The 57,671-nt window shown below is 55.5% G+C and carries 45 protein-coding genes and 1 pseudogene (2 of these 46 running past the window's edge); 21 read left to right on the top strand and 25 right to left on the bottom strand.

Annotated features, from left to right (window positions below):
• From AC2FCQ_RS15855 to AC2FCQ_RS15880, 6 genes are all read left to right on the top strand, one after another.
• Positions 1 to 532: the 3' portion of an autoinducer 2 ABC transporter substrate-binding protein gene (locus tag AC2FCQ_RS15855; protein WP_209639318.1), read on the top strand. It extends 455 nt beyond the left edge of the window; 532 of the gene's 987 nt are visible here — the last part of the coding sequence; its start codon lies off the left edge, out of view; its stop codon occupies positions 530 to 532.
• Positions 533 to 631: 99 nt separating this feature from the next.
• A complete protein-coding gene (locus AC2FCQ_RS15860) occupies positions 632 to 2,131 on the top strand; it encodes a sugar ABC transporter ATP-binding protein (protein WP_404760813.1) in 1,500 nt (499 codons plus the stop codon).
• Positions 2,124 to 3,113, top strand: coding sequence for an ABC transporter permease (locus AC2FCQ_RS15865; protein WP_209639324.1), 990 nt, complete (start codon positions 2,124 to 2,126; stop codon positions 3,111 to 3,113). The genes AC2FCQ_RS15860 and AC2FCQ_RS15865 overlap by 8 nt, the downstream gene beginning before the upstream one ends.
• A 1-nt stretch (position 3,114) precedes the next feature.
• Positions 3,115 to 4,068 carry an ABC transporter permease gene (locus AC2FCQ_RS15870; RefSeq protein WP_209639328.1) on the top strand — a complete coding sequence of 318 codons (954 nt, stop codon included), beginning with the start codon at positions 3,115 to 3,117 and terminating at the stop codon, positions 4,066 to 4,068.
• Between the two features lie 30 nt (positions 4,069 to 4,098).
• The gene (locus AC2FCQ_RS15875; protein ID WP_209639331.1) at positions 4,099 to 5,736 is read left to right on the top strand and encodes an FGGY-family carbohydrate kinase; all 1,638 of its coding nucleotides are present in this window, start codon (positions 4,099 to 4,101) and stop codon (positions 5,734 to 5,736) included.
• Positions 5,736 to 6,335, top strand: a complete 600-nt coding sequence (locus AC2FCQ_RS15880) for a KpsF/GutQ family sugar-phosphate isomerase (protein WP_265556072.1) — start codon at positions 5,736 to 5,738, stop codon at positions 6,333 to 6,335. Before AC2FCQ_RS15875 ends, AC2FCQ_RS15880 begins: the two co-directional genes overlap by 1 nt.
• A gap of 63 nt (positions 6,336 to 6,398) precedes the next feature.
• Here AC2FCQ_RS15880 and AC2FCQ_RS15885 read toward each other — a convergent pair whose 3' ends face one another.
• From AC2FCQ_RS15885 to AC2FCQ_RS15905, 5 genes are all read right to left on the bottom strand, one after another.
• Positions 6,399 to 8,297, bottom strand: coding sequence for a bifunctional metallophosphatase/5'-nucleotidase (locus AC2FCQ_RS15885; RefSeq protein WP_490308692.1), 1,899 nt, complete (start codon positions 8,295 to 8,297; stop codon positions 6,399 to 6,401).
• 193 nt (positions 8,298 to 8,490) lie between these two features.
• Positions 8,491 to 9,243, bottom strand: a complete 753-nt coding sequence (rsmJ, locus tag AC2FCQ_RS15890) for a 16S rRNA (guanine(1516)-N(2))-methyltransferase RsmJ (protein ID WP_490308693.1) — start codon at positions 9,241 to 9,243, stop codon at positions 8,491 to 8,493.
• 8 nt (positions 9,244 to 9,251) lie between these two features.
• Positions 9,252 to 11,294, bottom strand: a complete 2,043-nt coding sequence (gene prlC / locus AC2FCQ_RS15895; RefSeq protein ID WP_265556074.1) for an oligopeptidase A — start codon at positions 11,292 to 11,294, stop codon at positions 9,252 to 9,254.
• A 298-nt stretch (positions 11,295 to 11,592) separates the two neighbouring features.
• The gene (locus tag AC2FCQ_RS15900; protein WP_404760809.1) at positions 11,593 to 12,054 is read right to left on the bottom strand and encodes an HIT family protein; all 462 of its coding nucleotides are present in this window, start codon (positions 12,052 to 12,054) and stop codon (positions 11,593 to 11,595) included.
• Positions 12,055 to 12,139: 85 nt separating this feature from the next.
• A complete protein-coding gene (locus tag AC2FCQ_RS15905) occupies positions 12,140 to 13,585 on the bottom strand; it encodes an amidase (RefSeq protein ID WP_490308694.1) in 1,446 nt (481 codons plus the stop codon).
• A 105-nt stretch (positions 13,586 to 13,690) separates the two neighbouring features.
• On the opposite strand from AC2FCQ_RS15905, the gene AC2FCQ_RS15910 reads away from it, so the two are divergent.
• A complete protein-coding gene (locus AC2FCQ_RS15910; RefSeq protein ID WP_490308709.1) occupies positions 13,691 to 14,608 on the top strand; it encodes a LysR family transcriptional regulator in 918 nt (305 codons plus the stop codon).
• On the opposite strand, the gene AC2FCQ_RS15915 is transcribed toward AC2FCQ_RS15910, so the two are convergent.
• The gene (locus AC2FCQ_RS15915; RefSeq protein WP_490308695.1) at positions 14,600 to 15,007 is read right to left on the bottom strand and encodes an ASCH domain-containing protein; all 408 of its coding nucleotides are present in this window, start codon (positions 15,005 to 15,007) and stop codon (positions 14,600 to 14,602) included. The two genes, AC2FCQ_RS15910 and AC2FCQ_RS15915, sit on opposite strands and share 9 nt — an antisense overlap.
• Before the next feature lie 134 nt (positions 15,008 to 15,141).
• On the opposite strand from AC2FCQ_RS15915, the gene AC2FCQ_RS15920 reads away from it, so the two are divergent.
• The 4 genes from AC2FCQ_RS15920 (at position 15,142) to AC2FCQ_RS15935 (ending at position 19,898) form a co-directional block, all read left to right on the top strand.
• Positions 15,142 to 15,984: a 23S rRNA (adenine(2030)-N(6))-methyltransferase RlmJ gene (locus tag AC2FCQ_RS15920; protein WP_265556078.1), complete on the top strand. Its 843-nt coding sequence runs from the start codon at positions 15,142 to 15,144 to the stop codon at positions 15,982 to 15,984.
• 129 nt (positions 15,985 to 16,113) lie between these two features.
• On the top strand, positions 16,114 to 17,466 hold the full coding sequence (gorA, locus tag AC2FCQ_RS15925; protein ID WP_404760806.1) for a glutathione-disulfide reductase: 1,353 nt from the start codon (positions 16,114 to 16,116) through the stop codon (positions 17,464 to 17,466).
• A gap of 159 nt (positions 17,467 to 17,625) precedes the next feature.
• Positions 17,626 to 18,120 (top strand): putative pterin-binding protein, encoded by a 495-nt coding sequence (locus tag AC2FCQ_RS15930; protein ID WP_209639361.1) that lies wholly within the window; start codon positions 17,626 to 17,628, stop codon positions 18,118 to 18,120.
• Complete coding sequence (locus AC2FCQ_RS15935) at positions 18,117 to 19,898, top strand: ATP-binding response regulator (protein WP_265556079.1); 1,782 nt, start codon at positions 18,117 to 18,119, stop codon at positions 19,896 to 19,898. Before AC2FCQ_RS15930 ends, AC2FCQ_RS15935 begins: the two co-directional genes overlap by 4 nt.
• On the opposite strand, the gene AC2FCQ_RS15940 is transcribed toward AC2FCQ_RS15935, so the two are convergent.
• From AC2FCQ_RS15940 to AC2FCQ_RS15955, 4 genes are all read right to left on the bottom strand, one after another.
• The gene (locus tag AC2FCQ_RS15940) at positions 19,888 to 20,739 is read right to left on the bottom strand and encodes a helix-turn-helix domain-containing protein (RefSeq protein ID WP_209639367.1); all 852 of its coding nucleotides are present in this window, start codon (positions 20,737 to 20,739) and stop codon (positions 19,888 to 19,890) included. The genes AC2FCQ_RS15935 and AC2FCQ_RS15940 overlap by 11 nt on opposite strands.
• A 470-nt stretch (positions 20,740 to 21,209) precedes the next feature.
• Positions 21,210 to 24,311, bottom strand: coding sequence for an autotransporter outer membrane beta-barrel domain-containing protein (locus AC2FCQ_RS15945; protein WP_490308696.1), 3,102 nt, complete (start codon positions 24,309 to 24,311; stop codon positions 21,210 to 21,212).
• A gap of 68 nt (positions 24,312 to 24,379) precedes the next feature.
• On the bottom strand, positions 24,380 to 27,394 hold the full coding sequence (locus tag AC2FCQ_RS15950) for an autotransporter outer membrane beta-barrel domain-containing protein (RefSeq protein WP_490308710.1): 3,015 nt from the start codon (positions 27,392 to 27,394) through the stop codon (positions 24,380 to 24,382).
• A 495-nt stretch (positions 27,395 to 27,889) separates the two neighbouring features.
• A complete protein-coding gene (locus AC2FCQ_RS15955) occupies positions 27,890 to 28,504 on the bottom strand; it encodes a TetR/AcrR family transcriptional regulator (RefSeq protein WP_209639373.1) in 615 nt (204 codons plus the stop codon).
• Positions 28,505 to 28,798: 294 nt separating this feature from the next.
• Between AC2FCQ_RS15955 and AC2FCQ_RS15960 the strand changes: the two genes are divergently transcribed.
• Complete coding sequence (locus AC2FCQ_RS15960; RefSeq protein ID WP_490308697.1) at positions 28,799 to 30,046, top strand: Tm-1-like ATP-binding domain-containing protein; 1,248 nt, start codon at positions 28,799 to 28,801, stop codon at positions 30,044 to 30,046.
• Positions 30,047 to 30,116: 70 nt separating this feature from the next.
• On the opposite strand, the gene spy is transcribed toward AC2FCQ_RS15960, so the two are convergent.
• A complete protein-coding gene (gene spy / locus AC2FCQ_RS15965) occupies positions 30,117 to 30,617 on the bottom strand; it encodes an ATP-independent periplasmic protein-refolding chaperone Spy (RefSeq protein WP_265556084.1) in 501 nt (166 codons plus the stop codon).
• 564 nt (positions 30,618 to 31,181) lie between these two features.
• On the opposite strand from spy, the gene pdeR reads away from it, so the two are divergent.
• Positions 31,182 to 33,176: a cyclic di-GMP phosphodiesterase gene (gene pdeR, locus AC2FCQ_RS15970; protein ID WP_490308698.1), complete on the top strand. Its 1,995-nt coding sequence runs from the start codon at positions 31,182 to 31,184 to the stop codon at positions 33,174 to 33,176.
• A 16-nt stretch (positions 33,177 to 33,192) separates the two neighbouring features.
• Here the strand turns inward: pdeR and AC2FCQ_RS15975 are convergent, their stop codons facing one another.
• A complete protein-coding gene (locus AC2FCQ_RS15975; RefSeq protein WP_209639384.1) occupies positions 33,193 to 34,059 on the bottom strand; it encodes a crotonase/enoyl-CoA hydratase family protein in 867 nt (288 codons plus the stop codon).
• A 464-nt stretch (positions 34,060 to 34,523) separates the two neighbouring features.
• Here AC2FCQ_RS15975 and yhjD point away from each other — a divergent pair, with 464 nt between their 5' ends.
• The 3 genes and pseudogenes from yhjD to AC2FCQ_RS15990 all read left to right on the top strand — a co-directional run.
• Positions 34,524 to 35,543 carry an inner membrane protein YhjD gene (yhjD, locus tag AC2FCQ_RS15980; protein ID WP_265556086.1) on the top strand — a complete coding sequence of 340 codons (1,020 nt, stop codon included), beginning with the start codon at positions 34,524 to 34,526 and terminating at the stop codon, positions 35,541 to 35,543.
• Between the two features lie 328 nt (positions 35,544 to 35,871).
• On the top strand, positions 35,872 to 37,194 hold the full coding sequence (locus AC2FCQ_RS15985) for an MFS transporter (protein ID WP_209639390.1): 1,323 nt from the start codon (positions 35,872 to 35,874) through the stop codon (positions 37,192 to 37,194).
• A gap of 92 nt (positions 37,195 to 37,286) precedes the next feature.
• A pseudogene (locus tag AC2FCQ_RS15990) lies at positions 37,287 to 38,066 on the top strand (CDP-diacylglycerol diphosphatase); the annotation flags it as partial.
• A 33-nt stretch (positions 38,067 to 38,099) separates the two neighbouring features.
• Here AC2FCQ_RS15990 and AC2FCQ_RS15995 read toward each other — a convergent pair.
• Both AC2FCQ_RS15995 and pdeH read right to left on the bottom strand, forming a co-directional pair.
• A complete protein-coding gene (locus tag AC2FCQ_RS15995; protein WP_490308699.1) occupies positions 38,100 to 40,133 on the bottom strand; it encodes an AsmA family protein in 2,034 nt (677 codons plus the stop codon).
• Between the two features lie 102 nt (positions 40,134 to 40,235).
• The gene (gene pdeH / locus AC2FCQ_RS16000; protein ID WP_490308700.1) at positions 40,236 to 41,021 is read right to left on the bottom strand and encodes a cyclic-guanylate-specific phosphodiesterase; all 786 of its coding nucleotides are present in this window, start codon (positions 41,019 to 41,021) and stop codon (positions 40,236 to 40,238) included.
• Between the two features lie 144 nt (positions 41,022 to 41,165).
• Between pdeH and AC2FCQ_RS16005 the strand changes: the two genes are divergently transcribed.
• Positions 41,166 to 41,369: a 2-hydroxymuconate tautomerase family protein gene (locus tag AC2FCQ_RS16005; RefSeq protein WP_209639399.1), complete on the top strand. Its 204-nt coding sequence runs from the start codon at positions 41,166 to 41,168 to the stop codon at positions 41,367 to 41,369.
• A 165-nt stretch (positions 41,370 to 41,534) separates the two neighbouring features.
• Positions 41,535 to 42,467 carry a 2-dehydro-3-deoxygluconokinase gene (gene kdgK / locus AC2FCQ_RS16010; protein WP_209639402.1) on the top strand — a complete coding sequence of 311 codons (933 nt, stop codon included), beginning with the start codon at positions 41,535 to 41,537 and terminating at the stop codon, positions 42,465 to 42,467.
• A gap of 197 nt (positions 42,468 to 42,664) precedes the next feature.
• Here the strand turns inward: kdgK and ilvC are convergent, their stop codons facing one another.
• Complete coding sequence (gene ilvC / locus AC2FCQ_RS16015) at positions 42,665 to 44,140, bottom strand: ketol-acid reductoisomerase (protein ID WP_209639405.1); 1,476 nt, start codon at positions 44,138 to 44,140, stop codon at positions 42,665 to 42,667.
• A gap of 169 nt (positions 44,141 to 44,309) precedes the next feature.
• Here ilvC and ilvY point away from each other — a divergent pair, with 169 nt between their 5' ends.
• Entirely contained in the window at positions 44,310 to 45,191 is an 882-nt protein-coding gene (gene ilvY / locus AC2FCQ_RS16020; RefSeq protein ID WP_209639408.1) for an HTH-type transcriptional activator IlvY, read from the top strand.
• 26 nt (positions 45,192 to 45,217) lie between these two features.
• On the opposite strand, the gene AC2FCQ_RS16025 is transcribed toward ilvY, so the two are convergent.
• From AC2FCQ_RS16025 to AC2FCQ_RS16060, 8 genes are all read right to left on the bottom strand, one after another.
• Positions 45,218 to 45,919 carry a DUF2461 domain-containing protein gene (locus AC2FCQ_RS16025; RefSeq protein WP_209639410.1) on the bottom strand — a complete coding sequence of 234 codons (702 nt, stop codon included), beginning with the start codon at positions 45,917 to 45,919 and terminating at the stop codon, positions 45,218 to 45,220.
• A 21-nt stretch (positions 45,920 to 45,940) separates the two neighbouring features.
• The gene (gene ilvA, locus AC2FCQ_RS16030) at positions 45,941 to 47,485 is read right to left on the bottom strand and encodes a threonine ammonia-lyase, biosynthetic (protein WP_490308702.1); all 1,545 of its coding nucleotides are present in this window, start codon (positions 47,483 to 47,485) and stop codon (positions 45,941 to 45,943) included.
• Between the two features lie 5 nt (positions 47,486 to 47,490).
• Positions 47,491 to 49,341: a dihydroxy-acid dehydratase gene (gene ilvD / locus AC2FCQ_RS16035; protein WP_490308703.1), complete on the bottom strand. Its 1,851-nt coding sequence runs from the start codon at positions 49,339 to 49,341 to the stop codon at positions 47,491 to 47,493.
• Between the two features lie 134 nt (positions 49,342 to 49,475).
• Positions 49,476 to 50,402, bottom strand: coding sequence for a branched-chain-amino-acid transaminase (ilvE, locus tag AC2FCQ_RS16040; protein WP_209639420.1), 927 nt, complete (start codon positions 50,400 to 50,402; stop codon positions 49,476 to 49,478).
• 22 nt (positions 50,403 to 50,424) lie between these two features.
• Positions 50,425 to 50,682, bottom strand: coding sequence for an acetolactate synthase 2 small subunit (gene ilvM, locus AC2FCQ_RS16045; RefSeq protein WP_061808667.1), 258 nt, complete (start codon positions 50,680 to 50,682; stop codon positions 50,425 to 50,427).
• The gene (gene ilvG / locus AC2FCQ_RS16050; protein ID WP_490308704.1) at positions 50,679 to 52,325 is read right to left on the bottom strand and encodes an acetolactate synthase 2 catalytic subunit; all 1,647 of its coding nucleotides are present in this window, start codon (positions 52,323 to 52,325) and stop codon (positions 50,679 to 50,681) included. Before ilvG ends, ilvM begins: the two co-directional genes overlap by 4 nt.
• A 142-nt stretch (positions 52,326 to 52,467) precedes the next feature.
• Positions 52,468 to 52,566: an ilv operon leader peptide gene (gene ilvL, locus AC2FCQ_RS16055; RefSeq protein ID WP_015962288.1), complete on the bottom strand. Its 99-nt coding sequence runs from the start codon at positions 52,564 to 52,566 to the stop codon at positions 52,468 to 52,470.
• Positions 52,567 to 52,699: 133 nt separating this feature from the next.
• On the bottom strand, positions 52,700 to 53,932 hold the full coding sequence (locus AC2FCQ_RS16060) for an MFS transporter (RefSeq protein WP_209639425.1): 1,233 nt from the start codon (positions 53,930 to 53,932) through the stop codon (positions 52,700 to 52,702).
• Between the two features lie 340 nt (positions 53,933 to 54,272).
• Between AC2FCQ_RS16060 and AC2FCQ_RS16065 the strand changes: the two genes are divergently transcribed.
• The gene (locus AC2FCQ_RS16065; RefSeq protein WP_265556092.1) at positions 54,273 to 55,796 is read left to right on the top strand and encodes a YifB family Mg chelatase-like AAA ATPase; all 1,524 of its coding nucleotides are present in this window, start codon (positions 54,273 to 54,275) and stop codon (positions 55,794 to 55,796) included.
• Positions 55,797 to 55,823: 27 nt separating this feature from the next.
• Here AC2FCQ_RS16065 and AC2FCQ_RS16070 read toward each other — a convergent pair whose 3' ends face one another.
• Entirely contained in the window at positions 55,824 to 56,162 is a 339-nt protein-coding gene (locus AC2FCQ_RS16070; protein ID WP_209639431.1) for a MaoP family protein, read from the bottom strand.
• Between the two features lie 119 nt (positions 56,163 to 56,281).
• Between AC2FCQ_RS16070 and hdfR the strand changes: the two genes are divergently transcribed.
• Positions 56,282 to 57,109: an HTH-type transcriptional regulator HdfR gene (hdfR, locus tag AC2FCQ_RS16075; protein WP_209639434.1), complete on the top strand. Its 828-nt coding sequence runs from the start codon at positions 56,282 to 56,284 to the stop codon at positions 57,107 to 57,109.
• A gap of 4 nt (positions 57,110 to 57,113) precedes the next feature.
• Here hdfR and yjfF read toward each other — a convergent pair whose 3' ends face one another.
• On the bottom strand, positions 57,114 to 57,671 hold the 3' portion of the coding sequence (gene yjfF, locus AC2FCQ_RS16080) for a galactofuranose ABC transporter, permease protein YjfF (RefSeq protein ID WP_490308705.1). It continues 435 nt past the right edge of the window; 558 of the gene's 993 nt are visible here — the last part of the coding sequence; its start codon lies off the right edge, out of view — the gene reads right to left on this strand; the stop codon is at positions 57,114 to 57,116.

Raw genomic sequence — 57,671 nt, forward strand, 5'->3', positions numbered from 1 at the left:
CGGTTATGCCATTTACGTCGGGTCACTGACCGTGCCGTTGCACAACGCGTGGGCGGATTCCGCCATCAAGTACCAGAAAGCCAAATACCCGGACATGTTCGAGGTCACTTCGCGCCTGCCGGTGGCGGAAAGCATCGATAAATCCTACGCCACCACGCTGGATTTGATGAAAACCTACCCGCAGATGAAAGGCATTATCGGTTTCGGCTCTCTCGGCCCGATCGGTGCCGGCCAGGCAGTCGCCAAGAAGCGCGCCAAGGACAAGATTGCCGTAGTCGGTATTGCCATGCCGGCACAGGCTGCACCTTACCTGGTACGCGGTGACATCAAGAAAGCGCTGCTGTGGGACCCGAAAGACGCGGGTTATGCGCTGGTGACGGTCGCCGATCAGTTGTTACAGGGCAAAGAAGTGACGAAAGACTTGTCGATCGAAGGGTTGGGTAAAGCCGACGTCGATATGGATAAGAAAGTGATTCGGTTTAATAAAATTCTTGAAGTCACCAAAGATAATGCCAAATCGCTAGGATTTTAATTTTCAGTAATATTACGCCACACCGGGAAAGTTATTAAATAACGTCGGTGCGCAGCCTACCGCGCCCGACAATAATAAAAACCTGCACAGGTTAACGCTATGGCTACATCCTCCGCATTTATTACCCTGGAGAATATCAGTAAAAAATTCCCAGGGGTGCTGGCATTGGACCAGATCAACCTGACGCTAAATATTGGCGAAGTGCACTGCCTGGCCGGACAAAATGGCTGTGGCAAAAGCACCATAATTAAAATTATTTCCGGCGTTTATCAGCCGGAAAAAGGCGCCAATATTTCGTTGGAAGGAAAACTCTTTCATTCCCTGACACCGCAGCTGTCTGGCTATTACGGTATTCAGGTGATTTATCAAGATCTGTCTTTATTCCCCAACCTGACCGTGGCGGAAAATATCGCCATTCACCGTTATCTGCCGGGCGGCCATTTCTGGGTGCGAAAACGGGTTATGCGCCAGACGGCACTGGACGCCATGGCACGCGTCGGCGTGCATATCGATCCCGACGCGAAAGTCGAAAAACTGTCGATTGCCGACCGCCAACTGGTGGCGATTTGCCGCGCCATTGCCGCCGAAGCACGGCTGGTGATCATGGATGAACCCACTGCCTCACTCACACGCCAAGAGGTCGACGGCCTGCTGCGGGTCGTTAACGAGCTGAAAGCAGCAGGCATCTGCGTGGTGTTTGTCAGCCACCGACTGGACGAAGTGATGGAAGTCGCCGACCGTATCAGCGTAATGCGCGACGGTAAGCTGGTCGGCACTTACCCGGCAAGCCAGCTGGACAGCCATGAGCTGGCGTTCCTGATGACCGGCCAACGCTTCCACTACAGCCAACTGCCCGCGCTGCCACCGACCGACGGCGCCCCCTTGCTTGAGGTTCGCAACCTGAGCCGGCAAGGAAAATATCAGGCGATTAATCTGTCACTCCACGGCGGCGAGATCGTCTCGATCGTCGGGTTACTTGGCGCGGGCCGTACCGAGCTGTGCCTTAGCCTCTTCGGCATGACGCGTCCCGACAGCGGTGAAATCAGGATAGGCGGCCAGCCGGTGCAACTGCATAACAACCGCGAAGCTGTACGTCATGGGATCGGCTATGTGTCTGAGGATCGCCTGACGCAAGGGCTGATCATGGATCAGTCGATCTACGACAACACCATCGTCACGGTGTTTGATCAATTGCACACCTCACTCGGGCTGCTGGATCACGCCAAAGCCACCGAGTTGGTCAATCGGCTGATCCGCGATCTGAACATTAAAGTTTCCGACAGCGCGTTGCCGGTCAAAACCCTGTCAGGCGGCAATGCCCAACGCATCGCTATCGCCAAGTGGGTCGCGACCAAACCGAAGATTTTGATCCTCGATTCCCCCACCGTGGGGGTCGATATCGCTAACAAAGAGGGGATCTACCAGATCGCCAAAGATCTGGCCGCACTCGGCATGGCCGTATTGATGATTTGCGATGAGATCCCAGAAGCCTACTACAACAGCCATCGGGTGATGGTGATGCGTAAAGGCGAGCTGATCGCCGAGTTTTCGCCGCACCAGAGTACCGAACAACAGATCGCCGAGGTGGTGAATGGATAAGTCATTACTGGCCCGCCTGGCCGGCCGGCACGAGTTTTACCTTGGCTTGTTGGTGTTACTGCTGGCCATTGGCCTGAGCGTCAGCACCAGCGAATTTCTGACGCTGGGCAACCTGACCGATGTTGCCACCAGCTATGCCATTCTCGGCATCCTCGCCTGCGGCCTTTTCGTGGTGTTGATTGCCGGGGGTATCGATATTTCGTTCCCGGCCATCACCGCCATCGCCCAGTATGTGATGGCCAGTTGGGTGATTCAGCACGGCGGCGGCTTCCCATTGGCCTTTGGCCTGGCGATCGGCGTCGGCTTGCTGCTGGGCCTGGTGAACGGTTTTCTGGTTTACTGGCTGAAGGTGCCGGCGATCATCATCACCATTGCCACACTGAACCTGTTCTACGGCCTGTTGGTGTATGCCACCAAGGGTACCTGGTTATACGGTTTCCCCGACTGGTTTATGGATGGCATCAGCTGGTTTTCGTTCCAGGGGAGTGACGGTTATGACTATGGCCTGACGCTGCCGCTACTGTGCCTGCTGGCGGTGATTATCGTCACTGGCGTGCTGATGAACTTTACCCGCCTTGGTCGCCAGATCTTCGCCATGGGCGGCAACCGCGATGCCGCGTCGCGCCTGGGGCTAAACCTGCTGCGGTTGCATTTCTACGTTTACGGCTACATGGGCATTCTGGCGGGCATCGCCGCCGTGGTGCAGGCACAGATCACCCAGTCGGTGGCGCCCAACTCCCTGCTCGGCTTTGAGTTGACGGTGCTGGCGGCGGTGGTGCTGGGCGGTACCAGCATGACGGGCGGTCGCGGTTCACTGACCGGCACGCTGCTCGGTGTGGTACTGCTGGCATTCCTGCAGAACGGTTTGACGCTGCTCAGCGTATCGGCCTATTGGCACCAGGTGTTCAGCGGCGCGATCATTTTGATCAGCATCAGCAGCACCGCCTGGAATGAAAAACGTAAGCTGGCCAAGGAGCTATGACATGACTCAGTTAACCCGCCTGATCCCGAACGATCGGATCATCCGCCTGCAGAGTGCGATCATTGTCGTTGTGGCGCTGCTGTTCGCCGGGCTGCTTGGATCGCGCTTCTTCAGTCTCGGCAATTTCCAGTCGATCGCCTCGCAGTTACCGATCCTCGGCATGCTGGCGCTCGGCATGGGCATTACCATGCTGACCGGCGGCATCAACTTGTCGATTATCGCCGGTGCCAACGCCTGCTCACTGGTGATGGCTGCCATTATCGTCAGCCATCCGGATCACCCCCTGTTCCTGGTGCTAGCCCTGCTGGCCGGGCTGCTGGTTGCCGTCGCCATTGGTGCACTTAACGGTGTGCTGGTGGCCTGGATCGGCGTTTCGCCGATTCTCGCATCGCTCGGCACCATGACGCTGATCACCGGCCTGAATATATTGCTGTCCAACGGGGCGGTGATCTCCGGCTTCCCGGCAGCGATTCAGTATCTGGGTAATGGCAGCCTGCTCGGCATCCCGGTGGCGCTGCTGCTGTTCCTGCTGGTCGCCGTTGGCCTGTGGCTGCTGCTGGAACACACCACGCTGGGGCGAAGCCTGTATTTAATCGGCTCCAACGAGCAAGCCACCCGTTTTAGCGGGGTGAACACGGCCAGAGTGCAAATCGCGGTCTATATCCTGTCCGCCCTGCTCGGTTGGGGCGCGGCGCTGCTGATGATGGCCAAATTCAACTCGGCCAAGGCCGGTTACGGCGAATCCTACCTGTTGGTGACCATTCTGGCCTCGGTGCTGGGCGGCATTAACCCAGACGGCGGGTTTGGTCGGGTTCTCGGCCTGGTGCTGGCGCTGATCGTGCTGCAAATGCTGGAAAGCGGTCTCAACCTGTTGGGCGTCAGCAGCTATCTGACCATGGCCCTGTGGGGTGCGGTGCTGATCTTGTTTATCGCGTTACAGAATCGAAAAGTTTAGGTTGCGGACACAACCTTTAGGAGAAAAATAATGGCGAGCTATTTTATTGGCGTAGACGTAGGCACCGGAAGTGCGCGCGCAGGGGTGTTCGATCTCAATGGCCACATGGTCGGGCAGGCCAGCCGGGCTATCGATTTGTACCGCCCGAAGGCGGACTTTGTTGAGCAGTCATCTGACAATATCTGGCAGGCGGTATGCAACGCAGTGCGTGATGCAGTCAACCAGGCCGACATCAACCCCATTCAGGTCAAAGGGTTGGGCTTTGACGCCACCTGCTCTCTGGTGGTGCTGGACAAAGAAGGCCAACCGCTGACCGTCAGCCCATCCGGCCGTACCGAACAGAATATTATTGTGTGGATGGATCACCGGGCCATCACTCAGGCCGAGCGTATTAACGCCACCAAACACCGGGTGCTGGATTTCGTCGGCGGCATCATTTCGCCGGAGATGCAGACCCCCAAAATGCTGTGGTTGAAGCAGCATATGCCGACCACCTGGGCCAATGCGGGTTACCTGTTCGACCTGCCGGACTTCCTCACCTGGCGAGCCACCCAGGACGCCACCCGTTCGCTGTGTTCGACGGTATGTAAATGGACTTATCTTGGTCATGAACAGCGCTGGGACAAAAGCTATTTCAAACAAATTGGGTTGGAGGACGTGCTAGAGCACGATGCGGCCAAAATCGGCAGCGACGTCAAAATGATGGGCGAACCGCTCGGCCACGGCCTGACTCAGCGTGCCGCCAGTGAAATGGGGCTGATCGCCGGCACGGCGGTCAGCGTGTCGATTATCGATGCCCATGCCGGCACGCTCGGCACGCTGGGCGCCACCGGGGCCTCCGGTGAAGTGGCTGATTTTAATCGCCGCGTCGCACTGATCGGCGGCACCTCCACCGGCCATATGGCCATGTCACGCACCGCCCGGTTTATTCCCGGCGTGTGGGGGCCCTATTACTCGGCCATTCTGCCGGAATACTGGTTGAATGAAGGTGGCCAGTCCGCCACCGGTGCACTGATTGACCACGTCATCCAGTCGCACCCGTGTTATCAGGAACTGCTGGCGCAGGCAAAAACGCAGGGTCAGACCATCTATGAAGTGCTGAACGCCCTGCTGCGCCGTATGGCTGGCGAGCCGGAGGATATTGCCTACCTGACCAAAGACATTCATATGCTGCCGTATTTCCACGGCAACCGCTCGCCGCGCGCCAATCCGACGCTGACCGGCACCCTGACCGGGCTAAAACTGTCCCGCACGCCGGAAGACATGGCGCTGCATTATCTGGCAACGATCCAGGCCATTGCGCTCGGCACTCGCCATATTATTGAAACCATGAATCAAAGCGGTTACAGCATCGATACCATCATGGCCAGCGGTGGCGGCACCAAGAACCCAATCTTCGTGCAGGAACATGCCAATGCCACCGGCTGCGCCATGCTGTTGCCGGAAGAGAGCGAGGCGATGCTGTTGGGCGGCGCGATGATGGGAACCGTGGCCGCCGGGGTATTCGATACCCTGCCGGAAGCGATGAGCGCCATGAGCCGTATCGGTAAAACCGTCACGCCGCAAACCAACAAAATCAAACAATACTATGACCGTAAATACCGCGTGTTCCATGAGTTGTATAACGACCATATGAAATACCGCCAACTGATGCAGGAGGATGCCTGATGCAACAGGAATGGCAGCGGGCAACTGAGGCCTGGGCAATCTACAGCCAGGAGCTGGCCCAGTTGGGACAACGCATCGACGCGCAGACCTGGCAAAAGTTGCTGACGTTGTTAGCGGAGTGTCAGGGCAAAATTGTGGTCACTGGCGTCGGCACTTCCGGCATTGCGGCGCGCAAGATTGCCCATATGCTGGCCTGCGTGGAACGACCGGCCATTTATCTCAATCCCACCGACGCGGCACACGGCGATCTGGGTTTTCTGCGCAGTGATGATCTGATGATTTTGATTTCACGCGGGGGCAATTCCGACGAACTGACCCGCCTGTTACCCACGTTGCAAGCCAAGGGCGTACCGCTGATTGGCGTGACGGAAAACCCGGATTCGGCGATCGCCAAAGCCTCGCCATTGGTGATAAGCACAGGCGTGGAAAATGAAATAGATCCGCTGAATATGCTGGCAACGACCTCTATCGTGCTGGTATTGGCAATTTTCGATGCTGCCTGCGCCTGCCTGATGGAACGCAGTGGCTACGACAAAGAAACGCTGCTGGCGGTACACCCTGGAGGGGACGTCGGCAAACGCCTGCTGGAGGGGAATTAAGCTTTAGCCGGTATGATGTGGGCTCAGCATGCTGAGCCCCTACGCATGCTGAGCCTGCAACTATCAGGCCTTATTAATCGCTTCAATAATCACTAACCGATCGCTCAGACGCTTTTTCTCCACCGGATCGCTGGCGGTGGCTAACTGCGCTTTCAGCGCTGCCTGTTGCTGTTGGCGTGCTTGTGGCTCACCGATCAGGAGCTGTTTCACGTTGAATGACGCGACATTACCGTAACGCCCATCTTCGCTGGTTGGCACGCTGATTTTGCCGTCGTTCAGCAACTTTTCGACGATTTTACGCTCACGGTCATAACCTTCCAGCCCAACCAACTGCCAGCGCTGCACCGCCTGTCCCTGATACTGACCTTTTTTCACCTCGGTCAAATAACGGATAGTCAGATTGCGGATGGTGCCTGCCTCTTCGCCGTATTCCACCTTGCTGTCCGACAGGACCGGGAACTGCATGCCTTCCAACGCACCGCCTTTTTGCGTCAGGTGCCCCATGCGGTAACTGTTCATGCCCAGACGGATCGGCGTGCTGTCGGTCACTGGCGTGCCGTCGGCCATGCGCAGATCGCGGATACGCTGCCCGGCCGGTTGGCGCAGGTCGATTTTGTAGGTCACGCCATCGAAGAAATCATTGGTGGAGTATTTTGACGCACGACGCTGCGGGTTGAAGCTGTAAGTCACATCGCCATCATGCAGTTGGTTAAAGTAACCTGCCGACCATTCCATGTACTTCTTCAATTCTTTACCGCTGAGTTGATAGACGGTGATCTCACCGCCGGCATACTGGTAGTTAAAAGCGATGTCTTTGGCCGTGATCGTACCGACGTTCAATTTTGGTCGGTCGTTATCAATCTGCAACGCAATCACCTGCGCCTTAGGCGCATAGTAACGGCTGGCTTCCTGATACAGTTTGCTGATGCCGGTGTCCTGCACATGAACCTGCGGAATCCCCTTTACCGCATCCGGTGGTACCAGATCCTGGCCGGTCAGTTGAGCAATAGGTCGGTTGGCGTTCGCTCGCAGAATCTTGTGGTACGGCCGGTAAATCTCTTCCAGCTTTTTATCCGACGTGATGCCTTTGATCGGGTAGGTATAACTGTCTTTGTTGATCAGCACGTACTTGCCGTTGTGCTGCTCAAACTGTAAATCGATACGCGACAGTGCGCGGCCATATTTGTCCGGCTCGGTAACGATCACGCCGTTGATCACGTCTTTATCGACTTTCACGTGCATATGCCCGGCAACAATCGCCGCCAGTTCCGGGTTAGCGCGAGCAATGTCGCCCACACCGGTGCCTGGGCGCTGGTTTTCGTTGTCGATCCCCATGTGCGCGACCAGCACAATGGCATCTACTTCACCCTGAATCTGCTGAATCACCTGCTTTACCGCCTGCACTGGGTCGGTAAAGTTGAGCCCTTTCACCCGGTCGGTGCCCTTGGCAAATTCCGCGGTCATCGGCGTATCCATGCCGATAATCCCGATTTTCACGCCTTGGCGTTCAATGATTTTATACGCCGGCAGGTAGGGTTTACCGCTGTCCCACAGAATGTTACCGGCCAATGCCGTGCCCTTGAACTGGTTCAGTGAGGTGGAAAGGGGTTTGAGGCCAAAGTCGAATTCATGGTTACCCATCACCCAAACGTCGTAGTTGAGCGCGTTAAAGCCGAGGATCATCGGGCTGGTTTTATCGTTCTTAAAGGTTTCGACAAAGTTACCCTGAAGGGTATCGCCAGCATCGACCAGGATCACATTCGGCTGCTGAGCGCGCACCTGATGCACCTGAGTCGCAATTTGGCTCAGGCTGCCGGCCAGGTTTTCGGTATCGGTTGAGTAATCCCAGGGCACAAAGGTGCCGTGCAGATCAGACGTGCCAAGAATGGTGATATTGACAGGTTCAGAGGCCATCGCAGAGGTACCCAGGCATAGCAAAGCGGCAAGGAGTGTCTTCTTCATATTTATCTAATTATAGGAAGGGAAATGAAAAGGAATCATGCGATCTGGAACACAAGCTTGCTAGTATCTTTGCAAGGTAAAAAATAAAATTGGGAGGTGGATCAATGAATACCTCCCTATTTCGCCCTCTATGCCCTAAATAATTGGCGTTGTATCAAGGTGGCTTGCAGGGACGCAGCATGCTGCGTCCAAATTACCGTGGATAGGGCATATAAATATCGAAACGGTGACTCTTGGTGGTCGACGCCGCATGCGCCGGCACGTTGGCCAACGGCGGGGCGTAATCCGGGCGCTTTACCACTACGCGCTTGGTCGCCAAACGGCGTGCCGGTTCCAGCAGGCCATCGGCGTCATCGTCGCTGCCCACCAGCGACTGGAATACCCGCATTTCTTTCTTCACCAGCGCACTCTTCTGCTTGTGCGGGTACATCGGGTCCAGATACACGACCTCCGGCCGTGGCTCAATATCACCCAGCGCCGTCAGGCTGGAAGCGTGCAACAACGTCATACGCTCACGCAACCACGGGCCGATTTCCGCATCCTGATAGCCGCGCTGTAGGCCATCGTCCAGCAATGCCGCCACCACAGGGTTACGTTCCAGCATCCGCACCTTGCAGCCCAGCGACGCCAGCACAAAAGCATCGCGCCCCAGACCGGCAGTGGCGTCCACCACGTCCGGCAGATAGCTGCCCTTGATGCCGACGGCCTTCGCCACAGCCTCACCCCGTCCGCCGCCAAATTTGCGCCGATGCGCCATAGCGCCGGAAATGAAATCGACGTAGATCGCCCCGAGTTTGGGTTCGTCACGCTTACGCAGCTCCAACCGTTCAGGCGTCAATACCAGCGCCTTCAGCGCGTCGTCGTCCGAGGTTAACTGCCAGCGTTCCGCCAGAATAGACAAGGCGCCGGGATCGGCGCCTTCTTCACACAATAAACACACGCTCACCGGTGGGGTTATCCTTTAATACCGTAATGGCGCAGCATAGCATCCAGCTGCGGCTCACGGCCACGGAAGCGTTTGAACAGTTCCATCGGTTCTTCAGAACCGCCGCGCGACAGGATGTTGTCGAGGAAGGACTTGCCGGTTTCGGCGTTGAAAATCCCCTCTTCTTCAAAGCGCGAATACGCATCGGCCGACAGCACCTCCGCCCACAGGTAGCTGTAGTAACCCGCTGCGTAACCACCGGCAAAGATATGGCTGAAAGCATGCGGGAAACGGCCCCAGCTTGGTGAAGGCACGACTGCTACCCTTTTTTTCACTTCCGCCAGTGTTGGCAAGATCTGTGCGCCCCGTGAAGGGTTGTATTCGGCGTGCATGCGGAAATCGAACAGACCGAATTCCAACTGACGCAGAATGAACAGCGCCGCCTGGTAGTTTTTGGCGGCCAGCAGCTTGTCGAGCATCTCTTTCGGCAACGGCTCGCCACTCTGGTAATGACCGGAGATAAACGCCAGCGCTTCCGGCTCCCAGCACCAGTTTTCCATAAACTGGCTCGGCAGTTCGACGGCATCCCATGGCACACCGCTGATGCCGGAAACGCCCGCGGTGTCGATCTGAGTCAGCATATGGTGCAGACCGTGACCAAACTCATGGAACAACGTAGTCACTTCGTTATGCGTGAACAGCGCTGGCTTGTCGCCCAGCGGCCGGTTGAAGTTACAGGTCAGGTAAGCAACCGGTTTTTGCAACTCGCCGTTGGCCTTGCGCAGGCTGCCGACACAGTCGTCCATCCATGCCCCACCGCGCTTGTTCTCGCGTGCGTACAGGTCAAGATAGAAGCTACCGCGCAGCTCGCCGCTCGCGTCGAACAGGTCAAAGAAGCGGACCTCTGGATGCCAGGTATCCACATCCTTGCGCTCTTTGGCAGTGATGCCGTAAATACGTTTAACCACTTCGAACAGCCCTTCCACCACGCGCTGTTCCGGGAAGTACGGGCGCAGTTGCTCGTCGCTGATCGAGAACAGATGTTGCTTCTGCTTTTCGCCGTAATAGGTGATGTCCCAGGCTTCCAGCTCATCCACACCGTAATGTTGTTTGGCGAAGGCACGCAGTTGAGCCAGCTCTTGCTCAGCCTGGGGACGGGCACGTTTGGCCAGATCGTTCAGGAAACCGAGCACCTGCTCCGGGTTTTCGGCCATTTTGGTCGCCAACGACTTGTCGGCGTAGCTGTCAAAGCCCAACAACTGGGCCAGTTCGTGGCGCAGCGCCAGCGTTTCCGCCATCACGTCGCTGTTGTCCCACTTGCCGGCATTCGGCCCCTGATCGGAAGCACGGGTAGCAAACGCGCGATACATCTCTTCACGCAGTGCACGGTTGTCGCCGTAGGTGAGCACGGGCAAATAGCTCGGCATATCCAGCGTCAACAACCAGCCGTCCTGCTCTTTGGCCTGCGCCATTGCCTGAGCCTGAGCCAATGCGCTTTCCGGCAGGCCGCTCAGCTCAGCTTTATCAGTGATAAGCTTGCTCCAGCCCATCGTCGCGTCGAGAACATTGTTGCTGTATGTGGAACCCAGTTCGGACAGACGCGCGACGATCTCGCCGTAGCGACGCTGTTTTTCCGGTGACAGGCCGATGCCTGACAATTCAAAATCACGCAGCGCATTTTCTACCGACTTACGCTGTGGCGCACTCAGGTCATTGAATGCCGCCCCTTCTTTCAGGCTGCGATAAGCCTGGTACAAGCCTTCGTGCTGCCCAACCCAGGTGCCGTACTCAGACAGCAACGGCAACGCCTGCTCATAGGCCGCGCGCAGCTCCGGGCTGTTTTTTACCGAATTCAGATGCCCAATCGGCGACCAGATGCGCGACAGGCGATCGTCAGACTCCGCCAGCGGCTGACACAGGTTATCCCAGGTGAATGGCCCCGGCTGCGCGACAACGCGCTCTACCGCAGCGCGGCAATCGGCCAACGCGGATTGCACCGCAGGCACGATATCTTCAGGGCGAATGGCGGAAAACGGCGGCAGGGAAAACGGGGTCAGCAACGGATTTGTCATAGGGCAGTCCTGATTAGCGTTGGGGCCCGCCGCAACGGGCAGGCCTTAAAATGCGTATGAATATCTAACATGGAGCCAAGGAGCAGGAAAATCAATGGCCGGGCGTTGATAGATAGTGCCGTCTAACGGAACGGTACGCCACTTAGCCTCACTTTGGCTTTTTCATCGCGGCTAAAACGAACGGTTATGCGGAGGATTACCCTGCCTATTGGTCGTGCAACTCTCCATTGCCTGAACCTGAAACGCAGCCAGACAAAACAGGGCCGCACACAGCCGCCCTATAAACCTATCCATCGATTCAGTCCTGATAACCACGGATCTGCGCTGCCAACGCGGCCAGATGCTCGTCATCGGCACGCGCTGCGTCGTGGGAAGACAGGTAGCCTTCATAGCGTTCGAAGAACTTCACTGATTTCGATTCAATCGGTTGCCACTCCGCCAGCACAGCGGTACCGTGCATCGGAATCAGCTTGGCATGCACATGGTCGACGCCAAAGCCTTCAAATACCATGCCGCAGCGCCCCACGTCGTCAAACGCCCGGTCGAGCAATTGCGCGACCCGCTTGGTGGCCAGCATCAGTTCGCTGAGCACCTCATCCGGCAGTGCAAAGGCGTAGCTCTCATAATGCGCCTTGGGGATCACCACGCTGAAACCCTCGGTATTCGGGTAGATGGAAAGGAACGCCATATGGTTATCGTCCTCCCAGATTTTATGGCACGGCACCCTGCCCGCCACCATTTCGCAAAATATGCAGTTCATCGTCCCCTCCTGAATGCAGCGGCGAGCCAACGGCCCGCCGTAAAAGGCCCTTCAGCAACATAGCCGATATTTTGCCTTTTGACTGCTATTCCCCTGCATTTCCTGCCCAAATGGCCGGAGACCGATGATGCCAGGGCGCTGCCCGCTCCAGTTGCCCTGCCAGTTGCAAGAGCTGATCCTCACGGCCAAAACCGGCCACAAATTGCATGCCTATCGGCAGGTTATGTTGTTTATCGTGCGCCAGGGGGACTGACATCGCAGGCACGCCAGCCACATTAAATACCGGCGTAAAAGGCGAGTGATCGAATAAGTGCGCCGTCCACTCCAGGCCGCTCATGTCCGCCGTCCCTGTGCCGTAACGGCCGAGCCGCCAAGGCAAGTCAGGCAGGGTCGGCGTCAGCAGCAGGTCGTACTGCTGAAAATACGCCGCGACGGCACGGGTCACCCGGTTACGCACCTCAAGCGCCGCCACCATATCCACCGCCCTGGCGGCCAACCCGTAGCGGTAACAGGCCAGCGTTTCCGGCTCCAGCGTGTCGGTTGATACAGGCCGCCCTGTCGCCTGGCTCAGGCCATCGACCCAACCCACCAGATTGGCACACCAGATTTGCGCATTGGCGAACACCAACGCCTGCCAACTGACGCCAATCGCCATGTCGACTTCGCTCACCTGATGGCCCAACTCACCCAGCAGCACGGCGGTATTGGCCGTGGCCTGGGCGATTTGCGGATCGGTTTTCCCGCCGTTCCACGCCTGAGTCATCATACCAATACGCAGTCGGCCGGGTTCGGACGTAACCTGTGACAGCCAAGTGTGCTCTGGCGGTGCCGTGTAATAGGGTTCGCCGGGATGCGGATGCTGCAGGGCATCCAGTAGCGCTGCGCTGTCGCGCACTGTGCGGCTGAGCCCCAGTTGAACACCAAAACCGTTGAACACTTCGTCCATCGCCGGGCCATGGGATACCCGCCCACGTGTCGGTTTGAGGCCAAATAGCCCATTTGACGAGGCGGGAACCCGGATCGATCCCGCGGCGTCGGTGGCATGAGCGATTGGCACGATCCCGGCGGCAACCGCCGCGCCGGCGCCCCCACTGGAGCCACCCGCGCTAAAATCCGGGTTCCAGGGATTACGCGTCGCGCCGTAAAGCACCGCTTCGGTGGTGGTGCTGAACGCCATCTCTGGCGTAGTGGTACGACCGAAAGTCACCAGCCCGGCTCGACGAACATTGCTCATCAGATGGCTGTCTGCCGCTGCGATATTGCCCTGCGCCAATCGACTCCCCAACTCGAGACGCTTACCGGCCATGCTGATGGCGATGTCCTTAATCAGGAAAGGCACGCCTGACAGTGGGCCTTCACCCTCAGGTTGCGGCTGCCCCCAATGTTCCACCACCGCATTAATTCTTGGGTTTACCGCCGCAACGGCGGCCTGTGCCGTCTGTTGCAACTCTTGCGCACTGACTTCGCCGTGCTGTACCAGTTCGGCCAACCCCAGCGCATCGTAGTTAACGTACTCGCTCAATTTCATCATCTCGCCCTTATCCGTTGCGGTTTCGTCGGCGTTTCCGACGTCCATTTCACGGTAGGGGGATTAGCGCTATAGTTGAAATTGATAGATTTAATACGAGGGATAGTTATCAACAATTTAAAGCGAGTCGATCTCAATTTGTTGGTCACGCTGGAAGCGCTGCTCACTGAACGTAACGTGACGCGGGCGGCGGCACGCCTTAATCTTAGCCAGCCTTCGGTCAGCATTCAGCTCGCCAAACTGCGCGAGATTTACCATGATCCGCTGCTGCTGCCTGGCTCACGCGGCATGTTGCCCACGGCACGCGCACTCGGTCTGCTAACGCCGCTGCGCCAAACGCTGTCCGATCTCGGCCGTTTAGTGGCCGCAGAACAGCCGTTTGATCCGCTGCAGGCCGAAATGACCTGGCAACTGGCCGCCGCCGACGCGGCCGAATACGCCATTCTGCTGCCAATGCTGCCCACACTGCGGCTGGCTGCGCCGAAATCCCGTCTGGCGATCCGCGAAGCCTCACCCAAAACCATGAGTCGCGACCTGGCCGACGGCGTGATCGATCTGGGCTTTCTGGCCCGTGAAGAAGCCCCTGCCGAGCTGCGTCATCGCCCGTTGTTTCACGAGAACTACCTGCTGGTAGGCCGTCATGACCATCCGTTATTGCAAACCCCGCCCTCGCTGGAGCAGTTCTGCCAGCTTGAATTTGTCATGGTTTCACAGGACGGAGGCGGTTTTCGTACCCTGATCGACACGCTGTTGGAAGCGCAGGGATTAGCACGGCGCGTCGTGATGTCGCTGCCGCACTTCCTGTTTATCCCCACGCTGCTGGCAAGATCCGACATGGTGGCCATGCTGCCTTCACGCATGCTGGGTGAACTGCTGGGCGATCTGCGCACCTGCCCAGCACCGCTGGCACTGCCAGGCTATGACATGGTGATGGTCTGGCATGAACGTTCTCACCTCGATCCAGCCCACAGCTGGTTGCGCGAGCAGGTGGTTGCCGCCCTGGAGCCACCTGCGGCATCACTCTAGGACGTCAACCAACTCGAACTGTTGAAACATCAGCCACATCTGCGGCGAAAAGGTGCCTTCCCGGGTAAAAAACGCCTGATGCTCCTGCCGCCAAAATGCCAGGCTCTGATCTCCCTCGCCTTCCAGCGCCGCCATTTCGGCCGTGACATCGGCATAGCGAACCCGCCTCAGGGACAGGATCCTGATAACGCAGGCCGGTTTGCCGCGGCCATCAAGAACGACGTTATAATCCCCGACCAACGGCGCCTGCTCTTGTTGATAAGCGGCATATGAACAACAGGTTGCGGTTTTTTGGCCGTCGAGCACCAATTGCAACAGCGCGTCCGCCAGTGCCGGGCTGTCGCCGAATGACCAGCGCGATGCGCCGGGATAATTAGCTAAAATTGCCGATTCAGTCATTGCCCTGCTCCTTGATAGAGGGTCTGCGGTAACGCATTTCAGTTTTTCCCGCCCAGACAGTTTATACTGTGCAGAATATAAGCCTTATTCTGTTCAGCCGGCTCCGTCAGGAGCACAAGGAATTACCACAAGCCATGTTAAGTTACCGCCACAGTTTCCACGCCGGCAACCACGCCGACGTGCTCAAGCACACCGTTCAGAGCCTGATCATTGAGTCGCTGAAAGAAAAAGAGAAGCCCTTCCTGTATCTGGATACCCATTCCGGCGCAGGGCGCTATCAGCTCAGCGGTGAGCATGCCGAACGCACTGGGGAATACCTGGAAGGCATCGGTCTGCTGTGGCAACGAGACGATCTGCCGGAAGAACTGGCGGCCTACATGCGTGTCGTGCACCACTTTAACCGTACCGAAAAGCTGCGCTACTACCCTGGCTCGCCGCTGATTGCCCGCGAATTGCTGCGCCCGCAGGATAAAATCCACCTGACAGAACTGCACCCGAGCGACTTCCCGCTCCTGCGCGGTGAGTTCCAAAAGGACGAACGCGCCAAGGTGCAACGCGCCGATGGCTACCAACAGTTGAAGTCACAGTTGCCCCCCCTGTCACGCCGTGGGCTGATCCTGATGGACCCGCCGTACGAGATGAAAACCGATTACCAGGACGTGATCAAAGGCCTGCAGGAAGGCTACAAGCGCTTTGCCACCGGCACCTACGCGCTGTGGTATCCGGTGGTTATGCGCCAGCAGATCAAGCGCATGCTAAAAGAGCTGGAAGCTACCGGTATCCGCAATATTCTGCAGATCGAACTGGCGGTTAAACCCGACAGTGACCAACGCGGTATGACGGCTTCTGGCATGATCGTGATTAACCCGCCGTGGAAGCTGGAACAACAGATGAAAAACGTGCTGCCATGGTTGCACAAAATATTGGTGCCGTCAGGGCATGGCCACCATTTGGTGAACTGGGTGGTACCGGAATAAGCGTCCGGGGCGCGGCCAGCCGCGCCTTTATCCGACCTATCACAACCATCGACGCAACCTTTGCGACAAACCTGGATCAGGCGTTAAACTCTTACGCTCTTCGATTCACACAATTCATGGAAATCCCAGATGACCAAACATTACGATTATCTAGCAATTGGCGGCGGCAGCGGCGGCATCGCATCGATCAACCGGGCAGCCATGTATGGCCAGAAATGCGCATTGATTGAAGCCAAAGAACTGGGCGGCACCTGCGTCAACGTGGGTTGTGTACCGAAAAAAGTCATGTGGCACGCGGCGCAGATCGCCGAGGCCATCCATATGTACGGCCCAGATTACGGCTTCGATACCACCGTCAACGCGTTTGACTGGAAAAAGCTGGTCGCTAACCGCACCGCGTATATCGACCGTATCCATACGTCTTACGACAACGTGCTCGGCAAAAACAAAGTCGACGTGATCAAAGGCTTTGCACGCTTTATCGACGCGCACACGGTGGAAGTCAACGGTGAGAAAATCACCGCCGACCATATCCTGATCGCTACCGGCGGCCGCCCGAGCCACCCTAATATTCCGGGTGCAGAATACGGTATCGATTCTGATGGCTTCTTCGACCTGGACGCCATGCCAAAACGCGTTGCCATTGTCGGCGCGGGCTATATCGCGGTGGAAATCGCCGGTGTATTGAACGCGCTGGGGGCCGAAACGCACCTGTTCGTGCGTAAACACGCACCGTTGCGCACCTTCGATCCGATGATTGTCGACACCCTGGTGGAAGTGATGAACACCGAAGGGCCAAGCCTGCACACCGAATCGGTACCGAAAGCCATCGTCAAAAACGCTGACGGTAGCCTGACGTTGCAGTTGGAAAACGGCAAGGAATTCACCGTCGACAGCCTGGTATGGGCGATTGGCCGCGAACCTGCGACCGATAACCTGAACCTGGCCGTAACCGGGGTGAAAACCAACGAAAAAGGCTATATCGACGTCGATAAATACCAAAATACCAACGTTAAGGGTATTTACGCCGTGGGTGATAACACCGGTGCCGTCGAACTGACGCCTGTCGCCGTGGCCGCCGGCCGTCGCCTGTCCGAGCGCCTGTTTAACAACAAACCGGAAGAGCACCTGGATTACAGCAACATCGCTACCGTGGTCTTCAGCCACCCGCCGATCGGCACCATTGGCCTGACCGAACCGGAAGCGATTGAGAAGTTCGGTGCAGAGAACGTGAAAGTGTACAAATCTTCCTTCACCGCCATGTACAGCGCCGTAACGCAGCACCGCCAGCCGTGCCGCATGAAACTGGTGTGCGTGGGCAAAGAAGAGAAGATCGTCGGCCTGCACGGTATCGGCTTCGGTATGGACGAAATCCTACAGGGCTTCGCCGTGGCCATTAAGATGGGTGCAACCAAGAAAGACTTCGACAACACCGTCGCGATCCACCCGACCGCCGCGGAAGAGTTCGTTACCATGCGTTAAGCATTAAAAACGGCATAACATCAGGCCAGGGTAATTCCTGGCCTTTTCTTTTCGTGCTCTTTACCATTCCCCTCAACACAAACGTCCATTTTCTGCCATTATTTTGCCTGACCACATGGACGGCGCTCATATAAGCACCCGCAACACTGGAGAACACCGATGCTGTTCACTCTTTTTAAAAACTTCACGCTGGCACTTTTTTCGCTGGCGATCGTCCAATCCAGCGCACTCAGTTTTACTTTGGAGGTTGCGGGAGACATCCAAAATACGACCGATCCGGTAAAGAAAAGCTATCTGTTTACCGATAAACAACTGTTGGCAATGCCGGTGCACAGCATTACCACGTCAACCTCTTGGACGCCCCAAAGAAAGTTTGAAGGGATTGCCGTCGCGGACATTTTGGCCCGGGTTGGCGCCAAGGGCAGTACGCTGACGTTTTATGCGTTAAACGATTATTACATCGACGTCCCGCTGTCTGACGTTGAGAAATACAATATGATTTTGGCCTACAAGATGGACGGCGAAATGCTGAAGATCAGAAACTTCGGACCGCTGTTTTTGGTTTATCCCAGGGATGCCGCTGGGCCTGAGTTGAACTCCCCGCTCTACAACTCACGCTTTATCTGGCAAGTGGACAGGATCGTGATTAAATGAAATTCACAGGGTTTAAAAACAACAGCAGGCTGGCAATCCCGGCTATTTTTGCTGCCCTTTTCCTGGTTGCCTCCGCGGTGACGCTGTATTACTACAGCGCAACGCTGTCCAAAAAAGGGTTGTATGCTATTGCCGGCACGCAGGAAAATTATTCTTGGTCGATCGCCAAATTTGCTATCAAGCTTGCCGAATTTGAAACGCTGGTCGAACAGCAGAAAAACGCACCACAGGTCGATAGCGAAGATCTGCGCCTCAAATTTGAAATCCTTTATTCCCGTTTCTACGTGTTGGAAACGGTGTCTGAGTCGACCCAACCTCTGTATGCCGAACCGGGCTACCCCGAGGTTGTCGCACATATGCGCCAGAAAATGGATCAGATTGATAATTTGCTGAACAGCCCGAAGATTGATTTCTCACTCATTTCGCAGGCCATGAGGCAAATCAAGCCCTACTCGATTGAAATGGCCAACCTGACCGATCATGCAGAAGTGAAGCAGCGCACCGCCGCCTACGAAGACTATATCGAAAAACGACACATCATTTTTTATGGTCTGGTGATCGTGATGTTTTCAGTGATTGCGCTTATTGCCATTACGCTGATTATGTTCCGCCAGCAGCGCCTGACCATCCGGCAACAAGCCAAAGCAATAGAAGCGGAGAAAGCCACCCGCACCAAGAATGCCTTTCTGGGCGCCATTGGCCACGAGTTACGCACATCGCTGCAGAGCATTATGTCTGCCATTGACGTGCTGGTGAATACCAAGGTGTCGGCCGAACATGCGGATACTTTCCAACGGTTGGAGATTGCCGCACAGCAAATTGAAAGCCAGATGAAAGACCTCACCGATTATGCCCATTTGGACAGCGGCATGATGGAGCTGCGTCTCGCACCGTTTGACGCTCAACGGCTGATCGAAGACACGGCGCATGAAATCGAGACGCTCAGCCAGAAAGAACAGGTGACGCTGTTGTGCGAAATTGAATGCGGTCATCTGCAGATACATTCCGATCCGCTGCGCATCAGGCAGATTATCGTCAACCTGCTGACCAACGCGTTCAAATATACCGAAAGCGGCACCATCACGCTGCACAGTTGCCTGCGACGCCAGCCCACGGGTAATTCATTGATTATTGAGGTGACTGATACCGGTATTGGTATTGAAAAGGAGATGCTTGACCAAATATTCAGGCCCTTCACTCAATTGGATCAATCTCATACCCGCCAGTATGGCGGTGTAGGCATGGGATTAGCGATTGTGCATGGGCTGGTGACGCTGCTCAATGGCACGATCACTGTCTACAGCGAGATCAAAAAAGGCAGTACCTTTATCGTCAGTATTCCCGTCGACATTACCGACGACGAGGAGCAAGGCGAAAAATTGCCGCACCAGCGTGGCCTGATGGACAAGCAGCAACATATTTTAGTGGTGGATGACAATAAATCCGTGAGCGACGCCTTTGCCGCGCTGCTGGACAAACTGGGCTATCAACATGAACTGTGCAATTCACCCGAACGTGCGCTGCAAAAGTTGCTTAGACGTCCTTACGACGCGTTGCTGTTAGACCTGCAAATGCCGGGTATTGATGGCGCTGCGTTGGCGAAACAACTGCGTAGCCAGCGTGGGCCCAATCGTCATATTCCGATTGTTGGCATCAGCGCCTATACCCCGGAGCAGCTGTCTGCCGAGCAGCGGGCGCTGTTCGACAGCTATTTAATGAAGCCAGTACGGCTTGATGCCTTGTCAACGACGCTGGCTTCACTGCTCGTTAAAGATTAAAACACCGCAACAGTGCGGCTTCAATGACATGGAGCCGCACGGGTTTTTCATACGGCCCCAATACGTCATAGTCACGCATCGCCCTGGCGATTTCGGATTCGCGCTGATCGGTCCCCAATTGGCCCGTGAGCACCAGAACCGGCGCATCCGGGTTGTCCGAAGCACGGATGGTTTCGATGCATCGCACCACCGTTTCCTGGCCAATCAACCAGTCGACCACATAACCATCGAACAGACTTTGTTGCAGCGCCAAACAGAAACTGCTGACATCGTAAAAAGCGACGGCATGGAAACCACGCCCGTTAAGGTATTTTGTCAGTTCGTCAGCGGCCTGGTGTGAGTCGTCGAGTACCGCAATGCTTAACCGCTCGTCTTCAACGGCAGCAGGACGGAGCTCAATCAGCTCCACACAATACCGTTGCCCTTGCGGTGCATCATCTGAACGATAAAGACACCACTGCCCAGCCTGTTGTAACGCGACATATTCCGATGTCCGCCCGCCAACCAACTCATGACCGATATAGCCAACGCAGGCTAATTCCACACCGCCAACATAAAAGATGGCATCCCGTGCAATAGTTTGTGCAGAGATGTCATGTTCTGTACCCGTATCCACTATCGCTGCCGGGCTTTCCCCTAATGCCGCCGCGACGTGGCTAATTTGTTCCAGCGTCCAAGGGCTTTGGCCCTTCAGCTTACGGTGTGCATGTGAAAAGCTGAGATCCAGAATCCGACTGAGCTCTTTCGCATGCTGACGCTTACCAATCCCATAATGTACAAACAGTTCCCTAACCCGGTTTGCAATCGACTGTGAATCGAATTTCTGGTGATTATTATCCATTTTTTCCTTCGATTTTTTTTTGCTGTTTTTTCAGTCGTTTTCGTACTTGCCGTGCAAAAAAAGCGCTCAAAAACTGGTATATCATACAATGTACAATCTAAACATTGCTTGACATACCACATTATATAGTCAAACATGGTACCAGAAGAGACACACAGCAACACCACAATAAAAATATAACAACAGTAAAATCGCACCACCAAATAATCATAATGACACCAGGGAAAGCTCGTTTCGGTTGTTACTCTGAGAGAATGTATGCACCAGACTCTCTCCGAAATATGGGCCGTAAGCGCTAATCTGTTTTACCCGCATTTGAACCGGGATCCGCAAGGGTCCCGGTTTTTTCTTGCCTTTTTTACCCTAAGACGACGAGAGATAAACCTGCGCCTTTCTGAGCATGAGCGGCTAATTCATGCAAAAAAGGGGGCCAGCAAGCTGACCCCCTCATGACCACTCAGGTAAAAGGATTAGAAGCGCCAGGTAAAACCGGCGTTAACGCTGTTGTCCTGGTAGTTTTGCGACAGCAGGCCGCCATAGCCCAGCGACAGGGTAGCGTTCTTGTTCACCGCCACTTCTGCACTGGCCTTCAGCACCGCACCATCACGCGATGCCGACACGCTGTTCACCACAAACGGGGAACTGCCGCCGTTGAATCTCAGCCCGGTGCCGCGATCCAGATCCCCGTACTGATGCTGCCAACCCAGTTCGCTGCGCAGCGCCACCGACGTGGTTTTGCTCGCCTGCCACTCGGTATCCGCACGCAGACCCAGCGTCGATACGGTGGCGTCGGTGTGCTGTTTGTCGCCGTGCAACGCCGCCGCCCCGCCGTCTTCCGCAATACCGTTGTTCTGGAAGTTGATGTACGCCAGGTTGGCGAACGGCTCCAGATTGACCCAGCCCGCCTTCACGCTGTAACCCGCTTCGGCAAACACCTGCTCCGTGCGTGCACTGTATTTCGCGGTTTCACGATCTGACTGCATGCCGTAATTGACCGAGCGTGAGGTGTCGAAGCGGTGCCAGGTGTAACCCCCGCCGGCACGCAGCGCCAGTTCACCGAACTGTTTGCCGCCGTATACCGCCAGGTGGTAGTTGTCGCTGTCCGCGTTCGAACCGTAGCCGCCGTCCAGTGACGTCCGGGTGTAGCCCGTTGCCACCCCAAGCCGCCATTCATCCGCCAGCGCCGAGTCCAGCCCCACCAGCACGCCGTAGGTCGATGCCTGATAACCCGTGGCATTGGCATCGCCCGACGCATGGTCCCAGGCGCCCAGCAGCTGCGCCCAGGCACCGCCGTCGTCGTCCGCCTTGATGTCTGGCGAGGTTGCCAACCCTTCTGCCTGACGCAGGCGGCCGTTCAATGCATCACGCAGGTAACGGCTGTCGTTAACCTGTGCCGAGGCGATGTCCGCGTGAATTTGCCCCGACAGCTGGCGGAAGGCCTGACGGGCCTCCCCGGCTGAACCGGCATTCAGGATGCTCTCGAACACCGGGTTGCCCGCCGCCAGCGCGTCTGCCGCTGCCGCCACCGCACGCTCGTTTTGCGTTTGCGCCACGCTGGCAAAGGAGGTGTCGTTACGGCCGACGCTCAGCGTGACCTGATTCGGTTGGTAAGTCAGGCCGGTGCCGAGGAACAGGTAATTTGGCACCACCGTATCAAACCGCCCGCTGACGCCCTGCTGGGCGGTCAGGATGTTGTACTGCTGGCCGAGCAGGCTACGGACGTCACTTTGCGACAGCAGGTTGGTGCTGTTCTCCAGCGAGACCGCGACTTCACCGCCGCCGATCGTCGCCGATCCGCTGCTTTGGATCCGATCGCTCTGGCCGTTCGGTGCCACTTCCACCGCGTAGCGCGAACCCGGTTCGAAGCTGACGTTATTCGTCACATTCAAGGTGCCGATCGAGTTGCCGGGTGCCACGGTGCCGCCACTGCGCGCGGTCAATGAGCCCACCGTACCAGAACCGCCCAGTACGCCGGCGTTTTGCACCCTAACGTCCGACGTGACAGAACCGTTAATCGCCAGCAGACCGGTATTGACCCACGTTGGACCGGTGTAGGTGTTGGTACCGGTCAACACCAGTGCCCCCTGACCTTCCTTCGTCAGGCCGCCGTGGCCGTGAATATCGTTGGAGTACACTTCCACCGAACAATGGTAGTCATCACAAATACGCGCCTGCAGCGTGCCGCGATCGATCTCAGCCCCTTGGCCTGGAATGTTGGCGATAAACTGCGAGGAACCATACGCAACCCCTGTCGGATCCGGAATGCGGAATTCTTCAGGAATATCTTCGACGGTGTAGAACATCCCTGGCCCATTAATCGCCTTGCCCAGGTTGATCATCCCCCAGCCGTACAGCGCATCGATGCCCGGAGCGCCCATATCGGTCGCGGTGGTTTTCAGCACGTCGGCAATTTGCGCTGACGTCATGTACGGGAAACGTTGGAGTAATACAGCAACCGCACCGGTTACGTGTGGCGTCGCCATTGAGGTGCCGTTCTTATTGCCATAGTCAGAGACCAACTGATGAGGATCTGAACCGTTGGCCACGGTGCTGTAGATTTTACTGCCCGGCGACGAGACGCAGAAACTGGCGGTATAGCCACAGCGTGAAGAGAAGCTGCTGATGGTATAAGGCACAGTGTTGGTGGAAGCATCATCCTGTGCGACGCTGGCAACAGACAGCCAGTTAGGCGCAATATCCGGCACAAAATAGGCCAAGCCGCTGATCACATCCGGTTGGTTGTAGTTACCGTCGTTACCGGCAGCGAACAACACCAGAATGTTTTTACGGGCGGCGTCAATCGCGCCCTGATAACCCGCTCCCGCCAGGCTACCCAGCAAAGGTTTCACCTGGTCAAACTGTTCCTGTGCATCTTTTAACTCGAAATGCAGGGCATCCGGTTTTTTGCCATTATCCGAAAGGAAATCCGGAATACTGACCCCCCAGCTGTTGTTGATCACCCGTACGCCGCTTTTGATCATCGCCTGCCAACCCGCATTGGTCACGCTGCCATCCAGCCCGAGGAACTCGCCATAGGCCGGGCCGTCATTGTCGTTATCAACACTGATGATCTGTGAGTCAAACGCCACGCCGTGCATGCCGGTTCCGTCACGGTTAGCCCCGCTGATGCCAGCCACGTGTACACCGTGATTGCTCAGCAGGCCTTGAGTACCACTGTAGAAGTGGAAGGTTCCATCGAAGTAGAAACGATCCCCGGCCTTAATCCCATCACGGTGCGGATCGGTATAGGCGCGGTAACCCTCGGTAACCACATTCACCAGCTTGCCGTCACCCGCAAATTCAGGGTGTTTGTTCACTGGGGTATCGAAGATCCCCACCTTTTGCCCTTTACCGGTATAACCTGCCGCATAGGCTTCATCAGCGTGGATCGCCCCCAACCCCCAGTTCGCCTTGAATTCATCGCTGCGCCAGCTGGCTGGATCGCCCAACTTCCCCCCTTCCGTATAAGGCGTGGCCTGTACACCTCCGGCTGCCAGCAACGCACACAATAGGGCGTTCAGTTTCCACGTCGGCGCCAATGCCGGTTTATTCTTTCCTGTAGCTTGCTTCATTCCCTTATCCTTTTTGTTTTAGTCAAACCGCCACCCAGTGAGGCGGTTTGTCCCTCAGTTTTTTAAGATCAGAAATGCCAGGTAAAACCGGCGTTAACGCTGTTGTCCTGATAGTTTTGCGACAGCAGGCCGCCATAGCCCAGCGACAGGGTGGCATTCTTGTTCACCGCCACTTCTGCACTGGCCTTCAGCACCGCACCGTCACGCGATGCCGACACGCTGTTCACCACAAACGGGGAACTGCCGCCGTTGAATTTCAGCCCGGTACCGCGATCCAGATCCCCGTACTGATGCTGCCAACCCAGTTCGCTGCGCAGCGCCACCGACGTGGTTTTGCTCGCCTGCCACTCGGTATCCGCACGCAGACCCAGCGTTGATACCGTGGCGTCGGTGTGCTGTTTGTCGCCGTGCAACGCCGCCGCCCCGCCGTCTTCCGCAATACCGTTGTTCTGGAAGTTGATGTACGCCAGGTTGGCGAACGGCTCCAGATTGACCCAGCCCGCCTTCACGCTGTAACCCGCTTCGGCAAACACCTGCTCCGTGCGCGCACTGTATTTCGCGGTTTCACGATCTGACTGCATGCCGTAATTGACCGAGCGTGAGGTGTCGAAGCGGTGCCAGGTGTAACCCCCGCCGGCACGCAGCGCCAGTTCACCGAACTGTTTGCCGCCGTACACCGCCAGGTGGTAGTTGTCGCTGTCCGCGTTCGAGCCGTAGCCCCCGTCCAGTGACGTCCGGGTGTAGCCCGTTGCCACCCCGAGCCGCCATTCATCCGCCAGCGCAGAGTCCAGCCCCACCAGCACGCCGTAGGTCGATGCCTGATAACCCGTGGCATTGGCATCGCCCGACGCATGGTCCCAGGCGCCCAGCAGCTGCGCCCAGGCTCCGCCGTCGTCGTCCGCCTTGATGTCCGATGACGTTGCCAACCCTTCCGCCTGACGCAGGCGGCCGTTCAATGCATCACGCAGGTAGCGGCTGTCGTTGACCTGTGCCGAGGCGATGTCCGCGTGAATTTGCCCCGACAGCTGGCGGAAGGCCTGACGGGCCTCCCCGGCCGAACCGGCATTCAGGATGCTCTCGAACACCGGGTTGCCCGCCGCCAGCGCGTCTGCCGCGGCCGCCACCGCACGCTCGTTTTGCGTTTGCGCCACGCTGGCAAAGGAGGTGTCGTTACGGCCGACGCTCAGCGTGACCTGATTCGGTTGGTAAGCCAGATCGGCATCCAGGAAAGGAGAGAACGTTGAAGCAGAGGTAAACTGCCCGCTAATACCCTGCTGGGCAGTCAGGATGTTGTACTGCTGACCGAGCAGGCTACCCACGCTGCCTTGCGACAACAGATTAGTATTTTGCTCTTGCAGCACCACGACCTGACCGCCGCCGATCGTCGCCGATCCGCTACTTTGGATCCGATCGCTCTGGCCGTTCGGTGCCACTTCCACCGCGTAGCGCGAACCCGGTTCGAAGCTGACGTTATTCGTTACGTTCAAGATGCCGATCGAGTTGCCGGGTGCCACGGTGCCGCCACTGCGCGCGGTCAATGAGCCCACCGTACCGGAGCCACCCAGTACGCCGGCGTTTTGCACCCTAACGTCCGACGTGACAGAACCGTTAATCGCCAACAGACCTTGATTGATCAGCGTGGGTCCGGCGTAGCTGTTATTGCCGGTCAGCACCAACGTGCCGATACCCTGTTTGGTCAAGCCACCATGCCCGGCAATGTTGTTACTCCAAACATCCAGCCCACAATGAATATCGTCACACACACGTTCGGTCGGTTTGCCCTTGTCCAGCACCGCGCCAACACCCGGCAGATTCACGACGAACTGCTCAGGGCCGTAAGCCCCACTAACCCGAAATTCTTCAGGAATATCCTGCTCGGTAACAAACATGCCCGGACCGTGAATCGCCTTGCCCAGGTTGATCATCCCCCAGCCGTACAGCGCATCGATGCCCGGTGCGCCCATATCGGTGGTGGTGGTCTTCAACACAGTGGCAACCTGCGCACCGGTCATGTACGGGAAGCGCTCCATCAGCACCGCGACACTGCCGGCCACGTGGGGTGCCGCCATTGAAGTCCCGCTGTATTTGGCATAGCCGGTGGTCAGGTTATCAACGCTGTTACCTTCGATAATCGAGCTGTATACCTTGGTGCCCGGCGCGGCAACGCAGAAGCTGGCGGTATAACCGCAGCGTGAGGAGAAGGTACTGATGCTGTAATCACCGGTGTTCTTCGGATCCTGAAGGCTGGCGACCGACAGCCAGTTGGGGGCGATTTCTGGCACAAAGTAGGCCAGCCCGGCCATCGCGTCCGGGTTATTCAGGTTGTAGTCGTTGCCGGCGGCAAAAATGGTAACAATGCCGCTGCGTGCTGCATCGATCGCACCCTGATAGGCACCACCGGCTTTAGTACCCACAATTTGTTTGATTTGATCGAACTGTTTCTGTGCGTCGGCGAGCGTGAAGTGGGGATAGGCCGGATCCTTGCCGCCCTGATCGAACTTCTCGGTGATGCCGATACCCCAACTGTTGTTGATAATGCGTGCACCGCTGGCGATCAGCGCATCCCAGCCCGCTTGATACACCGCACCATCGTTGCCGAGAATGATGCCGTCCTCCGGCCCCGGATCACCATTTTCCGCACTGATGATCTGTGCATTGAACGCCACACCGTGCATCTCGCCGCCATCACGATTACCGGCAGCGATGCCGCCCACATGTGTGCCGTGTGAACCCAACGTGCCGTCAGAATCTACGCTCGGCGTACCGTCATAGCGGAATGCATCCCCTTTTTTCACGGGAATATAGGGATCGGTGTATTCGCGGATACCCGTAGTGACCAGATTGATCACTTTGTCTTGGCTGGCGAACTCCGGATGCTTGGCATATACCGGTTGATCGAAAATGCCAAGCTTTACGCCTTTTCCGCTATAACCGGCGGCGTAGGCCTGATCGGCGTGAATTGCCCCCAGGCCCCATTCTGCGTTGAATTCTTTACTGCGCCAGCTGGCTGGATCACCCGATTTACCGTTCTCTATATAGGGTGCCGCTTGCACTCCACCGATCGCCGCCAGGCAAAAAAGCATCGCACTCCACTGTGCACGATTAACACCAATTTCAGGCCAGCCGAAGGCCGCCTGAACAGGCTTGACTCCTTTACGTCTATTTTCCATCCCAGATACCGTCCATTGTTGTTTGCAAATGTCTTATTGATTTTTTTGTGTAACAGTTTCGTAACACCAAATAAATAAAGCACAACAATCTCAAGCACGCCTAATGTGTCAAAGGCGCAGGGACGTCACAGGAGAATGCAATTAAGGGGCAAATAAGGTGGGGAGATATAAGGAAATTCAATGGTTAAAAAAGGCGGGGTATGCTCCGTTTTTCGCAGCAAAAGACAGAAATAATTATCTGATAAATATAGATAATAGAAACAAAAAAAGCCGAATGGGGACCACCCATCCAGCCTATTTAAAAATGCTTAAAACGCTCTTTTTATCACTTTAAATTATAACAATTGCCAATACTCACTCAGTGAAATCTGCTGGTTTTCGCTGAGAATGGCTGTAAAAATTGGACTATCATGCTAGCGGTTTTCTGCTGTTCATCGCATCTTCTTCGGCCTGACGAATAATGGCTTTCGCCATCCACTGCGTTACATCCTGAATGCCGTCGAGATCCAACCCCCAGATATCTTTCAGTACCAGGAAAACTTCCGAGCCATAAATCAAAGAAAAAGAATGAATGACTCGTTGCAGGGCTTCAGACGGCAGTTTATCCCGGAGTGGTTCGACCGCAAGATTAAGCAGGCGCTTACGGTTACCGCGGACAAATTTTTCACCCGGTGTCGCTTTCGCCCACTGCTGTAACGAAAGCTGCAACGCGGCACGCAAAGCCCCTTCATGCTGCTCCATTTGGGGATAAGCAAAAGTGAGCAGTTGCTGAATGCGTTTCAGCGCGTCCTGATCCTGTGGCTGCCATTCCAGAATCGGCCCCAGGCTTTCGGCCACAACCGCGGCAATCAATTCACTTTGGGTGGGGAAATAACGATAGGCAGTAGCACGAGATACCTGCGCATGTGCGGCAAGCTCGGTGATGGAAGGAAATACCCCTTCGTCATACAACGCCATGGCACTGGCCAGCAATAAACGATGGGTTCTTGCTCGTGTCGACGTCAGAGTTTGGTCCTGTTTCATGGGAAAAGCAGTTATTACCACAGCTACCTCATCATACTTGTTCGCTTCCCCCGTCCCGGGACAACACGCGATAACCACAAAACCGACAGTATTCCACTTCGTCGGTGGCATTCGATGGCCAAAATGAGACTAGCATCTCATTTTGAACTCACCTGGCCTTGCATAAATAACACTACCGTCTCATTATGTAGATATATTAATCATTCAGAATTAAATAGCCAACACCAGGGATTCAAATTAATAAATAACACTATAATTTTAATAAATAAGTTATAAATTCCGCAGGAATAAGCAGTGATTGATACTTCAAAATTTATCTACATTGCTACCACAGCAGATACCAAAGGACAAGAACAGGAGTATATTCGCCAGGCACTCGCCAACCTCGCTTTACCTACTTTGACCGTCGATCTCTCAACGCGTCTTCTTCCCACGCACTCACTCACCGATATCAGCGCTGCGGACATTGCCCGTTATCACCCCGAGGGAGCTAACGCCGTATTTTGTCATGACCGGGGCCAAGCCATTGCCGCTATGGCCGTCGCTTTCGAACGCTTTATTTTGACTCGTCACGATATTGCGGCCCTGCTTGGCCTGGGTGGTTCCGGCGGTACAGCCATTATCACCCCAGCAATGCAGCAGTTGCCTATTGGCCTGCCAAAATTAATGGTCTCAAGCATGGCAGCAGGTGACGTCTCGGCCTATGTCGGCAACAGCGATATCACCATGCTGTACTCCGTCACAGACATCGCCGGTCTCAACCGTATTTCACGGCGCGTCCTGAATAATGCAGCGTGCCAGATTGCAGGAGCCGTACGCTTTGCTTCCCACGATGATGCCGAGGGTAAACCCGCGCTCGGTTTGACAATGTTTGGTGTCACCACGCCCTGTATACAAAACGTTGTTGCCGCGCTTGAGCCCTACTGGGACTGCTTGGTATTCCACGCAACGGGCAGCGGTGGTAGAGCACTGGAAAAGTTGATCGACAGCCGTTTGCTCAGTGCCGCGCTGGATCTGACCATCACTGAGGTGGCCGATTATCTGTTCGATGGTGTTCTGCCCTGCAATGAAGAGCGTTTCGGTGCCATCGCCCGTACCGGTATCCCTTGCGTACTGTCTTGTGGCGCAATGGACATGATCAATTTTGGGTCGCCCGACACCGTGCCGGCACGCTATGCCGGACGCCTACGCCATCAACATAACCCCCAGGTTACACTGGTGCGCACCACGCCACAGGAGAATGCGCAGATAGGACGTTGGATCGGGGAAAAAATGAATGCATGCACCGGCGAAATACGTTTTGTGATCCCCGGAGGCGGGGTCTCCGCACTGGATGTGCCAGGGCAGCCCTTTTGGGATCCGTTAGCTTTAGACGCTTTTGTTCAAGCGCTGGAAAGCACGATGCAGCCGACAAAAAAACGGCAGTTGATAAAAACGGATTATCATATTAACGACCCGCGATTTTCGCAGGTTATTACCGAGCAATTTCAGCACATTGCCAGCAAACTGGATGCAACTTATCCATTACCCTCGCCGGAGTGAATATTTTCGCCACGAAAAATAAAAAGGGCCAGATTATTATCTGGCCCTTTTTACTTACCTCATGAAATTATTACTGTGCAGTCGTAGTTTTCGACTTCATATTATTCATGTGGTCCATCATTTTCTGTTCGCGTTTCTGATAATTCTCATTGTATTGTTTTTTCTGCTCAGGCGTCAGCAGGTTATACATTTTATTTTCAGCTTTCGCGCGTTCCAACATATGTTCGGATTGCGTTTTGCTGATGGCATCAATTTGCGTTTTCGCTTTGGCTTCGTCGAAGCTGTCGGAAGCGACCAGACTATGTAGTGCCTGACGCTCCTCTTTCATTCCTGCGCCACGCTTCTGGTGCGATTCCTTCATGATGTCGCGCATCTGTTGGCGCTGTTGTTCTGTCAGGTTCAGGCCCGCAAATGGCCCACCCTTGCCTTCGCCTTTATGGTGCATCATTTTCATCGGTGCAGCCGATGAGTCAGCCGTCGCCGGTGCCGTTGTGGTGTCCGCAGCAAAAGCCATAGAAGCAGAACCCAGCGCCAGAGTAGAGGCAACAAATAAAGCAGTCAGTTTACGCATAATCATTTCCTTAACGTTATTCTTCATCAGGAGCGCTGTACGTGAACAGGCTCTTCTTTCTTCGGAGATAATAATAGTCTGATAAATATATAGTAATGCGATGGAGTGTAAATTTATTAAAGCCCAAAACAGTTTTAGTCACCAATAATGAGTGAATTATGAAGATAGTGCCTGGTATGCGGAAATTTTGATTTCACACTGGCTTAACACCCACCTCAACATGACGTTCAGCGCTATAGGATTATTCCTGACAACCACTCGCCTTATTATAATTTAGTCCCCTCTGCTACAACCGTCCTGCAACAAGACGATGAAGGCATCTGTGCGCAAAAATCGTACTAACCTCTCGAATCAGCAGGTTCTCACTTACACTCTAAGGCAACGGGTGGCAATGTGTCGTTTACAGGGCAAAACTAATTATTGCTTATATAATAGTTTCGTCCACCGACAGTGAAAAACGTGTTATATGATGGAGATACGTGCACTACGGCCACTAACGGGCCAGAAACCTGCTGTTGCGCTCATCGCACAGCTCTGGCTGTCGTGCCCATTTGAGGAATCATCATGTTCGCAGACCAAGGCCCTATGCTTCTTAACGCCCACTTTGGCACCAACAGCCCTTATTGGCGGTTGGCGTTTGACAGCAATGCCCTGGCGTTATCGGCAGTCAAAGGCAAAACACATATGGCTGTGGCGCTCAACGCCATGCAGGCTGCAAAAATCCGCCGTCTTAGCGGTATTACCGCCAGCTTGGATATCACGATAACGCTGGGCGGAGAGCCAATACACCTTCACCTGGTCGGTCGTCGGATCAACAATCTGGAGTGGGCGGGCACCGCTTCCGCCTTCAGTGACACCCAATCGGTCGCTCGCGATCTGGTGCACGGCCTTTCCTTTGCCGAGCAAGTGGTGTCAGAAGCCAACTCCGTGATTGTGATCGTCGATCAGCATGGCCGCATCCAGCGCTTCAACCGCCTAAGCGAAGAATACACCGGTCTGCACGAACATGATGTTATTGGCAAAAACGTCTTTCAATTATTTATGAGTCCGGAAGAAGCCACGGCGTCGCGACGCAATATCGCCGGTTTTTTCCGCAACGGATCGTCCTATGAAGTCGAGCGCTGGATCAAAACGGTGAAGGGCGAGCGGTTATTTTTGTTCCGTAATAAGTTCGTTCACAGTGGCAGCGGTAAAAATGAAGTCTTTCTGATTTGTTCCGGTACCGACATCACCGAAGAGCGTCGCGCCCAAGAACGCCTGCGCGTACTTGCCAATACCGACATCATTACCGGCCTGCCCAACCGCAATGCCATCCAGGACAAAATCACCCAAGCGATAGCCACGCGCGATGATAACAACATCGGATTGGTGTATCTCGATCTCGACAACTTTAAAAAAGTGAATGATGCCTACGGCCATATGTTTGGCGATCGTTTACTGGTGGAAGTGTCACTGGCGGTTCTTGGTTGCCTCAAACCAGACCAAACCCTGGCTCGCTTGGGGGGCGATGAGTTTCTGGTGTTAGCCCAAGAAGCCGACCGTGAGACGTTACAACAGCTCGCTCAGCATATTATCGACCGATTGAAAACGCCCTTCCGTATCGGCCTCATCGAGGTTTATACCGGTTGTTCCATCGGTATCGCGCTGTGTCCTGAACATGGCAACGATATCGACAGTCTGATCCGCAGTGCCGATACCGCCATGTATGTCGCCAAAGAACAGGGTAAACGCACCTACACCGTGTTCTCGCCAGAGATGAACAAACGCGTCGCAGAATATATGTGGCTGGATACCAATCTGCGTAAGGGGTTGGAGCAGAATCAACTGGTGGTGTACTACCAGCCCAAGATTGAAGCGCTCAGCGGCAAGGTGTGCAGCGTGGAAGCCCTGGTACGCTGGGATTCGCCCGAACGCGGCCTGATTCCCCCCCTGCAATTTATCTCTTACGCCGAAGAGTCCGGCCTGATCGGGCCACTCGGCCGCTGGGTTCTGCAAACCGCCGCCAAACAGGCCGCACACTGGAAACGCCATGGGTTAGCACTGCGGATCGCGGTCAACCTTTCTGCACGGCAGTTGGTGGATGACTCCATCGTTGCGGATCTCGCACAGGTATTGCAACAGAATCAGTTGATGCCCTGCCTCTTGGACTTCGAGCTAACAGAAAGCAGCCTGATTGAGGACGAAAAACGGGCGCGAGAGGTGATCACCCGGCTACGCGAGCTGGGCGCGCAAGTCCATCTGGATGACTTTGGCACGGGTTACTCTTCACTGGCACAGCTGTCGCGTATTCCGCTGGACGCCATCAAACTGGATAAAAGTTTTGTTCGTGGCGTGAATTTCAATCCCGTTTCACAATCGCTGGTACGCGCTATCGTTGCAGCGGCAGAAGCACTCAAATTCCGGGTGATTGCCGAGGGTGTAGAGACCGAAAGCGAGAACCAGTTCCTCGACCAGGTCGGCGTTGATGAAAAACAGGGTTTTTTGTTTGCGCGGCCAATGCTCCCGGAACAGCTGGAGCATTGGCTGCAGTCTTATCGCCCGCAATCCCCCTCAGCGTGATGCGGGCGGAGTCATATTAGCCTGCACGACGCAGGTTTAGCGTGTGACGATCCTGCAGCATAACCAAGCGTTCAATATAGGCGCGATCTTTCTCCTCAATGGTGAAGGCCGAATGCACCCAATCCTCGGTAATATCCATCAATTCCGAACGCGTCAATTGCAGCACCCGCTGGCGAGCACGCAACATGGCACGCATGCCGTTCAATTTAGGCCGGATAGTATCAATGAAGGTACGCGTAGCCACGTAGGCATCGCCGGGTTGGAATAGCTGATCAACCAGCCCACGGCTTTCAAACCACTCCGCCGTGTGCGACTCACCGCCCCAAATCAGTTCTTCCGCCAGACGCATACCTGCCTTGCGCGCCACCAGCGAGTAACCGCCCATGCCGGGAAACAGGTTAAAGGCAATTTCTGGGAACCCCATACGTGCATTGTTCTGCGCCAAAACAAAATGGTGCGCCAATGCGGCTTCGAAACCGCCACCCAGCGCGCTGCCCTCCACCATGGCAATGCTGACTGCCCCGGTGTCGAATCCGCGTGCTGCCGCATGTACACAGTCGATGCAAGCACGTGCGTAAGCCATCATGGCCTCACGTTTGCGGTTTTTAATGGCCTCCGCAAAGAACTGCAAATCGCCGCCGACGTTGAACATATTCGGCACCAACGAGCCGGTGACCCAAAAATCAAACTGCAACGATGACTCTTTGGCCGCCTGCGCCAACGTCATGATGTCTTCAATTAACGCCTGGTTGAAACAGGGGCGCGGCTCAGCGCGCAACAGCATCCACATGATGTGCCGACCCTCTTCATAGTAAGCAGAAATCTGTGTCAAATTGCCCGCCTCGGTAAACGGACGACAGGTGGGATGATTTAGCAATTTCATATGACCTTCCATTTTATCTATTGATGACAGTTAAAACCGTTCCAGCCCCTACGGCTGCAGCAACGCGACGGTCGATAAACCGCAGCGCCACATCATGAGTAAACGCTTTCTTGGTGATGAAACAGATAAAAATTGGAGGTCAGTGAATGAAAAAAACCGCGCTGACACGCGGCTGGCATAAGAATTTTACCTAACGATGGGCAGTAGCATTTCACTCGTGCGGTGAACGCGCTAAGCTCAAAAACTGGCCAGTTGCCGCCCTTGCGGCCAAACCGGCGTGCCTTTTGGCTATAATCAAAGCTGAAAGAGCCTCTACCCTAAATAATTCGAGTTGCAGGAAGGTGGCAACTAGGCGTGTCCCGATGAGCTTACTTGAGTAAGTGACTCAGGTAAGTGATAGCAGCCAACGCACAGGTAATTTGAAATATGACGGGTATATTTATCGTTAAGGAAATCGTGACGTAATGCCTATAGGATCAGATAAAGCCCCCCATCAGCCCAACAGTGAAGCGGCACAAAAACCGCTGATCGCCATCAAAACCGGCCATCAGAAAATCGACCGGCGTATTTCCGGTTTTTCACGCCTCGTTGAGCGCATCAAGGCCCGACCAGGCATCGCCCACCTGCTGCGTGCCACCGAGCGCTTTAACGATCGTCTGGGCAGCCAATTTGGCGCCGCCATTACCTATTTTTCGTTTCTGTCGCTGATCCCGATATTGATGGTGTCCTTCGCCGCCGTCGGTTTTGTGCTGGCGTCCAATCCCGACCTGCTGACCGAGCTGATTAATAGAATTGTCGGTAGCATCAGTGACCCGACGCTGGCCAGCACGCTCAAAAATACCGTTAATACCGCCATTCAGCAGCGTACGACCGTGGGGCTGACCGGCCTGGCGCTGGCGCTGTATTCGGGGATCAGTTGGATGGGCAACCTGCGTGAGGCGATCCGCGCGCAATCGCGTGACGTCTGGGAACGCAATCCGCAGGACCAGGAAAAAATCTATTTCAAATACACCCGTGACTTTATCTCACTAACCGGTCTGGTGGTGGCACTGATTATTACGCTAACGCTGACGTCCATCGCTGGCTCGGCGCAGGCGACGATCGTCCGTGCTTTGGGCCTGGAAGGTATCGATTGGCTGCGTCCGGCGCTGACGCTGATCGCACTGTCTATCTCTATTTTCGCTAACTACCTGCTGTTCCTCTGGATATTTTGGATGCTGCCGCGGCATAAACCAAAGAAAAAGGCGCTGTTACGCGGCACGCTGCTTGCCGCTATCGGTTTCGAGGTGATTAAGTTTGTGATGACCATGACGTTGCCGCAGGTGGCTAAATCGCCTTCCGGCGCTGCCTTTGGTTCAGTCATCGGGCTAATGGCCTTCTTCTATTTCTTCGCACGTTTGACGCTGTTCTGCGCCGCCTGGATTGCCACGGCACAGTATAAAGAGGATAAAACGTTACCCTCGTCGGAACGCACCGATCCCTGAAGCAACGCAATCATACCGGCCACACTCTGATGGCCGGTTTTTTATTTCAACAAACAGCGACAAAACCAGTATATAAAACCAAAAACAAGCAAACAAACCCACCGAAACCAGCACAACAAACTACCCGCTCACTTTTCTTTCCGACTTTTACAGATATTCAGTCTGCAAATCATTCATTTGGCAACGTTAAAAACCACGTAGAAACACGCCAGTGAAACATTAAGCTTTTTAACCGGTTAATCACGCTATTGTGCAAAGTTTCAGCATTGAAAAGGCATATTGCTATGACTAATATGGATTTTTACACATTCAAAATATAAGAAAAATTATGCAAGCCTCCATCGCACCAACTCTGGACGCCGACGACGCGTCAACGCCAGTCAACTCACGCGGAAAAGTGATTGTCGCCTCGCTGGTCGGGACCGCCATCGAGTTTTTCGATTTTTATATCTACGCCACCGCTGCGGTGATCGTATTCCCACATATCTTTTTCCCGCAGGGTGATCCCACCACCGCCACGCTACAGTCGCTGGCTACGTTCGCCGTCGCCTTTATCGCACGCCCGATTGGTTCGGCACTGTTCGGCCACTTCGGCGATCGTGTAGGCCGCAAGGTGACGCTGGTCGCCTCGCTGCTCACCATGGGGATTTCTACCGTACTGATTGGCTTGCTGCCAAGCTACGAAACCATCGGCATCTTCGCCCCTATCCTGTTGGCGCTCGCGCGTTTTGGCCAGGGGTTAGGCCTGGGTGGCGAATGGGGAGGCGCCGCCTTGCTGGCTACCGAGAACGCCCCAGCCAGAAAACGTGCGCTATACGGTTCGTTCCCGCAACTGGGGGCACCTATCGGCTTCTTCTTCGCCAACGGCACCTTCCTGTTACTCTCCTGGCTGCTGACAGATCGGCAGTTTATGGAATGGGGCTGGCGCGTGCCGTTCATCCTGTCCGCTGCACTGGTGTTGATCGGCCTGTATGTGCGTGTATCACTGCATGAAACCCCGGTATTCGCCAAGGTAGCCAAAGCCGGCAAGCAGGTGAAGATTCCGCTCGGCACCTTGCTGAGCAAACACCTGAAGGTGACCATCCTTGGCACCTTTATCATGCTGGCAACCTATACACTGTTCTACCTGATGACGGTTTACTCCATGACCTACGGCACGACGCCGCAGCCGCTGGGGTTGGGTTATTCACGCAACAGTTTCCTGTGGATGCTGATGGTGGCGGTGATTGGCTTTGGCGTGATGGTGCCAATTGCCGGCCTGCTGGCTGATGCCTTTGGCCGCCGCAAGACCATGATCGTCATCACCCTGCTGATGATCGCCTTTGCTTTCCTGTTCCCAAGCATGCTGGGTTCCGGCAACCAAGCGCTGGTGATGGGCTTCCTGCTGTGCGGCCTGAGCATCATGGGCCTGACCTTTGGCCCGATGGGCGCACTTCTGCCCGAGTTATTCCCGACCGAGGTGCGCTATACCGGTGCGTCGTTCTCATACAATGTGGCCTCGATCCTCGGCGCAGCGGTAGCGCCTTATATCGCTACCTGGCTGGCGACCCATTACGGTTTGTTCTATGTCGGTCTCTATTTGGCCGCGATGGCCAGCCTCACGCTGATCGCCCTGTTGCTGATGAAAGAAACCCGAGATAAATCGCTTTAATCCTGCGTCTGCGGCCCCGTCATACGGGCCGCACTTCCCGCACTGTCACCTGTCATAAAACCAGATTATGCTGAACCCTTCTCTTTTTACGGAAACGGAAATCAATCATGTCTCTGCGCCGCAGGCTCTTTTTGTACGTTGCGCCGTTGGTGATGGCCGCCATTGCGATTACCGCTACGCTCTGGATATGGGTAAAGCCTCCCCAATCGAGTGCGTTGTGGCGTATCGTTAGCCAACAGTGCCTGCCCAACCAGCAGGCGCATAACAATCCGGCACCTTGTGCGCAGGTTGACCCACAGGCCGGCTTTGTGGTGTTCAAAGACCGTAACGGGCCACTGCAGTATCTGCTGATGCCAAGCACCAGAATCACCGGTATTGAAAGCCCCGCGGTACTGGCGGCCACCACCCCAAACTTCTTTGAGCAAGCCTGGCAGGCGCGGCACTTTATGGCCGATAAATATGGCAAGGCGATCGACGACGCCGATATTTCGCTGGCGATTAATTCAGCCTATGGCCGCACTCAGAATCAGTTGCACATTCATATCTCCTGCCTGCTGCCGTCGGTAAAAACGCAGTTGGCGCAGTATGCGGCAGATTACAGCGAGCAGTGGGAGCCAATACCTGGCGGCCTGCTGGGCCATGATTATTTAGCGCGCCGGGTAACCCCTGAGGAGCTCAATAAACAGGGTGCTTTCCGCTTGTTATCTGAGGGGGTTGCACGCGCAAACGGGCGTATGGGGAGTTTTGGATTGGCAATGACCGCATTACCGAGCGGTGATTTTCTGTTGCTGGCCACTGAGCGCAGCCTGCTGCCATTTACTTTGGCTTCGTCAGAAGAAATCCAGGATCATGACTGCCAGGTATTGAAGTAAAACAGCCCGCGGGTTATCCGCGGGCTTTTACACTCATTTCTTCTGCTTCATCTGCCGTAAGATTTGTCCGCACTGGTTTTCTTCGCCGCCTTCGCTTGGGGAAACCAGTGCCAGCAGGGCCGCTGCCGGCGTCAGCACGACGCCCAACGCCACCGCAGCTGCACCGCGCGCAATGAGCGGACCGGCCTTCACGCCAGCATCCGGGTGCGCGAAGGTGCCTTTTACGTAGAGCGGTGAACGCAGCGTCAACACTCGCATGCCTTTGCTTTCTGGATCAATGGACAGGTCCAACCGCTCCGTGGCGAAGTTAGTATTGCCGCTGATATTGATAATGGCATTCTCCGTGTCGAACACAAACAACCGCGGCGCCGCCACACCGTTACGAATGCCTACATCCGCTGCCGCGCAGTTTATCCCCACCACGTCGTCACCAAACAGCTGTGCCACCAGGTAGTTACCCACGTTCAATCCGAGGATTTCCATCAGGCTACGGCTGATTACCCCATTGTTAATCACCATGCGTAAATCGCCACTGCTGGTTGCCAGCAGGTCAGCCACCGAATTGCCGCTGCCGGTCAGTTTGGCATCACCGTTCAATTGCCCCAGGCTGCGCTTCATCGATCCTACATTCGGCAACAGTTCCTTCAGCTGGAATTTACGCGCGTGCATATCCACCCGGCCCTGCATCGGGTTTTTGCCACCGTCGAGATGGAGAGTCGCATTGAGGTTACCGCCAGCGACGCCGAACCGCAGCGGATCCATCAAGATGGCACCGTTTTCCAATTGCAAATGGGTATAGAGATCGCTCAGTGGCAGTGAACTGCCGCGTTCAATGCGCTTGGCAGTGAATTTGACGTCTGCATCCATCACCTTCCAGCTTTTGGTATCAAACTTCTCCACCGGCAGCACTTTGCCTGCTGGCTGGCGGCTCTTCTCACCGCGACTGGCTTTTTCAGTATTGGAATCTGCACCAATCAGCGGAGCCAGATCGGCAAAACGCAGCTGTTCCGACTGCACTTCCCCACTCAATTTAGGCCGGGGTTTGCCGGCGACATATTTCAAATCACCGTGAATATCGCTATCGCCAATTTTCCCATCAAACTTTTGGTACTGGAACACCGCCCCCCCTTTCTCATGAAGGCGGGCGATCAGATGGCCATCGGTAGAATACGCTGGGGTATTGGGCAACAGCACGCCGGTGAGGGCATACAGGTTAGCCAAACTGTCACCGGAGAATTTAAGTTGCAGATCCAGACCACCAAGATTCATCGGATCGGACAGCGTGCCGGCCACCACCACCCGGGTAGCGCCAGAGCGCACGTCGGCCTGCAGTGGAAAAGGGAGCTCGGCATTTTGTAGGGATAACATGCCGCCCACCTTGCCACTGCCCGACAGAGGCTCGCCGTTGTATTTACCCTTCACCTTCCAGCCGAAAACATAGTCAGGGGTGACCGTAGCACCCGCCTCTTTTTTACCCGTCACTTCACTGAATGATAAAGGTTTACCCAGCGGATCAATCACCGCACGGAAATCCGCTTTCAGCGTGGCATCTTTGAAATCAATCTGCCCACGATCAAACACGATGTCATGGATATTTACCGACCAGGCAGACGGCGGTTGGTCAGGATCCCCCGCGAGGGTGAAGGTCCAGTTATTATCGCCATTGGCCAACCGCTGTAAGCTGGCACTCGGCTGCGTCAGCCAAATCCGTGGGATCAACAGTTCCTTGCCCAGCAGTGCCAAGGGGGAAATGCTGGCATCAACGCGCTGCAGTTGGGCCATGCTGTCGCCGGGGATATTTTTCGGATTGCCCAGCACAATGTCTTCAGCATGAATTTTTGGCCACGGTAGCCAGGCACGCCAACCAGGCTCATCTTTATCACGCGTCCAGCTAACCCCCAGATCGCCACGGATAGCGAACGGGCGGTGCAGCTCGGCAGACACCTTGTCATTGATCGTCGGTTTGAGGCAGTTCCAGTCGAAGGTCAGCACAAAGATCACCAACGCGGCGATGATCAACAGCACAATGCCACCCACCCACGTGAACGCTTTACCTGTTCTTGTCATTATGGCTCCCTGAACGCGATAACTTGCTAGTCAATTGATAAGCAACCTTTACCAAGCCTAGCCGAGGATAGGCAAGAGTTCACGCTTTAGGGCGGCGGGCGATCAAACAGTCGGTGCAGAAAACAATGTAGGCAGGGTTTGCAGGGTTTCAAAACGGGCCGGGCGGGAAAGGTAATAGCCTTGGGCAGCCAGCGCGCCGGAGCGCTGTACCAGCAACCACTCTTGCTCTGTTTCCACCCCTTCGACGATCACCCCTTCGCTGTGTTGGTTCATCATTCTGACCAAGGTTGCGAGCAGCTGGATGCCATCCTCCGTTTGCTTCAGCAGGGTAAATAACTCTCGCGCCACCTTAATATATTGATAGCGCCAGGTGCTAACGGCGGAGAAATTTGCCAGCCCACTCCCAAAATCATCCAACCATAATCGTTCCGCGCCCACAATTTGATGCAATGGGCCATTCAACGCCATTCCCGCATGCTCCACCAGCTCAAAGCGCAGGTAAGGCATGTTGGCAATCTGACGTTGCAACGCGCAGTGCCGCTGTAATGCCTCCAATGCAATCCCGTCAATATTAACCGAGACCATCAACCCGTGGAGAGTCAGCAACGGTTGCCAGCGCTGGAGCAATTCAAGCTGTTCCTGAATGATCTGCAGCCGTTTATGGACGTTGAGAGCAGCAAAATAAAGCTCTGGCGAAAGGGGTTTGTCTGGCGCAGATGGATGATAAACCGCCGTCAGCAGCTCGAGCGCCAGCAAAGCACCGGAGGTACGGTAGATCGGTTGGAAAGTATACTGGCGCCGGCATTGCCGCCAGTAACGCTGCGCTTTTATATGCGAGCAGACGGCAAAGAGTGGCGCCAGCAGACCAGAAGTCATCTTGGTTGTCATTGGTACTATCGCCATCGAAGGGAAATGAAAACGCTCAGGCTGCGTGATTGCTTCCCTTGATTTATCGGCAGCAGGTAATAAAACTTTAAGCGGCAGTGAAAGCCTTTTACATTGAATAGACGTCTCAAAACCCAAGGAAAAAACATGCCCTACGTAAATATCAAAATTACCCGTGAAGGCGCGACACCGGAGCAAAAGAAACAGCTGATCGCTGGCGTAACCCAACTGCTGGTGGATACGCTGGGGAAAAACCCGGCCACCACCGTGGTGGTCATCGACGAGGTAGAAACCGACAACTGGGGTATCGGTGGTAAATGCGTGACCGATCTGCGCGCCGCCGCTAAATAACGGCAGGATCCGGTCGCCCGATCGGGAAATTTTTGCGTTTCCCGATCGGCGTCATAATTAAATTAAAACGTTGTTTTATTTTCATTGACTCCCCCCACCCCTTGCGTTGAGACTGGTTGCATTCGCATCAATTCACCTTCTTCTTTCAGCCAGGGCTCAGTGACTATGACCACCCAGAATCTTGCCGTGATCGGCGAATGCATGATTGAACTGTCGCAGAAAGGCGCGGACCTTAGCCGCGGTTTTGGCGGCGATACGCTAAACACCGCCGTTTACATCGCCCGTCAAGTGGCAGAAACGGCGCTGCAGGTGCATTACGTTACCGCACTCGGCACCGACAGTTTCAGCGAGGAAATGCTGCAGGCCTGGCAGCAGGAAAAAGTGAAAACACGCCTGATCCAACGATTGGAAGACAAGCTGCCGGGGCTATACGTGATCGAAACCGATGAGACCGGCGAACGCACCTTCTATTACTGGCGTAATGATGCCGCAGCCCGCTACTGGCTCGCAGGGCCGCAGGCAGAGACGTTGTGCGAACAGCTGGCCCAATTCGATTATCTGTATCTCAGCGGTATCAGCGTGGCGATTCTCGATGCCAGCAGCCGTGCCCGGCTGCTGACGTTACTGCGCCAGTGCCGCGCCAACGGCGGCAAGGTCATTTTCGATAACAACTATCGTCCACGGCTGTGGCAAAGCAAAGAAGAAGCGCAACAAGCCTATCGCGAGGTGCTGGCTTGTACAGACATTGCTTTTCTGACGCTGGATGATGAAGACCTGTTGTGGGGCAAACATCCGCTGGATCAGGTGGTGCAGCGCACGCAGTTGCTGGGCGTGACCGAGATAGTGATCAAACGCGGCGCAGATAGCTGCCTGGTGTTCAGTGCCGAAGGCACCGAATTCGAGATCCCGGCGGTACATTTGCCGAAAGAAAAAGTGGTGGATACCACCGCCGCGGGCGATTCCTTCAGCGCCGGTTATCTGGCGGTGCGTTTAACCGGCGGTGATGCCGTACAGGCAGCGCAGCGCGGCCATCTGACCGCCAGCACGGTGATCCAGCATCGCGGTGCCATTATTCCCCTCGCCGCCATGCCACAATGATTCCTGTGCCGTAGAAAGGCGAAAGGCCAGCAACGACGCTGGCCTTTTTATTGGACTCGAAAACCCATCTTAATACCCTATGGATTTCAGGTTGTAGCTAGGCACCAAGCTATCTCATCCCCAAGAGCTTACTTTAGTAAGTGACTGGGGTGTGATAGTGCAGGTAACAACGCTACAGCCTGAAAGACGACGGATATTTAGCCTGCCACTGCAATACGTTTCATATCCGTCATATAACCACGCAGCTTGCGGCCAACGGATTCGATTGGGTGATTACGCACCGCTTCGTTCACGTCGCGCAGTTGCGCGTTATCCACTGACGTACCGGCAACAGATTTACCCAAGTCACCCGCCTGCAGAGTGGTCATAAACGTTTTCAGCAATGGCACTGCCGCGTTAGCGAACAGGTAGTTACCGTATTCCGCAGTATCAGAGATAACCACGTTCATTTCGTACAGACGCTTACGCGCAATGGTGTTGGCGATCAGCGGCAGCTCGTGCAGTGATTCGTAGTAAGCAGACTCTTCGATGATGCCCGCGTCAACCATGGTTTCGAACGCCAGCTCAACGCCGGCTTTCACCATTGCAACCATCAGTACGCCATGGTCAAAGTATTCTTGCTCGCTGATTTTGCCTTCGAACTGCGGCGCGTTCTCGAACGCTGATTTGCCGGTCTCTTCACGCCAGTTCAGCAGTTTCACGTCGTCTTCTGCCCAGTCAGCCATCATGCCGCTGGAGAAAGCACCGGAGATGATATCGTCCATGTGTTTCTGGAACAGTGGCGCCATGATCTCTTTCAGTTGCTCGGACAGCGCAAAGGCGCGCAGTTTGGCCGGGTTAGACAGGCGATCCATCATCAGGGTGATACCGCCCTGCTTCAGCGCTTCGGTGATGGTTTCCCAACCGAACTGAATCAGTTTTTCCGCATAAGCCGGCTCGGTGCCTTCAGCAACCAGTTTGTCGAAGCACAGCAGTGAACCCGCTTGCAGCATGCCACACAGAATGGTTTGCTCGCCCATCAGGTCAGATTTCACTTCAGCAACGAAGGAGGATTCCAGTACGCCGGCACGGTGACCGCCGGTCGCTGCGGCCCAGGCCTTGGCGATCGCCATGCCTTCGCCTTTCGGATCGTTTTCCGGGTGAACCGCGATCAGGGTCGGAACGCCGAAACCACGTTTGTATTCTTCGCGCACTTCGGTACCCGGGCATTTTGGCGCAACCATCACCACGGTGATGTCTTTACGCACTTGCTCGCCTACTTCGACGATGTTGAAGCCGTGTGAGTAACCCAGCGCTGCGCCGTCTTTCATCAGCGGCTGCACTGCACGCACAACAGAAGTATGTTGCTTGTCTGGCGTCAGGTTAACGACCAAGTCTGCCTGTGGGATCAAGTCTTCGTAAGTCCCTACCTTGAAGCCGTTTTCGGTCGCTTTGCGCCATGAAGGACGCTTTTCATCGATGGCTTCTTTACGCAGGGCATAGGCAACATCCAGGCCCGAGTCACGCATGTTCAAGCCTTGGTTCAGGCCCTGTGCGCCACAGCCGACAATCACCACTTTTTTGCCTTTCAGGTAGCTCGCTTCGTCAGCAAATTCTTCACGTGCCATAAAGCGACACTTGCCTAATTGCGCCAACTGCTGACGCAGGTTCAAGGTGTTGAAATAGTTAGCCATGGTGGTACTCCAGTTAGATGTTGTGTCTTGCTGTTATTTTTCATTCCCCGCCCTGTCTGTGCGGAGATTCGTTAAACTCAATGTATAACAGGAAACGCGTTGCTTAAATTGATATATTACGAATGTGACATTGCAATTTTTGCAACACTCTTGCTGCGAGCGTACTGATATGGATTTGCGTGATTTAAAGCTGTTCCTTCATCTGGCCGAGAGCCATCACTTTGGCCGAACAGCCAAGGCGATGCACGTCAGCCCGTCGACACTTTCCCGCCAGATCCAACGGCTGGAGGAGATCCTCGGGCAGCCGCTATTTTTGCGTGACAACCGCACTGTGCAGCTCACCGATGCTGGTGAACAGCTGAAAGACTTTGCCCAGCAAACGCTGTTGCAATACCAGCAACTGAAACATGCGCTGGGCCAACATGGCCCCTCTCTGAGCGGCGAGCTGCGGCTGTTTTGCTCTGTCACCGCCGCCTACAGCCACTTGCCGCCAATCCTCGATCGCTTCCGCGCACAGCATCCGTTGGTAGAGATCAAACTCACCACCGGTGACGCCGCCGACGCCGTCGATAAAGTGCAATCCAACGAAGCCGACCTCGGCATTGCCGGACGCCCCGAAACCCTGCCCACCAGCGTGGCCTTCACTAAAATCGGTGAGATCCCACTGGTTCTGATTGCGCCGGCGCTGCCTTGTGCTGTACGCAGTCAGGCCTTTGCCGAGCAGCCCGACTGGGCCAATATTCCGTTTATCCTGCCGGAGCATGGCCCGTCGCGAAAACGTATCGAACTGTGGTTCCGCCGCCAGCGTATTCCCAACCCACTGATTTACGCCACCGTTGGCGGCCACGAGGCCATTGTCTCGATGGTAGCCTTGGGCTGCGGTATCGCACTGATCCCCGGCGTGGTCGTAGACAACAGCCCAGAGCCAGTGCGCAACCGTATCTCGCAGTTGGAGAATATATCGATGGTCGAGCCGTTCGAGTTAGGTGTCTGTGTACAGAAAAAACGCCTCAGCGATCCGTTGATTGACGCGTTCTGGCGTTTACTTTGAGACGCGGCTCGAAAGACAACGGGCATTTATAAATCAGCCGGATCGACTTGCTTCATCGCCTCCACCTGCATCAGCCAGTGGTACAGCGGTTCTAGCTGTTGAAAACCCTGGGCCAACATCTTCGTCAGGTCGGCACTAAACAGCTTTTCCACCTGGCTATCAGTCGCCATCACCGCAAAGGATTTACGGTTGTACCAGGTGGCAATGTCTGCCGCCTGCTCTTTAACCAGCGGGCGCTTGTAGCTTTCCCCCACCAGCTCGAACGGCGGCTGACAGCAAGCTGCCACCTCTAAAAATGGCTGCGGGCGGCGCTGCAGCGTATGACGAAATAGGTCCATGGTGGCTTTGTTGGCACTGTAATATCCCAGCCCGTAGCGCAACATGTCCGGCCCCAGTTCGAAGAAGTAAACCGGCGCATCCTTCCAGTCTTTGCTCGGCCGTTTGAACGTCAGCCACATGCGGCTACGGTAGCGCGATTTATCATGAGAAAAACGCGTGTCGCGGTGAATGCGCGACAGCGTTTTACCGATCGCCGGCCGGGTTTCAAACTGCGGGTCAATCGCCAGCATCGTCGGGGCAAGTTCAGCCACCAGCGAACGGAACGGCGTCAGCAGTTCGCTATCGTAAACGCTGCGATTAGCCTCAAACCATTCCTTGTCGTTTTCGATACGCACCTGCTGGAGGAAATTCAGGCCTTGCTGGCTAAAGCCACTAAATTTATCCGTCATACGCCATCCTTGTTAACGCCTTTAGCCCTGCAAAAAGAAGCGGAATGCCGGGTTATCCGTTTCATCGTGGCAGTCGTAGCCCAATGCCTGTAGGTGTTGCTCAAACTCGGGTTCAGTCTGCGACAGTTCAAAGCCTGCCAGCACGCGACCAAAGTCAGTGCCGTGGCTACGGTAATGGAACAGTGAAATATTCCAGTGGGTCCCCAGGGTTTGCAGAAACTTCAGCAATGCACCTGGCGACTCCGGGAACTCAAAGCTGTACAGACGCTCACGCAGTGGTTTTGAAGGACGCCCACCGACCATGTAACGCACGTGCAGCTTGGCCATTTCATCGTCGGACAGATCCACGACCTGATAACCATCGGCGCGTAACTCATCGAGAATTTCCTGCCGTTCGGCATGGCCGCGCGTCAGACGAACACCGACGAAAATGCAGGCATTATCCGCATCGGCGTACCGGTAGTTAAATTCCGTTACCGACCGGCCCCCCAACACTTGGCAAAACTTCAGGAAGCTGCCTTTCTGCTCTGGAATGGTCACCGCCAGCAGGGCCTCACGCTGTTCACCTAATTCGCAGCGTTCCGACACATAGCGCAAACCATGGAAATTCAGGTTGGCACCGGACAAAACATGAGCCAGACGCTCGCCCTGAATATTGTGCTGTTGCACATACTTTTTCAGCCCGGCCAGCGCCAGCGCACCGGACGGTTCGGCAATGGCGCGCACATCTTCAAACAGATCTTTGACCGCGGCGCAAATGGCGTCACTGTCGACGGTGATGACGTCGTCCAGGTATTCCTGACACAGGCGGAAGGTTTCGTCACCGATACGCTTCACCGCCACGCCTTCGGCAAACAGCCCGACACGCGCCAGGTCCACCGGATGCCCAGCATCCAACGCCGCACGCAGGCACGCGGAATCCTCCGCTTCCACCCCAATCACTTTGATCTGCGGCATCAGTTGCTTGATTAATACCGCCACGCCCGCCGCCAGGCCGCCCCCGCCAACCGGCACAAACACCCGGTCAAGATGCGCATCTTGTTGCAATAACTCCATGGCCAGCGTGCCCTGCCCGGCGATCACCGTTGGGTGATCAAAGGGTGGCACGAACGTCATGCCCTGTTTGAGTGAAAGCTCAATCGCTCTGGCCTTGGCTTCATCAAAGTTGGCACCGTGCAACAACACTTCACCGCCAAAGCTACGTACCGCATCCACTTTGATATCTGCGGTGGACACCGGCATCACGATCAACGTTTTGATACCCACGCGTTTGCCGGAATAGGCTACGCCCTGGGCGTGGTTGCCAGCCGAAGCCGTCACCACACCGCGGGCCTTTTGTTCTTCGTTCAGGCTGGCAATCATGGCGTAAGCCCCGCGCAGCTTGAAACTGTGAACCGGCTGACGATCTTCACGCTTCACCAAAATGGTATTGCCGAGGCGTGAAGATATTTTACTCATGGTCTGTAATGGGGTGACCTGAGCCACCTCATAAACCGGCGAGCGGAGCACCGCTCGCAAATACTCCGCGCCACAGGGAGCGTCGGGTAGGGGTTGCGATACCGCCATGATATTTAGCCTCCCAGCTTGCTCTTGTCGCGCACGGCGCCTTTGTCGGCGCTGGTCGCCAGCATGGCGTAAGCGCGCAGGGCGAAGGAAACCTGACGCTCGCGATTTTTCGGTGTCCAGGCCTGATCGCCACGTGCCAGCTCAACTTCACGGCGCGCCGCCAGTTCGCTGTCCGTGACGTCCAGCACCATGCTGCGCTTTGGAATATCGATGTCGATCATGTCGCCATCTTCGATCAACGCAATCAGACCACCGCTGCCCGCTTCCGGAGAAACGTGGCCAATAGACAGGCCCGAGGTACCGCCGGAGAAGCGGCCGTCGGTGATCAGCGCACAGGCTTTGCCCAGCCCCATGGACTTAAGGTAGGTCGTTGGGTACAGCATTTCCTGCATGCCCGGCCCACCTTTAGGCCCCTCGTAGCGGATCACCACCACGTCGCCGGCAACCACTTTGCCGCCGAGGATCGCGTCCACCGCCGAGTCCTGGCTTTCGTACACTTTGGCCGGACCGCGGAAGGTCAGGTTCTCTTTGTCGACGCCCGCAGTTTTAACGATGCTGCCGTCCAGCGCCATGTTGCCGTACAGTACGGCCAGCCCCCCCTCCTGGCTGAACGCATTTTCCAGCGAACGGATACAGCCCTCTGCACGGTCATCATCCAGCGTATCCCAACGACAATCCTGCGAGAACGCCTTGGTGGTGCGGATACCCGCCGGACCGGCACGGAACATTTTCTTCACCGCGTCATCTTGGGTCAGCATGATGTCGTATTTATCCAACGTCTCCGGCAGTTTCATGCCCAGGATATTGTCGACGTCACGGTTCAACAGGCCAGCGCGATCCAGCTCGCCAAGAATAGCCAGTACACCACCGGCGCGGTGTACGTCTTCCATATGGTATTTCGGGGTGCTTGGCGCCACCTTGCACAGGTGCGGTACCTTGCGTGACAGCCGGTCGATATCTTCCATGGTGAAGTCGATTTCACCTTCCTGTGCGGAGGCCAGCAGGTGCAATACGGTATTGGTCGAGCCGCCCATGGCGATATCCAGCGTCATGGCGTTTTCGAATGCGGCCTTGTTGGCGATATTGCGCGGCAACGCGCTTTCATCACCCTGCTCGTAGTAACGTTTGGTCAAGGCTACGATGCGTTTACCGGCGTTAATAAACAGCTCTTTACGGTCGGCATGGGTCGCCAGCAACGAGCCATTGCCCGGCTGTGACAGGCCCAGCGCTTCGGTCAGGCAGTTCATCGAGTTGGCGGTGAACATGCCGGAACAGGAGCCGCAGGTCGGGCAGGCGGAACGTTCGATCTGCTCGCTGTCGGCGTCGCTGACGTTCGGGTTGGCACCCTGAATCATCGCGTCCACCAGATCCAGTTTGATGATCTTATCGGACAGCTTGGTCTTGCCGGCTTCCATCGGGCCGCCAGAAACGAAAATCACCGGAATGTTAAGGCGCAGTGACGCCATCAGCATCCCTGGGGTGATCTTGTCGCAGTTGGAAATGCACACCATCGCATCCGCGCAGTGGGCATTCACCATGTATTCAACCGAGTCGGCGATCAATTCACGAGATGGCAAAGAATAGAGCATGCCGCCGTGGCCCATCGCGATACCGTCATCCACCGCAATGGTGTTGAACTCTTTGGCAACGCCGCCTGAGGCTTCGATCTGTTCTGCAACCAGCTTGCCCAAATCACGCAGATGCACATGGCCCGGAACGAACTGGGTAAATGAGTTAACCACCGCAATAATGGGTTTGCCAAAATCGTCGTCGGTCATTCCGGTCGCGCGCCATAATGCGCGGGCACCCGCCATGTTGCGGCCGTGGGTTGTGGTGGCGGAACGGTACTTAGGCATGCTCTTTACTCCAAATGTATTTATTACAGGCGGCGAACGAACCGCCTGAATATTATTGTCTGTCTGTCGTTTACCCTATGGCTTTCAAGCTGCGGCCAACAACGCGGCGGTTTAAAAGACGACGGGTAACATTGTTATTGGTTTACCGGGTCCAACCAGCCGTACTTGTCTTCAGTCTTGCCGGTAAACAGGCCAAAGAACGCCTGTTGAATCTGTTTGGTTACCGGGCCGCACTTGCCAATGCCGACCTGGATGCCGTCAACGCTACGCACTGGGGTGATTTCTGCGGCGGTGCCGGACATGAAGACTTCGTCGGCCAGGTACAGCGATTCACGCGACAACACCTGCTCACGCACTTCGAAGCCCATGTCTTTCGCCAGTTTGATGATGGCATCGCGGGTGATGCCCGGCAGTGCAGAAGACGTAAACGGCGGGGTAAACAGCACACCGTCTTTCACTTCGAACAGGTTCTCGCCTGCGCCTTCGGAAATATACCCGTGCACGTCAAGCGCAATCCCTTCTTGGTAACCATGGCGGCGCGCTTCGCTGCCCACCAGCAGGGAGGAAAGATAGTTACCGCCGGCTTTGGCCGCGGTGGGAATAGTATTTGGCGCCACGCGGTGCCAGGACGAAACCATCGCATCGATGCCTTGATCCAGCGCCTCTTCACCCAGGTACGCGCCCCAAGGAAACGCCGCGATAATCACGTCTGTTTTATAACCGGCTGGCGGGTTAACCCCCATGCCAACGTCGCCCACAAAGACTAACGGACGAATATAAGCGCTGCCCAGATTGTTTTTACGCAGCGTCGCGCGGCAGGCTTCCATCAACTCATCAACGCTTTGCGATACGGGCATACGGTAGATCTTTGCCGAGTCATGCAGGCGTTGCATATGCTCACGGTGACGGAACACCACCGGGCCTTTATGAGAGTCGTAGCAACGGACGCCTTCAAACACCGAAGTGCCATAGTGCAACGCATGTGACATCACGTGTACTTTGGCGTCAGCCCAAGGAACCATCTCACCATTGAACCAAATGTAATCGGCTTTCTTCGTCATTGTTCTTTATCCTTCTCACGCATCAGGCGCGTATTTGTTGTGATGTTTGTTGCTGGATCTCAACGCAGGAGACATCCATCAGTTTGCTCAACTGAGATGACAGTAGATCCACCGGGCGCTGGCTGGCAACGGTCAATTCAATATTAATCTTGTCGGTATTTGCAGCTGCAGCCATATTCATAGCACAAACCTGAAAGCCGCGATGACGCACGACGCGCAATACACGCTCTAACATTTCAGGGCGAAAACGGGCCTGGATCGAGAGTTGATGGTGCATCATGATATTTTCTCCAACATGGTTTCGTTACCGGCACCCGGCGGCACCAGCGGCCAGACGTTTTCGAGTTCATCAATCGACACATGCAGCAGGTAAGGCCCGTCGCTGTTGAATAACGCATCGAGCGCGTCTGCTACCTGATCTTTGCGGGTGATACGCTGGCCAGGGATGCCAAAGGCATTGGCCAACATCAAGAAATCTGGGTTATCGGTGAGGGTGGTTTCGCTGTAACGCCCGTCAAAAAACAGCTGTTGCCACTGACGAACCATGCCCAAACGTTGGTTATCCAACAAAACGATTTTCAGCGGCAGCTGTTTACGTTTTATGGTGCCTAATTCCTGCACGTTCATCATGAAAGAACCGTCGCCCGAAATGCAGATCACCGTATCTTCCGGGCGAGCCATCTGTGCGCCAACCGCAGCCGGTACACCAAAGCCCATGGTGCCCAGCCCGCTGGAGGTGATGAAATTCTCCGGGCGTTCAAAGGTCATGTGCTGTGCGGTCCACATCTGGTGCTGGCCCACGTCTGTGGTGACCACGCTATTGGCCGGCTTGCGCTCAGACAGCTGTTTCAACAGCAGCGGCGCGTAAATCGGCTGGCCTGGATGATCATAACGACAAGGGTGTGTTTCTTTCAGTTCAACCACGCGGCGCTGCCAGGCGGTGATTGTCAGCGGCTGCTGCAGCGCGGGCAATAACGCCTTTAAATCACCCTGCAGCGCGACATGTGCCTGACGTAATTTGCTCATTTCCGCCGGGTCGATATCCATGTGGATCACCTTGGCGTGTGGTGCAAAAGCATTCAGTTTACCGGTCACGCGATCGTCAAAACGTGCGCCGACAGCGATCAACAAGTCGCATTCTTGCACCGCAAGATTGGCGGCCTTGGTGCCGTGCATCCCCAACATACCGAGGTAATGCGGTTGCTCGGCATCCGCTGCCCCCAGCCCTTTCAACGTGACGACGTTAGGCATTTGGGTCGCCGCGATAAACTCGCGTAATTCCGGTACCGCCTGCGCCATGCCAACGCCACCGCCGATGTACAACATGGGCTTGTGTGCCTGCGCCAGCAACTCAGCGGCTTGTGCCAACTCTGCCGCCGGGTAGTTCAGTTCTTCCACTACCGGCATCAAGTGTGGGTGCAATTCGCCGTGAGCCAGTTGGATGTCTTTCGGGATGTCGATCAGCACGGGGCCGGGACGGCCGCTGCTTGCAATGGCAAAGGCTTCCGCCATGATGCCCGGCAGCGCATCCAGTGATTCCACCAGGAAGCTGTGTTTGGTGCAGGCCAAAGACAGGCCGAGAACATCGATCTCCTGAAAAGCATCGGTACCTATCAGCGCAGAGCCCACCTGACCGGTAATCGCCACCACGGGAACGGAATCCAGCAAGGCATCGGCCAGGCCAGTGATCAGGTTGGTAGCCCCGGGGCCAGAGGTAGCAATGCAAACGCCAACTTTACCGGTTGAGCGAGCGTAACCAATAGCGGCCATCGCGGCGCCCTGCTCGTGGCGGCACAGTAGGTGTTCCACCCCGCCGTCATACAATGCATCGTAGACCGGCATGATTGCGCCACCCGGATAGCCGAATACCGTATCAACCCCCTGCGCACGCAACGCTTGTACTACCCACTGAGCCCCGTTCATGGTTATTTCCCCGCCTTACTTCGAAAATTGCAGGATTTTGTTCTGTTACTCATATTTTTATCCTCGCTTCACTTTTCTCTTGCCAATAAAAAACCCCCGGACCTTACGGTGCGGGGGTTCTCTTGCGATTCCGGCTTGTTTTCTAAGCCATTCTTCGTCCAAGTGCAGCCCCGCACGGTGGGATAATAATCACCACCACGCTAATCACGACTAGGCTAATCACTTGGGCAAAGGCTTTCATAATAGGTTTGTTCACTGTGCTCGTTTCGAACTAATACCTACAGAGGTACCATAGTCCCGCGCGGCATGACAACACTTTTTTTGCGTTATTATTCGGCGCAATCTGGTCATACCTCGCGCAACATGCCCGGTTTTCACACGCTGGCGTGCGGGCCGGAGGGCTTCACTGCCCCCGAGATCGCCTTGCCGCGCGTGTCCTTACCAAAGAACACCAACAGCGCAATGATGATCGCTACCGTACCGGCGATGATTGCCATCGCCAATCCATAATTTTGGCCATTATGCTCGGCGATCGTTGCCTGTAGCGTGGCATTGACGGAGGCGATCAAGTTACCCAACTGGTAAACAAATCCTGGCAGTACCGCGCGGGTGTTCGCCGGGACCAACTCAGTGAGGTAAGTCGGTATTACGCCCCAAGCCCCCTGTACCATGAACTGCATCAGGAACGCGCCAATTCCCAGCATCAGCGAGCCGCTGGAAAACGCCCATAACGGGATCACGGGCAACGCCAAGAGCGCGGCAATAATAATCGCTTTCTTGCGGCCGATTTTTTCCGACAGCGCCCCAAAGAAAACGCCCCCAATAATTGACGCGATATTGTAGCTAATGGCGATGATACTGACGGTTTTAGGATCGAAACCATGTTGAACTTTCAAAAATACCGGATACATATCCTGGGTACCGTGCGAGAAGAAATTGAACGCCGCCATCAGCAATACCAGGTAGCCGCAGAGCTTCCAATGGCTTTTCAGCACCGGCAGTAATGCGCTGCTTTCCTTGCGTTCTCGCGCCGCCAGCCACACCGGTGACTCCTGCACGCAGTAATAAATAAACGGCAACAGCAAAATGGGTGCAGCACCAATCACGAACATGCCACGCCAGCCAACCACCTCAAACAACAGACCATACACCACTGCCGCCAACAGATAGCCGAACGGGTAACCTGCCTGAAAAATCCCTGACATGAGGCCACGTGAGCGATCGGGAATCGTTTCCATCGCCAGTGACGATGCCACGCCCCAGATCCCGCCCATTGCCACGCCGTATAACACCCGCAACAACAGGAACACCGTCAACGACGGTGCCGCCGCAGAAAGCAGTTCAAATACCGAGAAGAAGACAATATTCAACATCAAGATCGGTTTACGACCGTACTTTTCGGCCGCACGACCAAAGATTAACGCGCCAATCGGGCGTACCGCCAAGGTCAGCAAGATCGCCAGTGTCACTTCTTCCATTCCGACATGGAAAGACTGTGCGATATCGCTGAGCAGAAATACCAGCACGAAAAAATCGAAAGCGTCGAGCGTCCAGCTTGAAAAACTGGCGATGGCTGCATTGCGTTGCAGCGGGGTCCAACCAAACATATGTTATCCCTACTCTAGAAGACGAGGTCATGAGCTTTAGCGGCTGCCGTGGCGGATGCGTTGGCGGTCGGAGATTGTTAACGAGGTGATCCTTATATTAACTAATTGTTAAATACACCCATTCCCCCTCCTGCCGCAACAGGATTGGCCTGCTAATGTGTTGCTGCATTCACGTAATTGTTAAGGGGTATTGCCACGCCTTGCGCAGTGCAGCACAAAAACATCTCTATCCACATGAAATTTATTATTTTAATTACGACTCACCCCGCAAATACTCTAAGGTTGCCGCGCCTCTGATGCGCATATTCCGCATCATGTTGCCTTCAGCGAGGAGAGCAATATGTCATTGGCGGTTATCTATACCCGGGCCACACTGGGCGTTCAGGCCCCGTCAGTCACGGTAGAAGTGCATATCAGTAATGGGCTACCCGGTCTGACCCTGGTCGGGCTCCCGGAAACCACGGTGAAAGAAGCGCGCGATCGGGTGCGCAGTGCTTTGATTAATAATGGCTTCACCTTTCCTGCCCGGCGCATCACCGTCAACCTGGCCCCCGCAGACCTGCCCAAAGAAGGGGGCCGTTACGACCTGCCGATTGCTCTGGCGATCCTGGCCGCCTCCGAGCAGCTGCCAGCCGACAAGTTAGCTCGCTATGAGTTTCTCGGGGAACTGGCGTTATCCGGCGCATTGCGGGCTGTCAGCGGGGCGATCCCCGCCGCGCTGGCGGCACTGGATGCAGGCAGGCAGCTGGTTTTAGCTACCGCCAATGGGCGAGAGGTGGGGCTGATTACGCAAAGTGAAACACGGGTGGCGGAACACCTGCTTGAGGTTTGTGCGTTTTTGTTAGGTAAAAGTGATTTACCCGTAGCCACTGCCCCGCTTGCAGCGGATACGGCACAAGAAACCGCTGATCTGCAGGACATACTGGGCCAGGAGCAGGCAAAGCGAGCGCTGGAAATCGCCGCTGCCGGGGGCCACAACCTGCTGTTGGTCGGCCCTCCGGGGACGGGGAAAACCATGTTGGCCAGCCGCCTAAATACCCTCCTCCCTCCGCTAACCGACCAGGAGGCGCTGGAAAGCATTGCCGTAGCCAGCCTGCTGCAACATCCCGCACAAGCGCTGCCATGGCGACAGAGGCCGTTTCGTGCGCCGCATCACAGTGCTTCTATGGCCGCCCTGGTCGGTGGTGGTTCACTGCCACGGCCAGGTGAAATATCGATGGCACACAATGGTGTCCTGTTTTTGGATGAACTGCCGGAATTCGAACGGCGCGTGCTGGATGCCCTGCGTGAACCGCTGGAGTCCGGCGAGATAGTTATTTCACGCGCCAGCGCCAAAATCCGCTTCCCGGCGCGGGTACAATTGATTGCCGCGATGAACCCCAGCCCCACCGGGCATTATCAAGGCATGCATAACCGCGCATCGCCACAGCAGGTGCTGCGTTACCTCGGGCGGCTTTCGGGGCCGTTTCTCGATCGCTTTGATTTATCGATTGAGGTGCCATTGTTGCCACCTGGCGTGTTGAGCAAACGCCGTATCGTCGGTGAAAGCAGCATAGACGTAAGAGCGCGCGTGCTGCTGGCACGTGAAAGGCAGCTTAAGCGGGCGGGGAAGATCAATGCCCTGCTGAATAATAACGAGGTCGATCGGGATTGCCGGCTTAGCACAGCAGATGCCGACTTTCTTGAAACAACGTTAACCACGTTGGGATTATCGGTTCGCGCCTGGCAGAGGATTTTAAAAGTGGCCCGTACGCTGGCTGATTTGGCAGGAGATCGAGATATTGATAAGCGTCACTTGAGCGAAGCGCTGGGTTACCGCAGTATGGACCGCCTATTGCTGCAGCTGCACCGCAGCCTAGCGTAAAAATGGGGCCCGCAGGCCCCATCGTTATCAATCGTCACTGTCGGTGTAATCTTCCACCGCATCAGCTTGCGGCTTACCGCCAGACAAGGTATGGAATTTTTTCGGGCGGCGTGTGCGCACCAGATATTTCGCCCATACTTTTTCCTGTTCGGTAACCGGCTCGCGCTCACCGTGGCACACTGCGACGAACAACTGTTCTTCTTCAGTGGCCGGCTGGCGTTTACCCGTGTCCAGCTCGTTAAACGCATACCCGAAGCGCTCTAGCAATTGCGCTTCTTTAATGGTGAAATCGCCGTGGCGGGAGAACCCGCGAGGGTAATGTTTATTATCAAAAAAACGGTTGGTCGTGGTGAAGCTATCCGCCATCTGACACGCTCCTAATTCTCTCATGGCCGTGCTGTTTATGGCGCGGAGTATTAGATAGGCTTGACATTGTGTAAAACAAAACATTTAAATCTTAACGATAAAAATTATTGGAGATGGGTGTGGATACCGAATTACTGAAAACCTTTTTGGAGGTCAGTAGAACGCGTCACTTTGGCCGAGCCGCAGAATCCTTGTACTTAACGCAGTCTGCTGTCAGTTTCCGCATCCGCCAGTTAGAAAACCAATTGGGTGCAAATTTATTCACCCGACACCGTAACAATATCCGCCTGACGCCAGCCGGGGAGCGGCTTTTGCCCTACGCTGAGAGCCTGATGATGACCTGGCAATTGGCGAAAAAAGAGGTGGTGCGTTCACTGCAACATACCGAGTTGTCCATCGGCGCGACCGCCTCGCTGTGGGAGGCTTATCTAACCCCGTGGCTGCAATCGCTCTATCAGCAGCGTGAGGCATTGCAGCTGGAAGCCCGGGTTGCGTTACGGCACTCTTTGGTAAAACAGCTGCACGAAAGACAGCTCGATTTGCTCATCACCACCGAGCCACCGAAGATGGATGAACTGGCCAGCCAACTGTTGGGTAATTTCTCGTTGCGGCTGTTCTCTTCCACTCAGCGCGATAAGCTCGCGCCAATGCCTTATATCAAACTGGAATGGGGGGCTGATTTCCATCAGCAGGAAAGCCGTATGCTGGAAGGCGACACGCTGCCGGTGCTCACGACGACCTCTGCGCATCTGACCCGACAGCTACTTGAAACTACCGGCGGTTGCGCCTTCCTGCCCAGCCAATGGGAGAAGGACTATCCGCAGTTAACCGCAGCCGCCGAGATCCCGGCCATTATCCGCCCTCTCTACGCCGTCTGGCTGCAAAATAGCGACCAGCAGGCGCTGATCAGACAATTACTGAAAATACCTTTGAATACCACAGCATGAGCCGCTATAACGGCTTCAAACGGGGATGCCGGGGTTTTGTTCGTCTGCTGAGCCAAAACGCGCTCATCGCCTTCTGAAGGCCGATAAAGCAAAACAGCAGAATACCGATCACAATCTTGGTCCACCATGAGCTGAGCGTGCCGTCGAAAGTGATGTAACTCTGGATCAGCCCCTGAATCAGCACGCCAAACAGCGTGCCCAGGACCGTGCCCACGCCGCCAGTCAGCAAGGAGCCACCAATTACGACGGCAGCGATAGCATCCAGCTCTACACCGCTGGCCGCCAGCGCATAACCCGCTGAGGTATACAGCGAGAAAATAATCCCTGACAGGGCTGCCAGCGTGCCTGAAAGCATATAAATCAGCACCGTGGTGCGTTGCACCGGTACCCCCATCAACGCCGCAGATACCCGGTTGCCGCCGATGGCGTAGACGTTATGTCCAAAGCGAGTACGGTGCGCCAACACCATGCCGACGGCCACCACGAATAGCATCACCAGTGCCAGCAACGTAAAGCGGCCACCGCCCGGCAGTTTCCAGGCATAGTTAGCCAGCGTCGCATA

Source organism: Serratia sp. CoH_134_PS_4, assembly GCF_058190535.1.

Coding starts and splice junctions, on each gene's coding strand:
- AC2FCQ_RS15880 (WP_265556072.1), top strand. CDS start 5,736: ATGCAACAGGAATGGCAGCGGGCAACTGAGGCCTGGGCAATCTACAGC.
- AC2FCQ_RS15955 (WP_209639373.1), bottom strand. CDS start 28,504: ATGAAACAGGACCAAACTCTGACGTCGACACGAGCAAGAACCCATCGT.
- AC2FCQ_RS15920 (WP_265556078.1), top strand. CDS start 15,142: ATGTTAAGTTACCGCCACAGTTTCCACGCCGGCAACCACGCCGACGTG.
- ilvA (WP_490308702.1), bottom strand. CDS start 47,485: ATGGCGGTATCGCAACCCCTACCCGACGCTCCCTGTGGCGCGGAGTAT.
- AC2FCQ_RS16070 (WP_209639431.1), bottom strand. CDS start 56,162: ATGGCGGATAGCTTCACCACGACCAACCGTTTTTTTGATAATAAACAT.
- AC2FCQ_RS16065 (WP_265556092.1), top strand. CDS start 54,273: ATGTCATTGGCGGTTATCTATACCCGGGCCACACTGGGCGTTCAGGCC.
- AC2FCQ_RS15915 (WP_490308695.1), bottom strand. CDS start 15,007: ATGACTGAATCGGCAATTTTAGCTAATTATCCCGGCGCATCGCGCTGG.
- AC2FCQ_RS15865 (WP_209639324.1), top strand. CDS start 2,124: ATGGATAAGTCATTACTGGCCCGCCTGGCCGGCCGGCACGAGTTTTAC.
- yhjD (WP_265556086.1), top strand. CDS start 34,524: ATGCCTATAGGATCAGATAAAGCCCCCCATCAGCCCAACAGTGAAGCG.
- AC2FCQ_RS15900 (WP_404760809.1), bottom strand. CDS start 12,054: ATGAACTGCATATTTTGCGAAATGGTGGCGGGCAGGGTGCCGTGCCAT.
- AC2FCQ_RS15885 (WP_490308692.1), bottom strand. CDS start 8,297: ATGAAGAAGACACTCCTTGCCGCTTTGCTATGCCTGGGTACCTCTGCG.
- ilvG (WP_490308704.1), bottom strand. CDS start 52,325: ATGAACGGGGCTCAGTGGGTAGTACAAGCGTTGCGTGCGCAGGGGGTT.
- AC2FCQ_RS15860 (WP_404760813.1), top strand. CDS start 632: ATGGCTACATCCTCCGCATTTATTACCCTGGAGAATATCAGTAAAAAA.
- pdeR (WP_490308698.1), top strand. CDS start 31,182: ATGTTCGCAGACCAAGGCCCTATGCTTCTTAACGCCCACTTTGGCACC.
- AC2FCQ_RS15945 (WP_490308696.1), bottom strand. CDS start 24,311: ATGAAGCAAGCTACAGGAAAGAATAAACCGGCATTGGCGCCGACGTGG.
- kdgK (WP_209639402.1), top strand. CDS start 41,535: ATGACCACCCAGAATCTTGCCGTGATCGGCGAATGCATGATTGAACTG.
- AC2FCQ_RS15985 (WP_209639390.1), top strand. CDS start 35,872: ATGCAAGCCTCCATCGCACCAACTCTGGACGCCGACGACGCGTCAACG.
- AC2FCQ_RS15940 (WP_209639367.1), bottom strand. CDS start 20,739: ATGGATAATAATCACCAGAAATTCGATTCACAGTCGATTGCAAACCGG.
- AC2FCQ_RS15935 (WP_265556079.1), top strand. CDS start 18,117: ATGAAATTCACAGGGTTTAAAAACAACAGCAGGCTGGCAATCCCGGCT.
- spy (WP_265556084.1), bottom strand. CDS start 30,617: ATGCGTAAACTGACTGCTTTATTTGTTGCCTCTACTCTGGCGCTGGGT.
- ilvC (WP_209639405.1), bottom strand. CDS start 44,140: ATGGCTAACTATTTCAACACCTTGAACCTGCGTCAGCAGTTGGCGCAA.
- AC2FCQ_RS15930 (WP_209639361.1), top strand. CDS start 17,626: ATGCTGTTCACTCTTTTTAAAAACTTCACGCTGGCACTTTTTTCGCTG.
- AC2FCQ_RS16025 (WP_209639410.1), bottom strand. CDS start 45,919: ATGACGGATAAATTTAGTGGCTTTAGCCAGCAAGGCCTGAATTTCCTC.
- prlC (WP_265556074.1), bottom strand. CDS start 11,294: ATGACAAATCCGTTGCTGACCCCGTTTTCCCTGCCGCCGTTTTCCGCC.
- AC2FCQ_RS15950 (WP_490308710.1), bottom strand. CDS start 27,394: ATGCTTTTTTGCCTGGCGGCGATCGGTGGAGTGCAAGCGGCACCCTAT.
- ilvL (WP_015962288.1), bottom strand. CDS start 52,566: ATGAAAGCCTTTGCCCAAGTGATTAGCCTAGTCGTGATTAGCGTGGTG.
- AC2FCQ_RS16005 (WP_209639399.1), top strand. CDS start 41,166: ATGCCCTACGTAAATATCAAAATTACCCGTGAAGGCGCGACACCGGAG.
- AC2FCQ_RS15870 (WP_209639328.1), top strand. CDS start 3,115: ATGACTCAGTTAACCCGCCTGATCCCGAACGATCGGATCATCCGCCTG.
- AC2FCQ_RS15995 (WP_490308699.1), bottom strand. CDS start 40,133: ATGACAAGAACAGGTAAAGCGTTCACGTGGGTGGGTGGCATTGTGCTG.
- ilvM (WP_061808667.1), bottom strand. CDS start 50,682: ATGATGCACCATCAACTCTCGATCCAGGCCCGTTTTCGCCCTGAAATG.
- pdeH (WP_490308700.1), bottom strand. CDS start 41,021: ATGACAACCAAGATGACTTCTGGTCTGCTGGCGCCACTCTTTGCCGTC.
- AC2FCQ_RS15975 (WP_209639384.1), bottom strand. CDS start 34,059: ATGAAATTGCTAAATCATCCCACCTGTCGTCCGTTTACCGAGGCGGGC.
- AC2FCQ_RS16060 (WP_209639425.1), bottom strand. CDS start 53,932: ATGTTTGGTTGGACCCCGCTGCAACGCAATGCAGCCATCGCCAGTTTT.
- ilvY (WP_209639408.1), top strand. CDS start 44,310: ATGGATTTGCGTGATTTAAAGCTGTTCCTTCATCTGGCCGAGAGCCAT.
- gorA (WP_404760806.1), top strand. CDS start 16,114: ATGACCAAACATTACGATTATCTAGCAATTGGCGGCGGCAGCGGCGGC.
- ilvD (WP_490308703.1), bottom strand. CDS start 49,341: ATGCCTAAGTACCGTTCCGCCACCACAACCCACGGCCGCAACATGGCG.
- AC2FCQ_RS15905 (WP_490308694.1), bottom strand. CDS start 13,585: ATGATGAAATTGAGCGAGTACGTTAACTACGATGCGCTGGGGTTGGCC.
- AC2FCQ_RS15875 (WP_209639331.1), top strand. CDS start 4,099: ATGGCGAGCTATTTTATTGGCGTAGACGTAGGCACCGGAAGTGCGCGC.
- ilvE (WP_209639420.1), bottom strand. CDS start 50,402: ATGACGAAGAAAGCCGATTACATTTGGTTCAATGGTGAGATGGTTCCT.